This window comes from Streptomyces sp. NPDC093591, from assembly GCF_044764885.1.
GTDB lineage: Bacteria > Actinomycetota > Actinomycetes > Streptomycetales > Streptomycetaceae > Streptomyces.
The window spans coordinates 58100-113239 of the sequence record NZ_JBIWIY010000020.1; the positions used below are offsets into that span (position 1 = coordinate 58100).

Consider the following 55140-nt stretch of genomic DNA (forward strand, 5'->3'; position numbering starts at 1 on the left):
CGTCCGCCGACTCCGCGCGGCCCGTGTCTTCTGTGCCCGGCACCTGCCCGCCATCTCACGCCGAGCCGCATGCCCGGCCTACCCTGGACGTATGTAGGCACGGCGACGGCACACGGCCCCTCCTTGACGCGTCCCTTGCGATGCTTCGCAGGCTGCGGGACGCTGCGTCGGACTCCGTCCGCCGACTCCGCGCGGCCCGTGTCTTCTGTGCCCGGCACCTGCCCGCCATCTCACGCCGAGCCGCATGCCCGGCCTACCCTGGACGTATGTACGCACGGCGACGGCACACGTACTTCGCCATGATGGGGACCTGCATCACGCTCTTCGTCCTGGCCTGGGGCGTCGTACGCCTCTGGTCGGTTCCGGTGGCCGTGGGCATGTGTGTGGTCGCCATGGTCATCCCGCCGCTCGCCGCGATGGTCGCCAACCGGCGGGGGCCGGAGGACCGCTGGTGGGACGACCCGTCCGGGGACCCCAAGTCAGACGAGTGGTGGGACGAGCTGGACGGCAAGAGGCGCCCGGGCGGTCCCAGCAGCGGGGTTCAGTAGACGAGCGCCTGCGTCTCGTCCCCCAGCGCCTCCTGCACGAAGACCTGCGCGCCCGCGATGCGGACACCCTCGATGACGTCCTTCTCCGTGATGTCCCGGCGGGCCGCGCACTGGGTGCACAGGGTGAGGCGGCCGGTCGCCAGGATCGAGTCGATCAGGTCGGGGAGCGGGGCCGCGTGGGGGAGTTCGAACTCGGCCGCGCGGCCCGGGAGGGCGAACCAGGCGGACTCGCCGGTCAGCCACACGGAGACATCGACGCCGCTGGCCACGGCCACCGCCGCGACCGTGAACGCCTGTGAGCAGCGTTCGGGGGCATCGGCCCCCGCCGTCACCTTGATCACCAGCTTCTTCGCCATGGCCGAATCGTAATCAACCCGCTTACAACCTGGAGCGTTGGCCATGGGTCTCCTGTGCGCGCGCATACGGAATGCGCGCTTCACGTTCCGTGGGGGGACGTCTTGGATGTATCTGAAGAAATAGGAGAGGCCGCGCCCCGGCCCCGGCCTCGTCGTCGTGGACGTACGGCGCTGCTGATCGCCGGAGCCGTCGTGCTCGGGCTCGTCGCCGGGACGTGCGCCGGTTACGTCGTACAGGCCGACCGCGAGCCCACGAAGCTGCCCTCGCTCTCCCAGCCGACGCTGAAGCAGTCCGCGGGCGAGGCGCCCGAGCCGCTGTCGGCTGCCCAGGACCGCCGGGTGAAGACCGACGGCGACCTGCGCAAGCTGCTGCTGAAGAAGCCGGCCGGGGCGAGGGACACCGAGTGGCTGTCGGCCCTCGACGGTTGGCAGGACATGGCTTCGTTGGCCGGCAACTACGACAAGCCGGACGTGATGTTCAGCGAGCTCGTCAGTGACGAGTTCCGCCGGGCAGCCGTCACCAGCTGGCAGATCGGCAGCTCGTACGCTGTGGAGATCCGGCTGATCCAGTTCCGGCAGGAGCAGCGGGTCTCAGCCCCCGGTAACACCAAGAGCGACCAGTACTGGGCGGAGGAAGAGGACTCCACCGACAGCTGGCCCATCCCTGGCACCGGGGACGGTATGGCATACGTCCACAACAAGCCCGAGGTCGAGTTCGGCCGGCTCCCGCTGTACGCCGCGGAGGCACACGCCTGGCGCGGTGACATCGCCATGCAGATCTGGGTCTACGCCGACAAGCCGATCAGCAAGAAGAAGATCATGGACCTGGCCCAGCGGCAGATGGGGCGCCTGTGAGCGAGAACCAGAACGCGACGGAGCCCACGGCATCGCTGCCCGCCGACCCCCCGCAGACCACACCGCAAGCCGCTCCGCCCGGTCACGACGCCGTCGCCCTCGTGGAGCCGACCGCCGCCTTGCCCGCCAAGAAGCCCCTCCGCCGGGGCCGTATCGCCACCGTCGCCGGGTCCCTGCTCCTGGCCGGGGCGGTCGTCGCCGGGGTCGGCTGCACCGTCGTCATCGTGCGGGACGCCGACCGGGACGCGGGTGCACCCGTGTGGAAGTTCCCGGCGGCGGACAGGGCCGGCGACAACAAGCCGGCGTCCGCTTCCGGGCTCGCGGGGATGCTCGTGCCGTACGGCACCGACGGCTGGGTGCGGGGGCCGGACATCGGTGAGTTCGGCGCGGACGCGCAGCTCAGCGGCGCCCAGGCCACGGCCCTGCGCAAGGAGTCGCTGCGCGACCTGCCCCGCTCCCAGCGCCGGGAGCTGCAGAAGCAGATGGACAAGCGGCCCATCAAGGGCATGGCGATGCGCAGCTACTTCAATACGGAGGGCACCAGCTATTACGAGGACGACGTCAAGGACACCTACACCGTGAGCATCGTGCTGAGCCGGCTGGAGAGCCGGGCTGCCGTCCGGGCCACGTCCACGTTCGAGAGCGAGTTCCTCGGCGCCCTGGACATCTTCCGCAAGGGCCCGAAGGTCAAGGGGCACAAGGACGCCAAGTGCTTCCTGCCGCCCAAGGACATCGACGAGGACCTCGAAAGCATGTACTGCACCGCCTACGTAGGAGATGTCCTGGTCACAGCCACAGCGGACGGCATCAGGCCACTCGACGCCAAGGGAGCCGCGTCGCTGCTCGCCACGCAGCTCGACCGCATCGCAGAGCCGGGGAAGGCGATATGAGCGAGCAGCAGCACACCGTCGTCCCGCCTCACCCGACAGACGTGCCTCCAGACCTGCCGTCGGACCTACCACCGCCCTCCGCACCACCTCAGGTGGAACCCCCGGCTCGAAAGGACCGCCGCGTCCTGCGCGCGGCGCTGCGCTGGACCACCGCCGTCGTCGTCTTCGCCGCGGTCGGCGCGGGCACGGCGTACGGGATCACGCGGATGGAGCGGACCGACGTACCGGGTCTGGCGACGGAGTCGGACGGGCGGTGGGAGTACCCGACGCTCACCAAACCGCCGCTGCCCTCCGGCAGACCGCAGCCCTTCGCCGAGGAGAACCAGGCCGGCACCCACTACGCCGACCTGCGTGCCCTGCTCCTGCCCGCGCCCGAGGGGGCCGAGGAGGACAAGGCGCTGCGCGGCGACGACGGCTGGTTGGCGACGAAGGACTTCCTCGCGGAGTACGCAGACAAGCTGGAACGTGACATGTTCCGGCAGGACCTCGTCGACCACGGCCTGCGGCACATCGCCGCCCGCGGCTGGACCACCCAGGAAGGCACGCACACCCGGATCTACCTGCTCCAGTTCGACACCGCGGCCGTCGTGGACGAGCTGATCGCCGATGTCGCCGTTTACGGCAGCCCCGCCTATCGGGTCCGCGGCACCGAGGCATCCGCTCAGGACGAGGACTTCTCGGAACTGCCCTGGCCCGGTGAGCCGCTCCGTGTCGCCTACGTCGAGGCCAAGCCGTACGGCGCCGAGCAGGTCCGTCACGCCTACCTGTCGGCGGGCGACGTGATCGCCCTGGTTGTCCAGTCCAGGAAGGGCAGCGCGCGGGCGGTGCCGTTCCAGCAGACGGTGACGCTCCAGACTCAGCTGCTCGGCTGAGCCCGCGAGGGTGTACCTCACACAGAGGGCCGGGCCCAGGCCGCGTAAGCTGGGGCCCGGCCCTGTGCATGCAAAGCATTCCCCGCGCTCAATCGAGGAGCACCCCGTGGAGATCTTCTTCGAAGCCCTGCTGGTCCTGGTCTGCGTCGGCGTTCTCGCCTTCGCCGGACTGACCGTGAAGAAGCTGTACCAGGGCCAGCGCTGACCGCCATCACCGACGTACGAGGCTTCTGAGCTGCTCATGATCGAGATCCCGTCCGACCTCCACAAGGACCTCGTCCCCCTCGCCTTCCTGCTCGGCAACTGGGCGGGCGCGGGCGTGCACGACTTCCCCGGCTCCGAGAAGTGCAACTTCGGGCAGGAGGTCACCTTCTCGCACGACGGCCGGGACTTCCTGGAGTACCGGTCCCACACCTGGGTGCTGGACAACGACGGCAACAAGGTCAGGCCGCTGGAGTCCGAGCACGGCTTCTGGCGGATCGACGCCGACCGCAAGGTCGAGGTGACGATGGTCCGTCACGACGGCGTCGTCGAGGTCTGGTACGGCGAGCTGGCCGACAAGAAGCCGCAGATCGACCTGGTGACGGACGCGGTGGCGCGCACAGCAGCCTCCGGCCCCTACACCGGGGGCAAGCGGCTGTACGGCTACGTCAAGAGCGACCTGATGTGGGTCGGCGAGAAGCAGACCCCCGAGGTCGAGCTGCGGCCGTACATGTCGGCGCACCTGAAGAAGGTCGTCACCCCGGAGGAGGTCGAGCGCTGGGCCAAGGCCCTGCCCGACGACATGCCGGACGACGGCATCGCCTTCTTCAAGTAGGCAGCTTCTTCAAGTAGGCCGCCGTCTTCACGTAGGCAGCCGTTCGAGTGGCTCTAGACTTCTGGTGTGGTGAGCACCGACTGGAAGAGCGACCTCAGGCAGCGCGGCTACCGGCTGACGCCGCAGCGGCAACTCGTGCTCGAAGCCGTGGACACCCTTGAGCACGCGACCCCCGACGACATCCTCGTGGAAGTGAGGAAGACGGCGTCGGGGGTCAACATTTCCACCGTCTACCGGACCCTGGAGCTGCTGGAGGAGCTCGGGCTGGTCAGCCACGCCCACCTCGGGCACGGTGCGCCGACGTACCACCTCGCCGACCGCCACCACCACATCCACCTGGTCTGCCGGGACTGCGAGAACGTCATCGAGGCGGACATCCAGGTGGCCGCCGAGTTCACGGCCAAGCTGAGCCGGACCTTCGGCTTCGAGACCGACATGAAGCACTTCGCGATCTTCGGCCGCTGCAAGGACTGCTCGCTGAAGAGTTCAACTACCGAGTCGTAGGCTTAGGCATATGAAGAGCCCCCTGCTGACCCTGCCCGGCGCCGTGCCCGCCGAGGGCGTGGACGAAGGCGTCGCCGCCCACTACGGCGACCTCTTTCGCGAGCAGCGCGCCCTCGCCGACGGCACCGGTTTCGTCGACCTCTCGCACCGCGGGGTCATCACCGTCTCCGGCCAGGACCGGCTGAGCTGGCTGCACCTGCTGCTCACCCAGCACGTCAGCGACCTCCCGGCCGGCGAGGCCACCGAGGCGCTGATCCTCTCCGCGCACGGCCACATCGAGCACGCGCTGTACCTGGTGGACGACGGGACGACCGTCTGGGCCCATGTCGAGCCCGGCACGCAGGACGCGCTGATCGCGTACCTGGAGTCGATGAAGTTCTTCTACCAGGTCGACGTCGCCGACCGGACCGCCGAGTTCGCGCTCGTGCACCTGCCCGCGGGCTCCATCGCCGAGGTGCCGGAGGGCGTCGCCGTACGCGAGACGGCGTACGGCCGTGATCTCTTCCTGCCGCGCGCCGACCTGGAGTCGTACGCCGCGAAGGCGGGTCCGGCGGCCGGGCTGCTCGCGCACGAGGCGCTGCGGGTGGAGCACCACCGCCCCCGCCTCGGCTTCGAGACCGACCACCGCACCATCCCGCACGAGCTGGGCTGGATCGGCACCGCGGTGCATCTGCAGAAGGGCTGCTACCGGGGTCAGGAGACGGTGGCCCGGGTGCAGAACCTCGGCAAGCCGCCGCGCCGGCTCGTCTTCCTGCACCTGGACGGCAGCGAGGTCCACCTGCCCACGCACGGTACGGAGATCCGGCTGGCCGACGAGGGCCCCGACGGCCGCAAGATCGGCTTCATCACGACGTCCGTACGCCACCACGAGCTGGGCCCGGTCGCGCTGGCGCTGGTGAAGCGGAACGTGCCGGTGGACGCACCGCTGGTGGCGGGGGACACGGCCGCGGCGCAGGAGGTCGTCGTAGAGCCCTGAGGTACGGGGCCTCAGATCTCCAGCAGCACCGTGAACGGGCCGTCGTTCGTCAGGGACACCCGCATCCGCGCGCCGAAGCGGCCCGTCGCCACCGTCGCGCCGAGGGCGCGGAGTTGGGCGACCACCTCGTCCACGAGGGGCTCGGCCACGTCGCCGGGGGCGGCGGCGTTCCAGGTGGGGCGGCGGCCCTTGCGGGCGTCGCCGTAGAGGGTGAACTGGCTGATGACGAGGAGCGGGGCGTCGATGTCGCTGCAGGACTTCTCGTCGTGCAGCATGCGGACCGACCAGAGTTTGCGGGCGAGTTGGGCCGCCTTCTCCTTGGTGTCCTCGTGCGTGACCCCGACGAGGACGCACAGCCCCTCGCCCTCGATCTCCCCGACCGTCGCACCGTCCACGACGACACTCGCGCCGTCCACCCTCTGCACCACAGCTCGCATGCCGCCATCATGCCGTGTACGCGAAAGTGCCACGTAAGGGGCTTCTTTTTTTGATCCTTAAGCCCCCATCTGGGGCTGTTCATGGGCACTCGGTCACATAGCTGTCAGTTGGGATGGCACGATGCTTCCCACACGCCGGTCGAGGGGACGGTAGAGGCACATGAGCACACCGAGTACCGAGCAGCCGCCCGGGGCTGTCCTGTGGACCCACGCGGGCCAACTGGACGGCCTCAGACCGCCCACGCAGCGCACCGCCGACGATCCGGGCCCGGGCTCGGATCCGCCGCTGCCCGTGGAACCGCCCGAGCACGATCTGACCGCGCTGAGCCTGCCGGAGCTGCGCACCCTGCGCCGGGACGCGCAGCGCGACGAGGCGGACCTGAGTTATGTACGACGACTGCTGCAGGGACGTATCGACATCCTGCGGGCGGAGCTGGCCCGGCGCTCCCCGGCCGGCGCGGCCTCCGTCGTGGAGCGTCTCTCGGAGATCCTGACCGACGCCCCCGCCCGCCACCGTTCCTCGGCCCGCCATGTCACGCTCGGCACTCCGCAGAGCGAGGAGTACCGGCGGCTGGCGGCGGAGATGCTGGCCGAGGTGGAGCTGTCGGACCTGCAGGCGCGGACGGACGTCGAACTGGACACCGCGATGGGGCGGCTCGTGCGGTACGAGCAGCAGGTGTCGGGGCGCCGGCAGCTGTTGCAGCGGACGGCCGACGACTGCAGCGCCGAGATCACGCGCCGCTACCGCGAAGGTGAGGCGCAGGTGGACGATCTGCTGACCTAGCCGCCCTGGTGCGGTGGGTCGGGTGTCCACAGGCTGTGGACGAAGGGAAAGGGCGGGCGGGAGCGGGGGCCGGGAAAATTCGGCGACACCCCGCGCCCGCCCGCCTACCGTGGCCCCATGAGCCGTCCCGCCCCCCACATCGACGTCCGCCCGATCGCCGAAGCCGACATCCCCGACTGGATCAGGGCCCTGAACACCGGGTTCCTGCGCACCCCCGACGTCGCCGAGACGGAGATCGCGGACCGTAGCTCGTACATCGTCCCGGCCCGCACCCTCGGTGCCTTCGACGCCGGGCGCTGCGTCGCCACCTTCCGGTCGTTCGCGCAGGAGATCACCGCCGTCGGCGGCGCCCCGGTCCCCGCGGACGCCATCTCGAACGTCACCGTGACCCCCACCCACCGCCGCCGCGGCCTGCTCACGCGCATGATGGCCCACGACCTGGCCGCCGCGAAGGAGCGCGGCGACGTCGTCGCGACCCTGATCGCCGCCGAGTACCCGATCTACGGCCGCTACGGCTTCGGCCCCGCCACCTGGACGGCCCAGTGGACGATCGACGTCCCCCGCACCGGCCTCGACCCGAGGTGGGCGGGCCCCGAGGACGGCGGCCGTATCGACATCGTGGACGGGGCGGACGTACGCAAGATCGGCCCCGAGCTGTACGAGCGGGTGCGCCGCGCCCAGCCGGGTGCCGTCGACCGGGACGAGCGGTGGTGGCTGGTCAACACCGGTGTGCTGCGGCTGGACCGGTCTCCGTGGACCGAGCCCTTCTTCGCGGCGTACCGCTCGGCGGGCGGCGAGGTCCAGGGGCTGGTGTCGTACACGGCCGACGACCACTGGAGCGAGGGCAAGAAGCAGCCGCTGAACACGGCCGGCGTCAACTGGCTGATCGCGGCGAGCCCGGATGCCGAGCGCGCGCTGTGGCGCTATCTGTGCTCGATCGACTGGATCATGAAGGTGAAGAGCGGCTGGCGGGCCCCCGACGACCTGCTGCCCTTCTTCCTGCCCGATCCGCGGGCCGCCGGGGTCACGTCGCAGGCGGACTGGCTGTGGGTGCGGATCCTGGATGTCGTACGGGCCCTTGAGGCGCGGACGTACGAGGGGCAGGGAGCGCTGGTGCTGGAGGTGGTGGACGCGGGCGGGCTGACCGGTGGGCGGTACCGGCTGGAGGCGTCGGCCGAGGGCTCCTCGTGCACGCCGACCAAGGATGCCGCCGAACTCACCCTCGACATCGCCGACCTGGGCCGGCTCTGGCTCGGCGACGAGTCCGTGGTGCGGCTCGTCGCGCTGGGGCTGGTGCGGGAAGAACGAGCGGGCGCCGCCCGAGAGGCCGACGCCCTGCTGCGTACGTCCAGGCGGCCTTGGTGCCCGGACATGTTCTGATCCTCCTCTCTGCCGGCGACAGGCCTGCTCATCCGTAGCGAGCTGTTCAGTTGTGGTGGTGGGCTGTGCGCCCGTATGCGGTTGTCGCTTGTGCGGTTGTGACCTATGCGGTTGTGGCTGTGCGGTTGTGACTGTGCGTTCGCTGTTCGGTTGTCGATGTGAAGTTGTGGCTGTGCCTTTGGTGCAGACCGCCCGAGCTCCCGGCTCCCCTCCGGAAGGGAGCCCGGCCGGCCGAACCTGGTCGCCAGGCCCTTGCCGCCAGGGCACTGGGCCCTGTCGGGCCTAGTGGGCGAGCAGCATCACGAGGATCACCGCGCCGATGCCGCCGATCATGGTGTTCCTCGCCTTGACGCCGATGGACAGCGCCAGGAAGGCGATGATGCCCATCGGCCCGTACTTCCACTGGACGAGCTGCTCGAATCCGATGACGAGTGCGGCGACGGCGAGGTAGACGAGCGGCATGCCGGTCTCCCTTCGGGGACGATGGTCGACGGAACCGACTCTGGTGGCCAACCCGTGGAAAGTTTGACCATGTTGCTTAAGTTGGCGACCAACTTCACTGTACTTATGACCGCGTTGAAGCGTCCTATAACCACCTTCCCCGGAACTGCCCAAAGATGGCGGGAAGTTGTAGTGTTCGGACGTGGAGCCGAAACCCGTCTCCGTCACTGGGCGGAAGAGTTCACAGCGGCCACAGAAGTCACACCGGGAGGTGGCCGACGAGCTGCGCGCCCGGATCACGTCGGGGCAGTTGCAGCCCGGCCAGCGCATGCCCACCCAGGCCAAGCTGGCCGACGAGTTCGGCGTCGAGCGCGGAGCGGTACGCCAGGCCCTGCGCATCCTGCAGTCGGAGCACCTGCTCACCAACGTGTCCAAAGGGGCCCCGGCGACCGTCGCCCCCGACCTCGGCAAGGCGCTGACCGGCCCCGGAGCCCCGCCGCAGCCCACCATGGTGGCCCTCGCCCCGCGTGTCGCCGCCGCCTTCGCGGCCCCGCACGTCGAGATCGACGCCCTCTGCCTGACCTCGGTCTCCCTCACGCTCGCCATCGGCGAACCGCTCCGCCGGATCCACGCCGGACAGCTGAAACCGGCCAAGGTCGACGTCCGCATCCTGCTGCCGAGCCGTGACATCTCGCTCGCCTTCCCGACGTCGGTGGACGCCTCGGCCGACGACGCCGTCGACGCCGACGAACAGCTGCGCCGGCGCTGGCTCACCCAGCGCAACGCCCAGGGCCAGGTGCTCCAGCACAATCTGCTGGCCCTGCGCGCCACGCACGGCATCGATGTGCGGGTCAGCTTCCGTGCGCTGCCGTTCACTCCGCCGGTGAAGCTGTACCTGCTCAACAGCACGGAGGCGCTCTTCGCGTACTACACGCTGGCCCGCCGCGAGGTGGAGATCGACCACCGGCACCTGGAGATGTACGACGCCCCGGGCATCCAGTCGATGCTGTTCGCCTTCGAGCAGGGGGCCGGTCTGCGGGACATGACGTTCGTGGAGCAGTCGCATGTGTGGTTCAACGCACTGTGGGAGACGATCAGTTCGGAGCTGGTGCTCACGAGCTGATCGTCTCCCACAGCGTGTGACCTGGTTGTTCGTTGCCTGTATGGGGCCCCTGGCGCGCATGGTTCACAGGGCGGGGCCCGAGACCAGGATCGCGAGGACGACGGCCCCGATGGAACTGACCGCAGGACTTTTGGCCTTGATGCCTATGGTGAGCAGCAGCAGGCCGATGACGCCGGTGGCACCGTACTTCCACTGGAGGGTCTGCTCGACGCCGACGACGAACACGGCGGAGAGGAGTGCGAGGACGGGCATCTGTGTTTCCCCCTTCGGGCTCCTGGGGATGGAAGGATTACTTCCGCCAACTCAACCAACTTGGCGCCAACTCTGACTAAGTTGTCCCCACTTGGCCCCTACTTTGAAACAAGCTACAAACAACTCCCGTTAGATGGGTGAGAGTTGTAGCGTTTGGTCGTGACCCAGGAGAACGTGGCAGTGAACGGCAGCAGGAGACTCTCGCCCCAGGAGATCGCCGACGTCCTGCGGGAACGGATCCGCGTGGGTGACCTCAAGGCGGGCGACCGCCTGCCCACGCAGGCCGAGCTGGCCGAGGAGTTCGGCGTCGAGCGAGGCACCGTACGCCAGGCTCTGCGCGCGCTGCAGGAGGACGGCTTCCTCACCAACGTCAGCAAGGGAAGCCCGCCACGGATCGCCGCCCCCGCCCCTGCGAGCGGCGCGCCCCAGCCGACGATGGTCGGACTGGCGCCCCGGCTGACGCAGGCGTTCTCGGCGACGCACGTCCGCATCGATGCCGCCTGTCTCACGGCCGAGAGCCTGATGCTCGCCCTGAGCGAGCCCATCCGCCTGATCCATGAGGGCACCCTGCGCCCCGAGTCGATCGACGTCCGCATCCTGCTGCCGTCCCGGGACATCAATCTCGCCTTCCCGGTCCCCGTCGAGAGCGGCGAGGGCGACCTGGTCCACCAGCGCTGGCTCGAGATGCGCAACGCCCAGGCACAGGTGCTCCGGTACAACCTGCAGGCCGTGCGGTCCACCCACGGCATCGACGTCCACGTCACTTTCCGCGCGCTGCCCTTCACCCCGCCGGTGAAGCTGTACCTCCTCAACGAGGAGGAAGCGCTCATCGGCTACTACGTACTCGCCGAGCGGCAGGAGGAGTACGAGAGCGAGATGCTGGACATGTACGACGCCCTGGGCTCGAAGTCCGTTCTCTTCTCCTTCGTGAAGCAGTCCGGAGCACGGGACGCGGCGTTCGTGGAGGAATCCCAGAAGTGGTTCGACGCCCTCTGGGAAACCATCACCACGGACCTGACACTCTCCTAGTGACTTCAGATACGACGGATACGGCGCAGACTGAACCGGTGGCAGCACAGACGGAGTACGACCCCGAGAGGCTCGGAGAACTGATCACGCGTGCGCGGGTCGTCCTTTGGGACTTCGACGGGCCGATCTGCACGCTGTTCGCCCAGCACCCGTCAGCAGGCGTGGCCGCCTCCTTCGTGGAGTGGCTGAACAGGCTCGGCCTGTCCGAGCCGCTGGATGAGGAGGAGCGGACGCTCGAGGATCCCCAGGCTGTGCTGCGCGCGGTCGACCGCCGGCACCCCGACAGTGACTTGGTGGTGGAGTTGGAGGAACGTCTCACCAAGGAGGAGCTTCGCGCGGCTGCCGGCGCGATGCCCACCCCGTGGGCCGACCCGTTGATACGCACCTGGAAGGCGGTGGGCTCGCGCCTCGCCATCACGTCGAACAACTCGCCGCTGGCGGTTCGCAGGTACCTGGAGAGCCGCCACCTGCTCTCCTGCTTCGCCCCTCACATATACGGCCGCACCCAGAACCTCGGCCTCCTCAAACCCGACCCGCACTGTCTCAAGCGCGCCCTGAACGCGATGGGGGCCGACCCGTCGACCGCTCTGATGATCGGCGACTCGTCCTTCGACGCCACTGCGGCCCACCGAGCCGGTGTCTCCTTCCTCGGCTACGCACGTGACGCGGACAAGGAGAAGTCCCTGCGGCAGGCCGGAGTCAAGGACGTCGTCGGGTCCCTGGAGCCCTTGCTGCGGTTGCTGTGGGAGCACAGCCGACTGACCTGACTGGTTGACTGATCCGGCGCTCGACTCCCGTTGAGGCCTGGGTCATGAACAGGATGACCACCACGGCCCCGACACGGACGTCAGGTCTTGTCACGTGCCCGGATCCCGATGAAGACGACGACCAGGACCACCATCAACAGCCCCCCGGAGGGCGAGTGGAAGACCTGGTCCGCGAGGGTGAGTAGTCCGGTGCGCAGCAGCGCCTTTGTGCCCACGAGTCCCCCTTGCTACAACTTTCCGTGAGGCGATCAACTTGCAGTCCAATTGGACTGGTTGCCGTGTTCTGGTTCTGCCCAGGGCGGTTGATCCCTTAACCGGCAGTCAAGTTGGACTGCCGAGATGGCTGGAAGCGGGTTTGTCCGACCGTGAGGAGAGGTACGGTCGCGGTGTGAGCGGCGAGCATGGCGGCGATGGCGGCGGCAGGGAGTTCGAGCGTGTCGCCAGTGCGTTGCGGGCTCGTATGACCGACGGCACCTACGCGGTGGACACCAGGCTTCCGCCTCAGCGTGACCTGGCCGAGGAGTTCGGAGTCTCCCGGGACACCGTGCAGCGCGTGATCAACGAGCTGCGGAGCGAGGGCTGGATCGAGACGCGTCAGGGGAGCGGTTCCCGGGTCGTCAGGAACCAGCGGATCGATTCGCCGGCGAGCGTCAAGTGGCCCGACCGCAAGGTCACGTTGGGACGGCTCATCGAGCAGGCCTTCGAGCGGACCGAAGTGACGCTGGACGTCTTCACGCTGACGGCCGAGTCCCTGGACGCGCACATCCGGCTGCAGGCGGAACGCATCCAGGTCGGGGAGATCGCCCCGGAGCGCATCGTCCTGCGCGTGCTGTTGCCCGACGAGTCACTCGATATCCCGTACTGGCGGTCCAAGAGCGGCGAGCACGACCTGCTCCTGAAGGAGCGGTTCCTGGACATCGCCCGTCGGCAGACCCAGAGCCTGCGCAACGTGATGAGGCAGCTGGGGGCAGAGAAGCTCGTGCCCTCGGTGGAGTTCCAGATCCGGCGGACCACGCTGGCACCGACCTTCAAGCTGTACCTCGTCAACAAGGAAGAAGCGCTGTTCGGCCTCTACGAGATCTACGAGCGGCCCATCGAACTCGAGGACGGGCAGGAGATCATGGCGACGGACGTGCGTGGACTGGCCGCAAGGCTCACCCACCACGTCAAGGACGCCGACGAGCACTCGCAGGGAACGGTGTTCGTGGAGGACAAGCAGGTCTGGTTCGAATCCGCCTGGAAGTTCGTCAGCGAACCGGAAGCGGAGCCCGCCGAGCAGTATGGAGCCGCCGCGCCGCCTCGATGACCGGCTGATGCGAGGAGACCACGGCCTCCGCTCCGCTCTCCTTCATGTCCGCGGCCCGGGACGGTTTGCGGGTGTATCCGAGAAAACAGGTCCCGGCCGACCGGGCGGCTTTGAAGTCGGAGAGCTTGTCACCGACGAGAAGGCAGTGGGCGGGGTCCAGGGAGAGTTCCGCGATCGCCCGCTCGACACAGTGCGGATCCGGTTTCATGAGCCGTGCGTCGCCGGGAATCCGGCCGAATACACCGTGGAATGCCGAGCCGAGCCGGATGTCGGGCCGGTCGAGGAATTTCCGGATCGGCTTCTCGGCATTGTTGCTCACGACGGCCATGCGCATGTGGAGTCCGGACAGCAGCTCCACGAGAGTGGCGATGTCCTGCGCCGGCACGGCGGTCTCGACGGCTTTGTCCTCCGCCTCCGCCACGATGTCCTCGGCGAGCTTGAGCGGGAGAGCGCTGAGCCGCGCGGGCGCTGTTTCGTACATGTCCCTGAGACGCCGAAGGATGTCGTGCGAGTCGGAGCAGTACTCGACCTCCGGAGCGAGGGGACTCCACCCCCGGTGCTCTCGTGCCGTCTCCTTGATCGCGTCCGCCACGTCCTTCGTGGGCCGGCCGCCGAAGAGGGAGCAGAGGGGCCCGTCGAAGTCGAAGAGGACCGCCTTTGTCCTCTCCAGGAGGGCCGGCAGCACCTTCTGGTCGTCGATCGCGTCACCCAACGTGCCTCCCTGAGGTCATCGCGACAGTCTGGCCCACCACCCGGCCGGGCTGCCAGCGCTTCCGGCCGGATCGACGCGGGTGTCGGAGTTGTGGTTGCCGCGTGTGCCGCTCGGTCGGGAGGAGGGCCCGTCACTCGAATGCACCAGTTCTCCACCGTTGTTTGACGCCGGAGTAGTAACGTGCATCCCCTCTTCCCCATCGGCCCGACCGGAACGGCCTGAACCCAGCGCATGACAACCCCCTCGGTTTCCGACAATCGGCAGCCGGCCGACGAGTTGAGCGTCGATCCGAGACTCGTCAGAGGTCCGCTCAAGGGGTACCACCATGTGACCCACGTCCTGTTGGCGGACCGGACCTGGATCAAGTGCCGGGAGCCGCGCGCGGAGATCCTGTGGTTCGACCGGCGGTGCTTCAAGTCGGAGGAGGAGCTGCTCCGGGTCCTGAAGAGGCACGACGTCGCCTGTGTGCCGGATGTCGTGGCCATCGGCGGTACGGACTTCCAGCGGTTCATCGAAGGGCACACCGTCGGCGCGCGGCGCTGGTGGTCGAGTCGGCGCGTGTCCGACGCGATCTTCGACCAGCTCGTCGACGTGTTCCGGCAGATGGTGCGGATCAGGCCACACATGCTGAAGGCCGAGCGGCGCTGCGAGCCCGAGGACCGCCCCGAGGACGGTGACACCGACGGCTTCCTGGAACGCCTGATCGTCTTCATGGAGGAGCAGGTCTATGGCCGGAACCGCCCGCAGTTCGCAGGGCTGTTCCAGGAACTGGGCGTGGCGGACGAATCGTTCACCCGGCTCAGAAAGGCCGTGTCCGGTCTGACGAGCCGGCCTTTCTGCCTGCTCCATGCGGACCTGCACCGCAAGAACCTCATCGTCGATCCGCGGGGCCGGCTCTGGGTGATCGACTGGGAATTGGCGATGGTGGGTGACCCGCTGTACGACCTGGCCACCCATCTCTATCTGATGCGCTATCCGGCGTGGCAGGAAGGCCGTATGGCCCAGGAATGGTGCCGGGTCGTCGAGCGCGTCCATCCCGGAAGTTCCCGCGGCTGGGAACAGGATCTGCCGCGGATTCTTGAATTCAAAAGGGCGCAGTCGGTGTTCACCGATGTCATTCGCGTGGCTTTGAAACTGCGCGAGCAGGCGGAATTCAATTGGGTGGGTGTTCCCGCGGCTGCTGCCAGACTCCAGCGGATCCTGACCGCGGCCGCTGAGCCGATCGGACTGGAGAAGGTGCCGGCCCATCAGCAGATCATGGCCGCGCTCGTCCGTTGGCATCGAGAGACGGATACGGTCGTCCTGAGCGCTTCTGACGCCTCGTAGCCTCACCTTGACAAGGTTCGCCACCTCCTCGGCACTACCCTGCCGTATCTTCCTCTTCTCGAGTCCGGCTTCGGCGATGTCCGACAGGAGCGGCCTGTGAGCGCACGTCCTGCTCCCCGCCCCGCTCGTCGTGTGCGAGTGGATCAGGCGGAGAGCGCCGAGATCCTCCGGCTCGCCCGCCACAGCGGTGCGGTGAGCCGGGGCCACCACAACTCGAACTACGTGTGGGAGCCGCCCGGACACATCGCCCGGCGACTTGGTGTGGAGCCCGGCACGAGGGTGATCGTGCGGGTCCGCGAGAGCGGGGCGACGCCCGTCGTTCTCAGGACGTGGTACGACGAGGGCGCCGTCCTCGACGCCGCGCGGGGCGTCCAGCCGGACACCCCCGTCTGCCTGGCCGAGGGATACGGCTTCACGATCCACAGCTTTGTGGAGGGCGAACCGCTGTCGGTCCACTCCGAGAACGGCAAGCCCGTCGACACCCTGTACGTCCGGACGCTGGCCGAACGGCTAGCCGGGACGGTCAACGTGCGCAGGAAGACGCTGCCCCCGCTGCCGTGGTTCTGGTCCCGCGACGATGACAGCCAGGGCTTTCTGCGACTCCTGGCGAACCGTGCGGAGTGGACCATCCGACAGCCCAACCGGGCCGAGTTCGGTGGACTGTTCGCGGCGCTGGGCGTCCCGGAGGACGCTCTCGTCCGGCTGGGCCGACGGGTGCCCGACATGCGGAGCCGGCCCTACGGCCTGCTCCACGCGGACCTGCATCGCGACAACCTGATCGTCTCCGAGGCGGCCGCAGCACCCCTCGTCTGCATCGACTGGGAGCTGGCGAGCTACGGCGACCCTCTGCACGACCTCGCCACGCATCTCGTGCGCATGCAGTACCCCGGCCACCAGTGGGACGAGGTGATCGAAGCCTGGGCGGAAGCCGCGCAGCGAATATGCCCTGCCGCCGCCGAAGGACTGGCCGAGGACCTGAACCATTACCTCGACTTCGAGCGGGCGCAGTCCGTTTTTCCGGACGTCATGCGTGCGGCCCGGACCTTGAGGAGTTCGACCGACCAGGACGGCCTGAGCACGGCGACGGAGTCCGTGTGCCGGGCACTGGAAGCGGCGGAGAAGCCGCTGGGGCTGACGAATGTGCCGAGCACTGCCGCGGTCGAGCGGATCCTGTACCGGTGGCGGGGGGCCCGTCCCGCCGAACGCCCCCGACGTCGTACCCCCGGCACCCGGGTGATCGGCTGGGAGCCGGATCACCGCTGTCCGGAGCGGCCGGAGTTCCCCCGCTCCGCCGTCTCGGTCGCCCTCGCCGCGGAGGGCGCGGTTCCGGCCCGGCTGATGTACGAGGGCACCGCGCATCGCAACTCCGTGGTCTGGCCGGCCGAGTTCCCCTTCCCCGTGATGGTGCGGCGCAGTCTGGTGACGGCGCACCGGCCGGAGCGCGGCTTCCTCAGCGAGCACGCCGTACTGCGGACCATCGACGAGTCGCGCGTCAAGGTGTGGGCACCGAAGATGCTCGCCCTGGGAAGCAGCTACGGCGGCGAGTGGTTCGCCATCCACACCTATGCCGGCGAGCCGGACCTGGACCGGCCGCTCAGCCATCCGGTGCATGGCCTGCTCCTGCACGAGGCGGACGCGCTCGTGGACCAGCTGTGTGCACTGACGCAGGTCGACTACCGCATGCTCGACCCGTTGGCCGACGCGGGCGGCTTCCTGGGCCGGCTGTGCGCGGGGCTCGTCCGTCTGGTCGTCAGCCTGCCGAAGGAGTCGCAGCACATGGCCCGGATCCTGGGCCTGCCCGAGGCCGGCCGGCTCGAGGAGATCCTGTCCCGGTTCCGGGTGAGCGAGCGAAGGCCCGCCCTGCTGCACGGCGATCTGCACCCATGGAACCTGGTACGGCACGAGGGCCACCCGTGGCTGACCCTCGTCGACTGGCAGATGGCGCTGGTCGGCGACCCGCTCTACGACCTGGTCCGGCACATGCACCTCACGCTGACCCGGCCCGAGATATACAAACGCATGTTCCGGCGCTGGGTGGTCCAGCTGGACGCGGAATTCACCCGGGACTGGCAGAAGGACCGCCATGTCTACCGAGGGCTCGAGTTCGTGCGGTCGGCGTATGTCGACCTGAACCGCCTGATGACCGGCGCGTGTCTGGAAGTCCCCTATGTCCGCCGGGCCGTGGACTCCTACGGCCGCACCCTGGAGGCGGCCGGGCGCTTCCTCAACCTCCCGGTCCGGCCTGCGGCGATCGCCTGACGTGCCGGGGGCGCTCGCCGGGCGACGGCGGGCGGGGTGGCGGCGCGTAGGCTCACCCGCATGAACGACACGGGCGCGAGCGGGAGCGGGCTGCGGGAGCGCAAGAAGCAGCGGATGTACGAAACCGTGTCGGAGACCGCCATCCGCCTCTTCCTGGAGAAGGGCTTCGACGCCGTATCCGTGGCCGAGGTGGCCGCCGCTGCCGAGATCTCCAAGCCGACGCTCTTCCGGTACTTCCCGGCCAAGGAGGACCTCGTCCTGCACCGGATCGCCGATCACGAGCAGGAGGCCGCCCGGATCGTGGCCGGGGCGCAGGGATCGCCTCTTCGTGCGCTGCGGCGGCACTTCCTCGACGGGTTGGAGCGGTGTGATCCGGTCACGGGGCTGAACGACCATCCCGAGGTGCTCCGCTACCACTCGCTGCTGTACGGGACCCCCTCGCTGGCCGCGCGCATGTACGCCTACCTGGAGCGTTCGGAGGCCGCGCTCGCCGAGGCGCTCGGCGGGGACCTGGACGCGCGGCTGGCCGCCGGGCAGATCGCGGCTGTGCGGCGGATCCTCGCGCTGGAGAACTGGCGGCGGATCGCGGGCGGGGAGCGGGTGGAGGACGTACGGCCCGATGCCGTGGCCGCTGCCGAGCGGGCGTTCGACCTGTTGGCGAAGGGGTTGCCGTACCTGTCCGACTGAGCGACAGGCCGAGTGAGGCTCGGTAAAAGATTTAACTCGGTTACGTTATTGGGTACGCTTGCTCGAATGACGTCCACCGAACCCGCCCTCCGGCACGCCCTCACCGAAGAACGAACCCACCACGACCGCTGCCGCGCAGCCCTCGCCGCCATGGTCGACGGCGCCCAGGAACAGGTCGTCATCGGCGAGGACGTCTCCGCCTCCGGTGCCGACGCCGAAGTCCTCGGGTATCAGCTGCGCAGCCAGGCCAAAGAGCTCCGGGAACTGCCCGAAGGGCCCCTGTTCTTCGGGCGGCTGGACTTCGGCGAGGGCGGAGAACACGGCGGGCAGAGCTACCGCGTCGGGCGGCTGCGGATCACCGAGCACCCCGCCGCCCCGCCCCTCGTCGTCGACTGGCGGGCCCCTGTCTCCCGCGCCTTCTACCAGGCCTCCGCCCGTGATCCGCAGGGCGTCGCCGTACGGCGGCGGTTCGGCTGGGCGCCGGGGAGCCGTGGGGACTCCGCCGACCTCACCGGCCTTGAGGACGAGCACCTCGACCGGGGCGAGTCCCGGGCCAGCGACATCGTCGCCCGGGAGATCGAGCGGCCCCGCGTCGGGCCCATGCGGGACATCGCGGCCACCATCCAGCCCGAGCAGGACGATCTCGTACGAGGCGATCTCGCCCTGTCGGTGTGTGTGCAGGGCGCTCCCGGCACCGGCAAGACCGCCGTCGGCCTGCACCGCGCCGCGTATCTGCTCTACACCCACCCGCAGCGCATCCGGCGCGGCGGACTGCTGATCCTCGGGCCCAACCGGACCTTCCTGTCGTACATCTCCGAGGTGCTGCCCGCCCTCGGCGAGACCGGCGTACGCCAGTCCACGCTGCGGGACGAGATCGCCCGGCATCCGGTCACCGGAGACGACGAGGGGCGGGCCGCCGTCGTGAAGCACGACGTCCGGATGGCGGAGGTGCTGCGGCGGGCGTTGTACGCGCGGGTGAGTGCCGAAGGGATCGACTCCCTCGTGCTGGCCGAGGGTTCGTATCGATGGCGGGTCCCGGTGGGCGAGCTCGTGCGGATCGTGGCGGGGGTGCGGGAGGAGGAGCCGCCGTACGCCGTCGGGCGGGAGCGGGTGCGGACCCGGGTGGTGCGGTGCATCCGCGACCAGGCCGAGCGGCGCAGCGGGGTGCGGAGCAACGCGTGGGTGCAGAAGGTCTCGCGGTCGCGGGCCGTGGGGGCGTACGTCGACGCCGTGTGGCCGCGGGTGCGGCCGGAGGAGGTGGTGGCCGAACTGCTCGCCGATCCGGGGGCGTTGGGGGCCGCCGCCGACGGGCTGTTGGACGCCGAGGAGCAGCAGGCGCTGCTGTGGGCGAAGCCGCCTCGGTCGTGGAAGTCGGCGCGCTGGTCGGCCGCCGATCTCGTGCTCCTCGACGAGGTGGCGGGGCTCATCGAGCATCCGCAGGGGTACGGCCATCTCGTCGTCGACGAGGCGCAGGACCTGTCGCCGATGGAGTGCCGGGCGATCGCGCGCCGGGCGGCCTTCGGGTCGCTGACCGTGCTGGGGGACCTGGCGCAGGGGACGACGCCGTGGGCGGCGCGGTCGTGGGAGACGGTGCTGCGGCATCTGGGGAAGCCGGACGCGGTGGTCGTACCGCTCACGACGGGGTTCCGGGTGCCGGGCGCGGTGCTGGCGCTGGCCAACCGGCTGCTGGAGCGGGTGGACGTGGAGGTGCCACCGGCCCGGTCGCTGCGGGGGGACGGGGAGTTGCGGTTCCGGGAGGCGGCGGGCGGGGACCTGATGGGCGCGGTCGTGGGTGCCGTACGGGATGCGCTGGGCCTGGAGGGGTCCGTGGGGGTAGTCGCCGGCGACGGGGACGCGGCCCGGGTGCGGGAGGCGCTGGCGGCGGCCGGGATCGAGGCGGGGGGTGCGGACGAGCTGGGGGCGCGGGTGGCCGTCGTGTCGGCGAGTGTGGTGAAGGGGCTGGAGTACGACCATGTCGTCGCCGTGGAGCCGGCGGCGATCGTGGAGGCGGAGGAGCGGGGGTTGCAGCGGCTGTATGTGGTGGTGACGCGGGCGGTGGCGGGGTTGGAGGTGGTGCACGGGAGGCCGTTGCCGTTCTAGAGGGTGTGCGGGCGGCTTCAGCAGGCGCTCGTGAGGGCGGCGACGGGCTCCCGTGCGTCACCGTCGGCCGTTACGCGGCGTCCAGGATCGGGATCAACTGCTCCTCCTCATAGGTCAGATGAGCCTCCAGCTCCGTCGTGAGGCGCTCCACCTCGGTGCGGGCGGCGTCCGGGTCCGGGTGCTCGGCGGTCACGGCGCGGCGCAGGTCCTCGACGAGGGCGGCGATGTGCTCGTGCTCCTCCCTGAGGCGGGCCAGGGCGGGCGCGAACTCGGGATGGCGGTCCGCCAGGACCGGGAACATGCCGAGGTCCTCGCCGGTGTGGTGGTTGTGGAGGCCGGCGCAGAAGGTGAGGCAGTTGACGCGGAGCTGGGCGCCCAGGGTGCTGCCGCCCTTCTCGCCGCTCTTGCTCATCTCCTCGCGGATCAGGGCGAGTTCGCGGCGGAAGGCGTCATGGACGACCTTGATGGCCTCGCCCATGGAGGACGCGTTGATGTTCGGGGGGCCGTCCTGGGCGATCTCGTACAGGGCGACCACGGGAATCACCCGCTCCGTCTTCTCCTGGTACGCCGCCCAGCCCGGCTCCGCCTCGACGGCCCGCGCGAAGGCCTGGTCACGTTCCTCGCCGTCGAGGACGACCGCCCGGGCCTCGTAGGTGAACGCGCCGCTCTCGATGGTGACCCGGGGGTTCGCGACGAGGTTGTGGAACCAGGCCGGGTGCTTCGGGGAGCCGGCTGCCGAGGCGATGACCAGGACGCAGTCGCCGCCGTCGGGGAGGTAGCCGACGGGGGTGGTGTGCGGGCGGCCGGTGCGGGCGCCGGTGGTGGTGAGGAGGATCAGGCGGGCGCCTTCGAAGTAGCCGCCGACGCGGCCCTTGTTGGCGCGGAACTCGTCGATGACCTGTTGGTTGAAATCGTTGGGCAAATTCCTTCTCTTTCTCTGTCGCTGGTTTCCTCATGGACGGAAGGCGAAGAGAAAGAGGCGGGCTCCTGGCCCGCCGCCGCGACCTCACTCAGAGGCCGGGCAACACCCAACTCGCTCACGGCACATGGCCGACCCGGCAGTCATGCGCACGACGCTAGCTCCGCCCGCATGACCACCGCGACCGAATTCCAGGGTTGGACGGGGACGGGGACGGGGACGGGGACGGGGCAGGGGCCGGTGTTCGAGGGCTGAGCAGGTCTGGCACAGTGGCGCGACCGCCCCCCCTTTCCCTACGGCCGCCAGGGGCCGATCCTGTTCCCTGATGCTCCTCTTCATCGACATCGACGGAACCCTGCTCCCCTTCGGGGCGGAGCGGCCGTACCCGGTCCACGAGCCCCGTTTCCCCCTGCCGCAGTCGGCCGCCGACCACCCCCTCCTCGCCCGCGTCGACCCCGCGCTCGGCGTCCGGCTGGCACGGCTCGCGGCGCTCGGGTGCGAGCTGGTGTGGGCGACGACCTGGATGGACGACGCGAACACCACCCTCGCCCCTTGGCTCGGCCTTGCTCCGCTGCCGGTGCTGGACTGGCCGGACGAGGGTGAGGAACCGTGGCTCGGCCCCCATGGTCTGCACTGGAAGACGCGGCCCCTCGTCGCCTGGGCCGGCGGCCGGCCCTTCGCCTGGGTGGACGACGAGATCTCCGACGCCGACCGGGCCTGGGTGGCCGCCCATCACCCCGCGCCCGCCCTGCTCCACCGGGTCGACCACCGCTACGGCCTCACCGCCCGGGACTTCACCGTCCTGGAGGAGTGGATCACCGCCTGGCCTGGACGGCGCGGGAGCGGCCCAGCAACTCGGTGACCCGCATGAAGCCGTCCGTCCCGTGGCCGAGGGCGACGACCCGGCGTGCCAGTCCTTCGGCGGCGCGCATCACGCCCGCCTCGATGCCGTGGGACTCGGAGGCCTCGACGATGTGGGCCATGGTGGAGACGGCGGAGGTGATCGGGTTGAGTTCGCCGGAGTAGGTGCCGTCGTCGACGTCGCCCGCGAACTCCTCGAAGAGCGGCGACAGGATCGCGCCGATGCCCTGGGCGTGGGGGAGGAGCTCCCGCGCGGTGATGCCCTCGGCCCGCGCCACGGCCAGGGCGTGCGCGTAGCCGGCCATCGCCGTCCAGAAGATGTCGAGCAGGGCGATGTCGTAGGCGGCGGCCCGGCCGATGTCCTCACCGAGGTGGGTATGGGTGCCGCCCAGGCCGTCGAGGACGGGGCGGTGCTCGCGGTAGAGCTCCTCCGGACCGCTGTAGATCACCACCGCGTCGGGGGTTCCGATGGTCGTGGTCATCGACATGATCGCGCCGTCCAGATAGCGGATGCCGTGCGCCGCCGCCCATTCCGCCGTATCCCGGGCACGCGCCGGGGTGTCGGCGGTCAGGTTCACGACCGTACGGCCCTTGAGCGCGTCGGTCACCGCGTCCTGCCGCAGAACGGCGTCGGCGGCGTCGTAGTTCACCACGCAGACGACGGTCAGCGCACCGGCGGCGACCGCCTCCGCCGGGGACGCGGCCGCCGTGGCACCGCGCTCGACGAGCTCCCGGTCCCGCCCCGGCGTGCGGTTCCAGACGGTGACCCGCAGCCCCGCGTCCAGGAACGCCCCGGCCAGGGCCCGGCCCATCGGGCCGAGACCGAGGACGGTGACGGTGGGGGCGACGGTGGGCTCGTCGGCGTATACGGCGTATTCGGCGGATGTGGACATGACTCAACTCCCTGTAGGGTGGCGATAGTTGACGAACTGCATGAATTGCATGAACTGCATGAAATTGCTGACAAAAGGGGTGGGGTATGACGCGTCGGCGCCATGACCCGAACGTCTGCGGGGTGACCGCCGCGATCGCCGTGATCGACGGCAAGTGGAAGACGTCGCTGCTGTGGCTGCTGGAGTCCGGCCCGCTGCGCCCGGCGGAACTGCGCCGCCGGCTGCCGGGCCTCAGCGAGAAGGTGCTGACCCAGGCGCTGCGCGAGATGGAGACGGACGGACTGGTGCACCGCGAGGTGTACGACGTCCTGCCGCTGAAGACCGTGTACTCCCTGACCGGGTTCGGCCGTGACCTGGCCGAGGCTCTCGGCCCGCTCTCCGACTGGGGTCACCGCCGCCTGGAGCGGCTGACCGAGACCCAGTCGGCCTCCTGACCTGAACGCCACCTCCGTCCGTCGCACCATCGGGCGCGTCCGGCGCCTCGTCGATCACCCACATCCAGGATCGGGGGGCGGGGGAGCGCTGCCAAGTACCCACAAAAAGGTGGGTACGAGCCGTACGACGTTGAGGTGACGGTCCTGCGGCACGGCGGGGCCCGCCGGTGTCTTCATGCCGAACAGCCCAACAGCGGGCACCGTGCCCGAGTCCTCTCCGTGCCGCTCAACCGTAGGGAGCCCGCCGCTACGGTGGCCTCACGGAAGCCCACTGATCGGCTCGGAGGTGTCATGCCGCTGCAGATGGAATTGGTCGCGATCACACTCGATTGCCCTGATCCGCTGGCTCTGGCGGCCTTCTATCAGCAGGCCACCGGCTATGAACCGCACCCGAAGTCGGATGCCGACTTCGCCGGTCTCAACCGTGAGGACGAACTCTTCATCGGCTTCCAACGGGTCGAGGACTACCGGGCTCCGAGTTGGCCTGACCAGATCGTCCCCCAGCAGCTTCACATCTGCTTCACGGTCGCGGGGAGCCTGGACGAGGCCGAGGCCTGCCTGCTGGAGCTGGGTGCGGGCAAGCCGGAGCACCAGCCGCACGGGGACAGGGCGCGGGTCCTCACCGACCCTGCTGGGCATCCTTTCTGCATCGTCAGGCGCTGATCGGCGGCCCTGTCTCGGACGCCGTGGTCAGCGGAGGCCCGGATTTCGCCGCATGTGTTTCGACCGCGCAATCAGCCCATCCGTGGCTGAAGGTCACCGGTCATGGCCGGTCATCCCCGCGGGAGCGCGAGGAAATGCCGAACGTCAGCGGCCAGGGTCGACATCTGCTCCCCGCCTTCCAGCCCTGTGGTCACCGAGGCGCTCCAGTCGCCCGCGGCGTTCGGCCACGGGCGCAGAGTCCAGGTCAGGCCGACGTACCCACCGGACCGGAACACGGCGGAGACCGCCAGGTCCCGGTCGTCGGTCTGCCGGCTCCGTTCGCGCACGGAGTCCTCGTCGAAGCTGAACCGATCACAGAACTTCAGCCGAACGCCAGGCCGGCAGGAGTTCCCCCGGGACGGGGACGCGCCGCGACGGCGGTCGTCGTGCAAGTCGGCACCCTTCGTGCTGTCCTGTACCAGCCAACTGTGGGCAGGGCGGGGGTCTGACCTGCGGTGCCTACGGTTGAGTGGGACAGAGCGGGGTGTCGGTGTCCCGTTCAGCGGTAGTCAGCCGCAGCCAGGGTGTGCTGTGAGGAGTTCGGTCAGGTCCGCTTGGGCACTGCGAGGCTGTAGCGGAGTTTCGCCTTGGAGTCCGCGCCGAGGCGGTCGTAGAAACGGACGGCTCCTTCGTTCCAGACGGGTGTCTGCCACTGGATCTCAGTGAGGCCGAGGTTGCGTGCCTCTGCCGTCACGGCATCCATGAGCAGTGCGCCGATGCCTGAACCCCGGCTGTCGGAGCTCAGGAAGAGGCAGTCCATGTGGAGGTATTCGCGGCCTTCCCAGGTGGAGAGTTCGGGCGCGCAGGTGGCGTAGCCGACGACCTCTCCGTCGGGCAGCTCTGCCACCAGGCAGCGCAGCCGTGGTGTCGGCGTGGCGAAGAGCAGGGCTTTGAGCCGGTGCGCGAGGTCGGAGGCGGGGGGCGGGGCTTGTTCGTAGGCGGCGTGTTCGGCAGCCAGTTCGGCGATCCGAGGCAGATCGTCGGGGCGGGCATGCCGCACGTTGGGGGCGCTGTTCACCGGACGCTGCCCGTCAGGGTGTCCGCACTCCAGGCGGCTAGGCGGTTGGAGATCGGGCCGCTGCTGTCGAGGACATGCCGTGAGAAGGCGTCGCGTTCGTGGGCCAGGATGGCGGCTTCCCAGACACAGGGGGCCAGGCCGGTGCGGCCCGGGCGGAGCTGTTCGGGGTGCCCGGCCGGTCCGGTGAAGATGGCCAGGTCGGACATGTGCCCCTCGATCCAGCTGTGGACCAGGACGTAGTCGCCGTCGCCGCCGGCGTGCATGATCAGGACAGCGAGTCCGAGCGACCCGCGGGTGCGTCCGAGTTCGAGGTGTGCCGCTGTGATCCGCAGGGCGGCGGCGATGTCCTGCTCCGTCACGGTGCGCCCCGGAGCCTGAAGGGCGTAGGTCTTCACCAGGTGGCCGCCGGCCTCTCGGGTGCCTGCAGTCCGTGCGGTGCGTTCGTGGTGCCCCTGGGCCAGGGTGAGCAGTGCTTCCGTGTCCACTGCCGTCGGCAGTTCCTCGCGATCACTCATTCGTCCATCATGCAGTGCGCGTTCTCGACCGGTCCCCGAGCTGACTCAAGAACAGTCGTCGGAGGCCGACTGGGGGTTCGAGAGGTCCTCGATCTGCGTGGCAGCGGCCTCGATGACTCCAATAGCCCGTCGCAGAGACAGGACACACGGAGCCCTGTCCGGTCTCGCTGAAGGTGAGGCAGCGTGAGTTTCCGACCTGCGGTGCCTCAGATTGAGCGAGACGAGGGCGGGGCGGCTGTCTCGCTCAATCTGAGGTGCAGTGCTGCTGGAGGGACAGGCTGAGCCGGGAAGCTGAGGATCTTGCACTCAGTGGGGCACCGACGGAACTCGTTGTTCAGGCGCTGTGCAGGTGCCCGCAGAGATCGTTTCCCTACCCTTCGGCCGCTTCCGGCAGCGGGGCCGTGTTGCCGGTCTGGCCAGGAGCCTGGCTTGAGGTGACGGTGAGCGGCAGTTCACGGAGCTTGCCCAGCGGGCTGAACGCCAGCACCAGCCAGGTGACGGCCAGCGGTCCTGTCATCGCCCACATGGTGGGACGAATGCCGATGGCCGAGCCCAGGACGCCTCCCAACGCGGAGCCGATGGCGATCGTGCCCTGGTTGGTGGCCATGGCGGCAGAGGCGACGCGTCCAAGTAGGTGCGGCGGGCAGTAGTTCTGACGGAAGGTGCCTACGACGACGTTGCCCACCGCTACGCCGACGCCGAGCACGAACGCTCCCGCGCCGAACAGCAGCAAGCCCGCGCCGGGCGTGGTGAGGGGCAGCAGCAGTGCGAACGGGCAGGCCAACACCTGCGTGACCATCATCGCCCGTGCCGTGCCCCAGCGGCGGCACAGATGCGTTGCGATCAGGGCACCCAGTGTCCCGCCGAGGCTTGCGCACATCACCAGTACGCCGACAGCGCCGGCGCTTACGCCTACCGTTCGAACGAGAAAGATGACCTGGACCGCTTGGTAGCCCATCAGCAGGAGGTTGAGGGTGGCGCCGTAGATCACCATGGGGCGCAGGTAAGGGTCATGGCTGAGGAAGCGTAGGCCGACGGCGATTTCCCGGATCAGGCTGGATCCCTTTGCCCGACGTGGGGGCCTGTGCTCACGCGTTTTGATGCCGAGCAGGCAGGCGGTGGAGACGAGGAAGGTCAGGGCGTCCATCAGCAGCCCCACCGTCGCGCCCAGGGCCTGGGCGACGAAGCCGGCCGCGCTGCGTCCGAGCACTCGTGTTCCGGCCTCGCTGACTTGCAGTTTGGCGTTTCCGTCGGCGAGGTCCTGGCCGCTGAGCACGGTCGGCACGAATGTGTGGCAGGCGGTGTTGAAGAATACGGCCGAGGTGCCGCAGGCCAGCGCCGCGATATAGAGGTGGACGAGCGTGAGCTGGTAGAGCCAGGCCGCGAGGGGCACGCTCGCGTACATCGCGGCGGACACGAGATTGCAGACGATCATGATGGGGCGTCTGGGTAGTCGATCGACCCAGGCGCCGGCGGGTAACCCCACGATCAGCCAGGGAAGCCATACGGTCGCGGCGAGCAGACCGACCTCCAGAGCGTCGGCTCGCAGCGCGAGGACGGCCACAAGAGGCAGTGCCACTGTGGTGATGCCGTTTCCCAGACCACTTGCTGTCTCACCGATCCAGAGCAGGCGGAAATCCCTCTGTGCCAGCGCACCCCAGCGGCTCTGCTTCGACGTCACTGCCATCTCCTCCTTGGGTCGAGGCAACGCTACCCACGGGGCGATGTCACGTACTCCGCCTTTTCCTGCTGTCGCCTGTCGAGATCGATTGCCGCATCAAGGTTTCTGCTAGTTTCTCGTGATCACGTACCGATGACGGGGTCACGAGACACTAGACCATTCAGATTCGCCTGTCTCGGTCGAGGTGAGTAATTTGGCGACAGCTTCCACCAAGACGCCAATTCCTTGGCGTAGCCAGGGGATTGTGATCCCGCGAGGGTGGCGGTCCAAGGGAAAGGCTCGCGTGAACGCGATCTGGGTTTCGCCGGTGATGCGTGCGACTCGTCGTTCCATCTCAGGCCGCAGCGCCAGCGAAATGATTAGCTTGGTGAACCTGGCCACCTGGGGATAGCTGGCCGCTCGTTTGAGCCGTGGTGTTCGATGGACGGCGAAGCGGTCCGGGAGAGTCCCGGTGGTGGGTTGGTAGATGCGCTGGAGCACTGCGTCCCTGTCTCGGTGCACCAGTGCCCGATTGTCTACTTCCCTCCAAAACCTTTCGCACCGGCGGTAACACTCAAGGAAAGCGGAAACGCCGTGCCGGCGTTCGAGCTGGTCCAGAAGAATCTGCGCCTGCACGATTTCAGGAGCCCGGGACAGGTCGATCTGCTTGGAGTCGTTCACGTGTCCATAGCTCAGCCAGCGCTGATGGCGGATGCAGACGTTGTCATGGAACCCTCGGATGTAGACGTGGATGGGCTGGCCGTTGCTGCCGGAGCGCCAGGCGCAGAGGTCGCAGGCGGGCCGGTGGTTGACGATGAAGGTCTCGGGTGGCGGAACGATGTCAGGAGCGTGGTGCCGCAGTTCTGGCAGTGCCCAGAGCAGTGTGGTGCGGGGCTGGCCGCTGATGAGCTCCAGCCGCTCCAGTTCGTTGAGCGGGCACTGGAGCCAGCGTGACGGGTTGCGCATGGTGCGGAACTCGGTCTGGTTCGCGGCAGCCAGGCGTCGGCGGTAGGAGGTGAGCGTCTCGTTCGCGAACGGGGTGACCGTATGTGGCAACGGACGGAGCAGGACGGGAGTGAACGGCAGTGAGGTGACGGGAGCAGGACCTCTCTGGCGGCCGTTCATCCGGCTTCCCTGCCGCGTCGGGCTTCGCCCCGGAAGGCCCTTTCACTGGCGTGGTCGACGTGGATGCTGTCGAGCCGGCGGCGGGTGATGCGTTCGCTGCCGTCGAGGATTGCGGAGATCGCGGCGGCCCGGATCAGGTGGGAGAGACTTCCGATCATCCCTCCGGTGCGCTGGTGGAGGTAGGGGTGCAGGCCAGCGAGGGTTTCGGCCGCGTGGTGGTGGAGCCGGAGCGTGGCCTCCATCGTCACCACCAGCGCCTCCCATTCGGAGTTGAGCGGGAAGGGTCCGGTGTGCAGGAGTGTGCAGCGGCCGGCGATCTGGTCGCCGCGGATACCGGTGAACAGTCCGGAGTGCTCGACGTCGATGCCCGCGTAGATGAAGGTCGCGGGCAGGTGCTCCGTGAAGTACTTGAGGTGGTCGGACAGTTCTTCACCGGCAGTGGTCGCCAGGTTCATCAGGTGGATCTCGTCGACCAGGACCAGGTCGGTGCGGGCCTCGATGAGGACCTGACAGACGGCGCTGGTGATGTCGACGGTGTTGTGCCGGGGAGAGATCGCAGGCAGCCCGAGGAACCGGGCGAACTCGATGGCGAGTTTGCGGGGTGATCCCTTGGGCGGGGCGGTGACGTAGACGACCGGGACCCGCCTGCTGTCCGGGTAGCGCTGCCGTGTCCGCAACTCGTGCAGTCGACCGAGCTGCCGCAGAGCGGTGGTCTTCCCGGTGGTGCGTTCACCCGAGATGATCAGGCCCCTTCGGGCGCCGTGCTCCCGGCGGTTGAGCAGGGTCAGCAGTCTTCCCTGGTGGGCGACTTCGTTGACCGTGGACGTCCGCACGACTTGCAGTTCGGAGTGGTAGTCGATGCGCCGCTCGTTGTAGGAGTTGCGGACCCGGTCGTCCATCACCTCCCAGCTTCGGGCGGAGGCGAGTTGGAAGGCGGCCGCGTCTCTGTCGATGAAGTGCCGCCACCCGGCCAGTGTCGTCGGCGGCTCGATGCGCTCCTCGTCTGTGGGTGTCATGCCGTCGTCGGAAGGGTTCACCACCATCGCTTCGCCTCCTCGCGTGCGTCGAAGATGCCCAGCGGCACCACCTTGGCCAACTCCTCGGTCTCCTCGGCTTCTTCGGAATCGCGGACCGTTTCGTCCGGCGGCGGCTCCTCGCGTCCGGGCGGTTCGGGCCGGGGCCAGGCAGCGGTGCTGGTTGCCCGGGTGCGGGCTGCCGCCTTGCGGTCGCGCCGCTCGTCCGCTCGGGCTTTCCCCTTCTGCCGTCGGACGGGAGGGTCGTCGGGGCCGTCGGTTGCCCGGTCCAGCAGTTCGACCGCGGCGCGGGCGACGGCTTCCTCGTCCGGCCTGCGCTGTTCACGTTCGGCCAGTACCTGGTGGGCCCGGTCGAAGATCAGCTCGCCCATGGGGACGGGCGAGGTGCGTAGGTGGCGCCAGGTCGCGGTGATCCAGCCGTCTTCGCGGTGGTTGCGTACCCAGACACGGGAGATGTCGTAGGGGTCGTAGTGGACCTCCCAGAGCCTGCCGTCCGGACCGGCCCCCGAGGACTGGCGTCGGTAGGGGCCGAGTGCGCGGGCGTCGTAGGTGCGGTTGTTGATCCGCACCCCGCCAGGTCCGATGACCCGTCGCTCGCGTGGCATGAGCTGGATGTACTCCTTCTGGGCCAGGGCGACCGGCACGTATCCGGCTGCCGCGACCAGCGCGGCGTACTTCTCGTTCGGACTCAACGGACGGTCCGGCATCAGTGGGTCCCGTAGACCGTCGTGCGGCCTCGTCTGCCAGACGGCGACGGCCCACTCCTGCAAGAGTTCCTGGAGTTCGTGGATGGACCAGGCTGCTTGCGCGGCAGGGTCCTTGCCGCGCATCTCGGCGCTGCGGCCGGTGTAACCGGCAACGTACTGGGCGAACATCGTCGAAACCGAGCCCAGCGTCCGCTCGATGTGCGGCTTGTCGGTCGGGGTGTCGGGGTGAGCGGGCTGGAACGAGATCCCCAAGTGACGGCAGGCGTTGCGGAAGTTGTCCGAGATGTATGCCTTCCCGCGGTCGCTCACCACCGTCTCCGGGACGATCACCGGCTTCGCGGCGGCCTTGGCGAGCCGCTCGTCCAGCGGCAGCAGCGAGGCGTAGGGCAGCACCGACCTGGACATGCGCAGCGCGTCCGACCAGCCTGGCCGCACTGGTTCCGGTGTCATCGCCCGCGCCAGCAGCAGCGCGGCGTCGACCGCTTTCGTGGACGGCCGCAGCACCACTGCCGCCAGGGTTCTCGTCGCCAGGTCCACGAGCCCGGTCAGTTCGCAGCGGTCCACCGTCCCGTCGTCATGGACGACCAGCACGTCCAGCGGTGTGGAGTCGATCTCCATCACCTCGCCCGGCCGCGCTGCCGCCAGCTGCCCGAACATCCGCTTCGGCTGCTTGCCCAGCGAGCGGCGAGTGCGGGCCGAGCCCAGCAGATGCCGTCCCGTCGAGACCGCTTGAAGCAGCCGGTAGAACGCGGCTCGCGACGGCATCGTCACCGTCCCGGCGCCGTGCTCGTCCGCCAGGAGTCGTTCGACCTGGCGCCGCAGCACCTGCGCGGACACGGTCGCCTCGTCGGTCCGGCTGTTCACGACCTTCTCGATCGCCGCCACCACCCGCGGATCGGCTCGGCCCGTCCCCGTGGAGGGCTTGACCAGCCGCCGGTCCACCAGCCCCGCCACCCCGTCGCGCTCAAAACGGGCCCGTAGCCGCTGGAGCGTGCTCAGGGCCACCTCCTCGCCGGCCTCCCGGAGTTCGGCGACTTTGGCCAACTCCCGCTGGCGCACGGAGCGCACGTCCGGGTCGTACTCGGCCCTCACCGGAGTGCCGGGATCAGCATCCGGGCGGCCGGTCATCAGCTCGGTCAGGTGGCGCTGCCACCACCGGACCCGCTCCGCCTCCTCCGCGGGCAGTCCCTCCAGCACCCCCTCTTCCGGTAGCGGCGGGCGGGACGGAACCGTGCCGAGCACTGCGAACCCCTCGGAGGCCAGCAGATGTCCCAGCAGCACCACGCTCGCCGCCTGGTCATCGTCGACCAGCCTCACCGCCGTTCCATGCAAGGCCACGACGCTGTGCTCGCGCCCCTCGTAGCGGACCCGGTCACCCAGCGACAGAAGCCGCGGACGCGTCGGCACCGCTCTCCACCTCCCTCGCCGCGACGGGTGCCGGATGCACCACCGTCGCCGCCGACAACCGCTCGCTCACCAGATCCACGGCCAGTTCCCGGTGCCAGAGCAGATGGAAGAGCACCGGCAGCACGGCGATTGGATCTCCGACCGCCCGGACCCCGGCAAGCAAGCCCTGCGGCTGGGCGAACGCCGCCCGCAGAGACTCCGCCACCGGCTCACGCCGCACCCTCGGATGCCGGTAGCCAGACAGCCAGCGCAGATTCGCCGCCAGCACCGGACCGATCACCCCGACACGCTCATAGCCCCAGCCGACCCGGGCGCAGGCCACTGCCGTAGCCGCGAACTTCGCCGCGTCCTCCGGCTCGACCAGCTCATCCGGGCGCACGTCCAGTACCACGGCCCTGCCGTCCCGGCGGCGTACGAAATAGTCCGGCGTGTGTCTGATCCGCCGACGCCCACCGCCGTACCGCCATGACAGCCGAAACGGCTGGGAAGCCACCCCGATCACCTCCGGGTCGGCATCCAGCCGCATCAGGTGGCTCAGCTCCACCCACGACTCGTAACCCACCAATTCGGCGCTGGTTGCAGCCCAGTACCAGCCGGGGAAATTGCGTTGCCCCCGGTACGACGGAAACACCCGGACCTGCCCGACCGCCTCGAAGCACACAGGCCACACCACCTCAAGCGGCCCACCTTGTGACTCGCCCCGGCCGTCGACGTACTCCAGCCAGAAATCACCTGCCTCCACCAGCCACCCCCACTCGGCGCGCTGACCAGCCGTAACGACCGTAGAAGGCAGAGCGAATCGCCGCCTCAGGTTGACCGAGACACCGCACCGAATGCCCGAGATTGAGCGAGACGTATGACCAGATGCCTCACAAGGACCGGGACTGCCTCAACTTCGCAGAGACGGGACACGCGTGAAGTCACATGAGCCCCCGTCACGTGGCGTGGCGCACTTTTGCAAGCGGGTGCTTGCAATAGTTAGCGAGGGTGAGGCAAGGTGGAGGCATGGCATCGCTCAACGTCGGCAATCTCGGTGAGTATCTGCGTGAGCAGCGGCGCAACGCGCAGCTGTCACTGCGGCAACTCGCCGATGCCGCGGGGGTGTCCAATCCGTATCTGAGCCAGATCGAGCGCGGGCTGCGCAAGCCGAGCGCGGAGGTGTTGCAGCAGGTCGCCAAGGCGCTGCGGATCTCCGCCGAGACGCTGTACGTCCGGGCCGGCATCCTCGACGCCGAGCGGGACCGGGACGAGGTGGAGACGCGTGCCGTCATCCTCGCCGACCCCACGCTGAACGAGCGGCAGAAGCAGGTGCTGCTCCAGATCTACGAATCCTTCCGCAAGGAGAACGGGTTCGGGATATCCCCCGAGGTGGTCGAGGCTGTTGCGGCAGTGGACGCTGCCGGGACGGTGGACGCCGTCGAGGCAGTGGCAGCCGTCGAGCCGGCCGAGGCCGGCTCGGGCGACGGCCACCCCGACGGTGCGGCGGACGCTCAGGGCGGCGACACCGCCGTACGCCGCAAGCCCGCCGCGCGCCGCACCCGCACGACCCGTGCGAGCGGCACGCCCCGTACGACCCGCAAGCCCCGCACCACCCGTACGTCCGACGGCAACGACGCCGCCCCGGAGAACCCGAACGACCCCCAGCAGTCGGCCGGCTGACCACGCGCACCGGCAGGCCGACCGCGGGACCCAAAACCCTCACCTCGAAGCAACCCGGGAGGACCATCACCATGGCCATCACCGACGACCTGCGTAAGACCTTCAGCGACCCGACCCCCTTCTACTTCGCCGCCGGCACCGCGGACCTGGCTCTCCAGCAGGCCAAGAAGGTGCCCGGCCTGGTGGAGCAGCTGCGCGCCGAGGCGCCGGCCCGGATCGAGGCCGTTCGCAACACCGACCCCAAGGCCGTCCAGGAGAAGGCCACCGCCCGCGCCAAGGAGGCCGGTGCCAAGGCCAAGGGGGCGCAGGAGACCCTCCAGGCCAAGGTCAACGAGTTCATCGGCAGCCTGGACGCCGACATCAAGAAGTTCGGCAGCAACCTGGACGCGGACTTCAAGAAGTTCGGCAGCAGCATCGACGCCGACCTGAAGAAGTTCGGCGAGAGCGCCCAGGACCTCGCGCTGCGCACCGTCGGCGTCGCCGCCGAGTACGCCGTGAAGGCCCGCGAGACCTACGAGAAGGTCGCCGAGCACGGCGAGCAGGCCGTGAAGACCTGGCGCGGCGAGGCCGCCGAGGAGATCGAGGAGCTCGCGGTCGCCGTCGAGCCGAAGGCCGAGCCGGTCGAGGTCAAGGAGGACAAGGCCGAGGCCAAGCCCGCCGAGACCCGCCCCGCCGCGGAGGCCGCCCCGGCGAGGAAGCCCGTCGCCAAGAAGACGACGACCCGCAAGACCACCGCCAAGAAGACGACTCCGCCCGCCAAGTAACCCTGCCAAGTAACACGGACGAGTGAAGAAGAGCGGTTGGACACGGGCCGGGCACTTACACAGTGCTCGGCCCGTTGTTCGGGTAGCGGGTCTGCGGTTGCGGGTACGGTGACCGCGTAGGTACGAGCCGAATCGGGTGGTGGACGTTGTGCTGATGCAGGGCTTCGCGGGGTTCATGTGGCTGCTGAGCATGGGCCTGATCCTTTTCAGCGGCTTCGCGCTGATCGACGCCGCCACGCGCCGCGAGGACGCTTACCGCGCGGCCGACAAGAAGACCAAGCCGTTCTGGCTGATCATCCTCGGGCTCGCCTTCATCGTGAACCTGATCTTCAACATCCTGTCGTTCCTGCCGATCATCGGCCTCATCGCGACGATCGTGTACATGGTCGACGTACGCCCCGCGATCAAGGGCCTTCCGGGCGGCGGCCGAAGCCGACGGGGTTCGAGCAGCGACGGCCCGTACGGCCCGTGGAACGGCGGCAGATAACCACGCGGGCTCACGCCCCCCTGCCCTCAGCGGCGAGGACTGTCCCGCAGCATCGGCGAGTCCCGCTCACACCCGCGGCCCAGCAGCGCTTGAGCCACCTATTCGGCAGCGCTGAAACCGCCCGGTCCACCAGTGCCAACCCCCCCCCAGCTCACCAGCGCCAAGCCTCCTGGCCCAGCAGCGCCAAACCGCCCAGCTCACCAGCGCCAAACCCCCGGCCCGGCAGCGCTCAAACCGCCCGGTCCAACAACAGCACCGCCACGTCGTCCGTCAGCTCCCCGCCATTGAGGTCCCGGACCTCATTGACCGAGGCCCGCAGCAGCGCCTCCCCGCGCAACCCCTCATCGATCTGCCGGCGCACCATCTCCACCATGCCGTCCTGCCCGAGCCGTTCCCGGCCCTCACCGACACGGCCCTCGATCAAGCCGTCGGTGTAGAGCATCAGACTCCACTCCGCCCCCAGCTTGACCTCCATCCGCGGCCACCGAGCCCCGGGCAGCAGCCCGAGCGCGGGCCCGTTGTTGTCGTACGGCAACAGCTGCGCGGGCCGCCCGGGCCGGGCCAGCAGCGGCGACGGATGCCCCGCCAGGCACAGTCCCGCCCGTCGGCCGTCCGGCGCGATGTCCACCGTGCACAGGGTCGCGAAGATCTCGTCGTCGGCCCGCTCGTGCTCGAGGACCTGCTGGAGCGTGCCCAGCAGAGCGTCCCCGCACAGTCCCGCCAGCGTCAGCGCCCGCCAGGCGATCCGCAGCTCCACGCCGAGCGCGGCCTCGTCGGGTCCGTGCCCGCACACGTCGCCGATCATGGCGTGCACGGTGCCGTCGGCAGTGCGGACGACGTCGTAGAAGTCACCACCGAGCAGGGCACGCGAGCGCCCCGGCCGGTACCGCGCGGCGAACCGCAGTGAGGAGCCCTCCAGCAGCGGCGTGGGCAGCAGACCGCGCTCCAGCCGCCGGTTCTCCTGCGCCCGCATCCGGCCCTCGGCGAGCCGCCGCTCGGCCGTGTCGGAACGTTTCCGCTCAACGGCGTACCGGATCGCCCGGCTCAGCAGCCGCCCGTCCAGCTCGTCCCGGAAGAGGTAGTCCTGCGCGCCGACGCGCACGGCCTCCGCGCCGCGCTCGGCGTCGCCGGAGGCGGTGAGGGCGAGCACGGCATGCCGGGGCGCGAGCTCCAGGACGTGCTTGAGCACGGCCAGCTCGTCGTCGTCGGCGAGGCGGCCGGGCGCCGCGAGCGCGAGGTCCAGCAGGATGCAGTGGACGTCGTCGGTCAGCAGCCGCTCGGCCTCGGTGAGGTTGCGGGCGGTGCGCACCCGGATGGGCTTGCCGGCCGAGTCGAGCAGCTCGGGCACGATCGCCGAGCCGCCGGGATCGTCCTCGATCAACAGCAGCGTCAGGTTGGTGTGGGTGGTGTTCTCGACCGTCTCTTCCTTACGCGGGGCCTCTTCCTGGGAGGTGCCGCCTGGGGGCGCGGCCGGCGCCTGACCACTTTCCACGGCCGGGATCGCTCTCTGCCGCGGTATGGGTACGGGCATCGTCTGAGTTCCTTCCCTCCCCCCGAGGGCTGGTGGGAACGAGGGACCTCGATCCACCGACGGGGACCATAGCGGTAGTCGGCGGCGCAACGGAATGGTGTGAGCCACGCCGCCTGTGCGTCGGCCACTGTCATATGCCGCGTTCCCTACCGCAGTTGGACAGGCTGGATGAGGGCCGGGGATGACGAACGTCACGTTCCCTCAGCGTTTGGGAGCGAGGTGACGTGGGGTGGGTCACGTGGCGGGACTCACGCCCCGGATGTCAAAAGATGCCCCGGAATCTCACGTATCAAAGCACCCTCGCGCATCAACAAATCCTCACGCATCGGGCCGAACCACCCCGAGGATCGGCATCGTGCCGGCCCCCGCAACGGTCACGGTCCGCCCCGGACGCGGGGCGTGGATGATGGCGCCGTCGCCGATGTACATGGCCACATGGCTGGCGTCGTCGTTGTAGATGATGAGGTCGCCGGGGCGCATGTCCTCGATGTCGATCCGCTTCAGCTGCTTCCACTGCTCCTGCGAGGTCCGCGGAATGCCCTGCCCGGCGCTGGCCCACGCCTGTGACGTAAGCCCGGAACAGTCGTACGTCTCCGGCCCTTCGGCGCCCCATTCGTACGGTTTGCCCAGCTGCTCCGTGGCGTACTCGACGGCCTTGCGCCCCTGTTCGGATGCCTCGCCCTTGATGTCCTCCAGGATGCCGGAGTTCAGCCAGGCGGTCTGCGCCTTGTAGGCGGCCTCCTTCTCCAGCTCGGCGAGCCGCTCCTTCTCCTCTTCCTCCAGCCGGGATTCGAGCTGCTCGGCCGCCTTGATCTGCTTCTCGATCCTCTTCTGGGCGGCGGCCTTGGCCTTCCGCCCCGCCTCGAGCTTCTTCCACTGGGCGGAGGCGTCCTTGGCGTACAGCTCCAAGTCCTGCTGGATGCGGGTCATCTCCGCCAGCAGCCCCTTGGTCGCGCGCTGGCCCTGCAGTACCCGGCCCGTGCCGTCGAGGAAGGCCTGCGGGTCGTCACTGAGCATCAGCTTGGCCTCGTCCGGCAGCCCGCCGGACCGGTACTGCGCCGCAGCCGCGGCCCCGGCCTGCTTCTTCAACTCGGCCAGCCGCTCCTGCCCTTTGACGATCCTCTTCGCCAGCGCGACGATCTCGGCGGACTGCTTCTCGGCCGCCTCCTCGGCGGCGTTGTACTGATCGGTGGCGACGGCCGCCGCATGGTAGAGCTTCTCCAGCCGCTTGCGAACGTCCTCAAGGTCCTTGTTCGAAACGGCGGTTGAGGGCGACGAAGCCGAAGTGCTCGGTGACGGTGTGGGGGAGGGCGCCGCGAACGCCGTACCTGGCGCCGCCAGCACGGTGACCGCACAGACGACGGTCACAGCCGCAGTGATCAGGCCGCGCTTGCCCGAACCCATATCTGGTGCCCCCAAACTGATGCCCTGTCAGTAACTTCGGCCGTCCGGGGGATCGTGCCATGCCGGCGCGCAAAGTGACAGAGGTCTGCTTCCCCCCGTTCCCTCCCCGTCATGACGATCTCCCCGCCTTTGTGACGAACGACTCGCGGAGATCGTTCCCCCATTCCCCGGAGTCAGACGCGCGGAGCCAACGCCTCCCACCGCACGGTCACTTCACCCTGCCGCCACCGCACCGGCCCGTCCGCCACCGGCCAGTCGACGGCGAGTTCCCGCACCGCCCTCATCCACCGCTGACGCGCGCCGTACGACGCATAGGGCGCAGCAGCGGCCCAGGCGCGGTCGAAGTCACGCAAAAAGGCATGAACAGGCTCGCCGGGAACATTGCGATGGATGAGCGCCTTCGGCAAACGCTCGGCAAGATCCGAAGGCCGCTCCAGCGACCCCAGCCGGGTAGCGAACGTCACCGTACGAGGCCCCTCCGGCCCGAGCGCGACCCACACATGCCGACGCCCGATCTCGTCACAGGTCCCCTCGACGAGCAGCCCCCCACGGCACCCGCTCCCCGGATCGGCCGGCGCGAGCCGAGCACACAGCCGCTCCCAGACCCCGGCGACCTCCCCCTCCTCGTACTGCCGCAGCACATTCGCCGCCCGCACCAGCAGCGGCCGCTGCGCCACAGGAATCTCGAACCCCCCGTGCCGAAACACGAGCCCCTCCCGCTCATACGGCTTCGCGGCCGCGACCCGCGCCGGTTCGATCTCCACCCCCACCACCCGCACCCGAGGCGCGACGTCCCGCAGCCGACGGAGCAACTCCACAGCAGTCCAGGGAGCGGCGCCGTACCCGAGATCCACAGCAACGGGATCAACGGCACGACGCAACTCGGCCCCATACGTGCAGGCGATCCAGCGGTCCATACGACGCAACCGATTGGGATTGGTGGTCCCACGCGTGACGGTGCCCACAGGTCGGGCGAAGGCGCGGGATGTCATGCATACGAGGGTATGCGCCCGCCCTGACAGCGAGCACACGCCACCCGCACCCGCGCAACGGCGCGAAGGGGACGTGTCGGGGGGTGTCCGCCCGCAGAGTCGGGCGTCAAGACACGGCACCTCCAGCGCAAGGCCCACCGCCCGACCGAGGACGGACACCCCCCGACACGGCCCCGCCCCACAACACACCCGCATGCGCAACGCGCACCCCCACTCACCCGCACAGGCAGCCGCAGGCATCCCGGCCCAACCGCCGGAGGCACAACGCACTACGCCCCCGAACAGTTGAGCGACCCCCGGTAATACCTCGGCAAAAACCACCCCACCAGGAATGGGAACCCTCCCTCCAGCGTTGCACCGCCGTGGAGGGCGCGAGCACCCTCCGTCCGGCATGCCCGCAGCAAGGAGGAACGCCACGTGAGCCAGTACGTCAGCAGGCTCGGGCGTCGCTCCCAGGCCACCCCTCACCGGCTGCGCCTGCACCGCCGCCCCCGCCGCATCGCCATGCTCTCCGTGCACACCTCACCGCTCCACCAGCCCGGCACGGGCGACGCCGGCGGCATGAACGTCTACATCGTCGAGCTCGCGCAGCGCCTCGCCGCGATCAACATCGAGGTCGAGATCTTCACGCGCACGACCGCCACAGACCTCCCACCCACCGTGGAACTGGCCCCCGGCGTCCTCGTCCGGCACGTCGACGCGGGCCCCTACGAGGGCCTCAACAAGGAGGACCTCCCCGCCCAGCTCTGCGCCTTCACGCACGGCGTGATGCAGGCCTGGGCCGGCCACCGTCCCGGCTACTACGACCTGGTCCACTCCCACTACTGGCTCTCCGGCCACGTCGGCTGGCTCGCCGCCCAGCGCTGGGGCGCCCCCCTGGTGCACGCCATGCACACGATGGCCAAGGTCAAGAATGCCAACCTGGCCGACGGCGACACCCCCGAGCCCGCCGCCCGAGTCATCGGCGAGACCCAGATCGTCACGGCCGCCGACCGCCTCATCGCCAACACGGCCGAAGAAGCGGACGAACTCGTACGCCACTACGCGGCCGACCGCGACAAGGTCGCCGTAGTCCACCCCGGCGTGAACCTCGACCGCTTCTCGCCCGCCGACGGCCGAGCCGCCGCCCGAGCCCGCCTGGGCCTCCCCCAGGACGCCCTGATCCCCCTGTTCGCGGGCCGCATCCAGCCCCTGAAGGCGCCGGACATCCTCCTGCGCGCGGTGGCCGTCCTCCTGGACGAGCACCCGCACCTCCGCTCCCGCATCCTCGTCCCGGTCGTCGGCGGCCCCAGCGGCAGCGGTATGGCCAAGCCCGAAGGCCTGCAGAAGCTGGCCGCCCGCCTGGGCATCGCGGATGTCGTACGGTTCCGCCCGCCCGTCGGCCAGGAACAGCTCGCGGACTGGTTCCGCGCGGCATCCGTGCTGGTCATGCCGTCGTACAGCGAATCCTTCGGCCTGGTGGCCATAGAGGCGCAGGCGGCCGGCACCCCCGTCCTGGCGGCAGCGGTGGGCGGCCTGCCGGTGGCAGTCCGTGACGGCCGTACCGGCTACCTGGTCCAGGGCCACAACCCGGCCGACTACGCGCGCGTGCTGCACGCCTTCGCCGAGAACCCCCACCTGTCCCCCCGGATGGGCGAGGCCGCCGCCCGGCACGCCCTGTCCTTCGGCTGGGACACCGCGGCGGCAGCCACGGCGGACGTCTACGTGGCCGCGACCCAGGCCTACAGGCGTCGCGTACGCTCCCACCATGGCTGACGCACAGAAGGCGGCGCAGATCGTCGAGGGCGCCCTGAAGGACGCCGAACTCGACTGGGAGAGTCCGGCCTCCGGCAACTACGTCGTCAAACTCCCCGGCACCCGCAAACTGTCGACGACCGTGTCCCTGATCATCGGCCGCCACTCCCTCTCCCTCAACGCCTTCGTCATCCGCCACCCCGACGAGAACGAGCCCGGCGTCCACCGCTGGCTCCTGGAGCGCAACCTCAAGCTGTACGGCGTGAGTTACGCAGTCGACCGGCTCGGCGACATCTACGTCACCGCCAAGCTCCCCCTGCCGGCCGTCACCCCCGACGAGATCGACCGCCTCCTCGGCCAGGTCCTGGAGGCGGCGGACGGCGCCTTCAACACCCTCCTGGAACTCGGCTTCGCCTCCGCGATCCGCAAGGAGTACGAGTGGCGGGTGGCCCGGGGCGAGTCGACGCGCAACCTGGACGCGTTCGCGCACCTGACCCAGCGTCCCGCCGACTGACCCCGGGCGCTTTCTCAGGACTCGCTCGGCGGCAGAGAAGAGCCAGGCTGCGGTTCGTTGGTGGGGCCGGGCTCCTCCGTGGCCTCACTCGGCTGTCTGTCGAGCTCGTCGGCCATGGCGCGCAGCGCGTCGGCCAGCTCCTTCTTGGTGGGCAGTTGGTCGACCTTCCGGTCGAGCTCGGCGAGGCGCCGGTTCAGTTCCTCCAGCTCGCCGGGGGTGGAGGGCTCGTCCGACGGGACCGGGTCGTCGTCGACCGGCGGGTCGTCCACGGACGTGGACGTCGGGCTGGGTTCGGTGCCGCCGCTGGTACCCCCGTCGGTGGTGCCGCCTCCGCTCACGCCCACGGTGCCGCCGGAGCCGTCGTCCGGCGGGACGGTGCTCGACACGCCCGGATCGGCGGTCGGCTCGTCGTCCGAGGTCGCCGCGAGCGCGACACCGCCGACGCCCAGGGCCACGGCGGCCGCCGCTCCCACGAGGGCGACGGAGACGCGTCTGAGGCGTATGGGGCGATTCTCGGTGGGCGAAGTGTGCGCATCCTGGGCGCTCTGTGTGTCCTCCATGGGGCGACGCTAACCGCCCGCGATCAACGGACGGACGGCTTCCGCGCATAACGGCCCGGGGTGATCCCCACCAACTTCCTGAAGTGCCGCGTGAGATGGGACTGGTCGAAGAAACCGGTCTCGGTCGCCACCTCGCCCGGCGGGCGCCCTTCCAGCAGCAGGCGGCGGGCACGGTCGACGCGGCGGGAGTTCAGGTACTGGTGCGGTGCGATGCCATAGGCAGTGCTGAACACCCGTACGAGATGCGCCGGATGGGCCTGCAGCAGCCCGGCGGCCTCCTCCAGCGACAGGCCCTCGACGACGCGCTCGTCGAGCAGCTCGCGCAGCCGGCGGGCGAGGGCGGGGTCGCGGCGCGCGTGGCCGGTGTGCAGCCGGGGCCGCAGCAGAGTCCTGAGCCGGTCGCCGATCAGCGTCAGCCTGCTCTCGGCCTCCAGCTCCTCGCCGGGCCGCACGAGCGCGGTGTGCAACTGCCCGACCCGCCGCCGCAGCACGGGATCGCGCAGGTCGGGGCCGTCCACGGCGGGTCCGATGAGATCGTCGCCGAGATGTGTGCCGTCGAGGTAGACGACCCGCTTGCGGAAGCCGTCCGGGGTGACCGGCGAGCCGTTGTGCGGGACGTGCGGCGGCAACAGGGACACCGTGTCGTGCGGGGTGCCGTGCTCGTGCCGGTCCAGGTCGTACCGTACGGCGCCGTCGTCCACGATGAGCAGCGTCCACGCCTCGTGCACATGCATCGGATAGGCGTACTCGGTGAAGTGGGCGTGGAAGACCTCGACGACGCCCGGAACGCGCGGGCGCCAGGCGGAGACCTCCTGCCGAGCCGCTGCTTCGGGCGCCATGCAAAGAACGTACAAGACGGTGGCGTACGGCGGTCGGCAGTCTCGACGCATGAGCACCTCACCCGAGACGACCCCCGCATTCGACCCGGCCCCCGAACCGATCCGCTTCGACACCAAGATCGCCGTCCTGCTGCGCGAGGACCTGGAGCCCTGGCAGCGCCTCAATGTCACCGCCTTCCTGGTCAGCGGCCTGGGCACCCAGGTTCCCGAGGTGATCGGGGAGCCGTACGAGGACGCCGACGGCGTGCCCTATCTGCCGATGTTCCGGCAGCCGGTGCTGGTCTTCGAGGGCACGAAGGAGACGCTGACGGCGGCCCACGCGCGCGTGCTGTCCCGCGCCCTGCCGCGCGCGGTCTTCACCTCCGACCTGTTCTCGACGGGCAACGACCGGGACAACCGGGCGGCGGTGCGGGCCGTGTCCACGGGGGAGCTGGATCTGGTGGGGGTCGCGGTGTACGGGCCGCGGAATGCCGTGGACAAGGTGGTGAAGGGGGCGCGGGTGCATCCGTGAGGTCAGCGGGGGCGTTTCTTCGTGGACCTGTTCGTCTTCAGGGAGGCGCGGAGGCGTTGGGCGTCGTGGGTTTTGTTCTGGCGGGCCAGGGCGTTGGCCAGTTCGAGGGTGACGGCGGCGTACAGGCGGTGGTCGGTTCCGAGGGATTCCCGGATGAGCGTTCTTGTGGACCGCAGGAGTTGCTCTGCCCTGGCGTACTGGCCGGTGTTGATGAGCGTGACGCCGAGGTGTGAGGCGCTGAAGAGCGTGTGCCTGTGTCTGTCGCCCAGCAACTGCCGACGCCGCGTCAGGATTTCCGTCTGGACGTGCAGGGCATCGGCGTGTCTGCCGAGAGAAGACAACACGTTGCCCAAGTAGCTGGAAGTGACGAGGGCGGTGGGATGGTTCTCGTGCAACGCGCGCCGGTGTCGATCCAGGACGTCCGTCAGTACGTGGTGGGCTTCGTCGGGACGGCCGAGTTCCAGCAGGCAGGCCCCGAATGAGGCGACGGACCGAAGGGCGTCGACGTGATCCTCGCCCAGGGTTGACTCGCGACGTTCCGCGACGTCGCTGAGGATGGGGAGCGCCTCGTCGTGCCTGTCCAGCTCCATCAGGGCGTTGCCCACATCGTGGGTCGTACTCAGCGTGTCGGGATGGTCTTTCCCGAGCACTCTGAGGCGTCTCTCCAGGAGATCCTCGACGAGGTGCAGGGACTCCTCGTACGCGTCCAAGTCGTGCAGGGTCAGGGCCACCAGGTGCGCTGCGCGCAGCGTGTCGGGATCGTCCTCGCCCAGAGATTCCTTCCACTTCTCGTGCATGGTCCCGGCGAGGCTGAGGGCTGCCTCGGGCTGATCGTTGCGCGTGAGGTATCGGGCGGCCTTCTGGAACGTCGGCCGCAACTCGGCCCTGCCGATCATCGCGTCCAGCGTCGCCGTCAGATGTTGGGTGAGCGATGCCCACTCCGGCCAGGTCTCAGGTAGCTCAGGATCCCCGGGATCAACGGCGGCCAGCAGAGCGGCCACGTCCTGCGTCGGCCCCACGGCCTGGTCGGCAGTGACGGCGTGGCGCACCACGGCCTGAGTGAGCCGGTGCACCTGGAACGTGTCGGGCCCGACGACCGCCAGCCCGTACTGAGCCAGCGGCTTCAGCGCGTTCCTCGGCCAGCTGATCCCGTGCGCGGCACCGGGCACACTGGTCAGCGCCTCGCGTGCCTCGATGAGCCACTTCGTCGGAATGGGCTCGGGCCCGAGGAACGCCGCCAGGCGCAGCAGCGCCGCCGCCTCGGGATGTCCCGCGTCCAGACGTTCGGCGGCGATCGTGACCGTGGCCGCGACCGAGACCGGATAGTCGTGGACCTCTCCGTCGTTGAGAAGCTCGGCGGTGTTGGTCCTGAGCAGCTGGAGGTAGTGGTCGGGCGGCGTTCCCTCGCTGAGCGCGCCCGCGGCGTGCGCGAGCGCGAGCGGCAGGTCGCCGAGCGCGTCGGCCAGGGCATCAGCGGTCGGCTCGCTCAGGGTGGGCAGTTGCCGGTTGAGGTAGGCGAGGGACTCCTTGCGGCTGAACACCCCCAGGGCGAGACCCGGCCCGATGTTCTTCCAGGCCGGGTTGCGCGCCGTGATGAGCACATGGCCGGAGCCCTCCGGCAGCCAGGTGCGCAGCTGCCGCGGGTCCTCGGCGTTGTCCAGGACGATGAGCCACCGGTCGTGGGTGCGCAGGTACTCCAGGGCGTACCGGGCGTTGATCTCGGCACCGGCGTCCGGCTTGGCCACCTCGACACGGGCCGCGAGTTCCGCGTACCGGGCGGGTACCTGCTCGACCTGTTCGGCGTCGACCCACCACACCAGGTCGTACTGCCCGGCGAAGCGGTGCGCGTACTCCAGCGCCAGCTGGGTCTTCCCGACCCCGCCCGGACCGTGCAGGACCCGTACGGCGGTCCGCCGCTCGCCGAGCAGTCCGCCGCGCACCTTCTCGATGATCTCGTCACGGCCGGTGAAGTGCGGGTTGCGCCCCCGCTGTCGTACGTCCCATACGTCGGGGTCGTGGGTGGTGGACGGGAAGCGGGGCTGGAGGCCCTGAGGCGCCGAGGGGCCGGTGCGCCTGGCGGCCCGGGAACCCTTGCCCGCCTTGCCGGGGAAGGCCGGCGAAGTCGTCGGGATCTCCCGTCCGCGCAACGCTTCGAGCAGTGCCTTGAGCGCCGCCGCCTCGTCCAGGTGGTGCATCTCCTGGCGGATCAGCGGCCGCAGGATCGCGGGCAACTGGCCGGGTTCCAGGGGCTCGACGACCAGGGGGACGAAGCGGTCGCGGCCGGCTACGGCGGCGGTCCACTCCTCCTCCGTGTACCGGCCCGGCGCGAAGTACTGCGGGGAGAACAGGGCGATGACCGCGGACGCACGCTCCAGCGCTTCGTTCATCTTCTTGACGAAGTTCTCGCCGGGGAGCCAGTGCCACAGGTCGAGTTCGACCTCGTACCCGGCCTCTCCGAGGTGCCAGGCCACCCACTCCGCCCATTGGCCGTCGAGCCCGGCATGACTGATGAAGATCAACCCGGAACTGTCGGTCATGTCCGTCTCCCACCCCAGCGGCCCCAACGGCCCCCGTACCGCGCCTCCTTGTATACCCCGTGGGATGCGGGCTCAGCAGGGAGTCGGTGTGAGGCCGCGGGAAGTGAGGGCTTGCAGGGGGGCGGTGTGTCAGGCCGTACGGGCTTCGGCCTCCGCGTCGGCGGGGGTGACGTCGGCCGCCGCCGGGGACTCCGCAGGGAGGCGGCGCATCAGCACGCCGTACCCGATGCCCGCCGCCGTACCGACGACCGCGCACAACCCCCACAGCCACTCGGCGCCGAAACGGTCGATGACGAAGCCGGACATCAGCGGGGCGACCAGGGCCGCCACCGACCAGGACATGGTGTACATGCCCTGGTAGCGGCCGCGCCCCCGCGCGGGCGACAGCCGCACCACGAGCCCGGTCTGCGTCGGCGCGTTCAGCATCTCGCCCAGCGTCCACACGCACACCGTCAGCGCGAAGACGCCGATCGACCCGGCGAAGGCGGTGAGCCCGAAGCCGTATCCGGCGAGCAGGGCCGAGACGACGAGGACGCGTCCCGTGTCGCGGCGCTCGATGAACCGCGTGACCGGGATCTGCAGCGCGACGATCAGGACGCCGTTGACGGCGATGGCGAGGCCGTAGTCGGCGGGGGAGAACCCGGCCTCACCCATCGCCACCGGCAGTCCCACCGCCCCCTGCTGGAAGACGAGGGCGACGAGGAAGGACAGCCCGACGACGCTCATGAAGCGCCCGTCGCGCAGGACGGTCCCGAGCCCGACCTCGTCGGCGGCCTTCTCCGTCGCCGTACGCTCGGGCCGCGATTCCGGCACCCGCAGGAAGACGACGACGGCGCACACCAGGGTCATCCCCGCCTCGATCAGGAACCCGGAGAGATAACTGACCTCGGCGATGAACCCGGCGGCCATGGAGGAGACGGCGAACCCGAGGTTGATGGCCCAGTAGTTGAGCGAGAAGGCACGGACGCGGTCCTCGGGCCGGACGATGTCGGCCATCATCGCCTGCACGGCGGGCCGGGAGGCGTTGGAGGCCGCACCGACGACGAAGGCGACGGCGGCGATGGCCACCGGGTGGTGCATGAATCCGAGCACGGCCACGGAGACGGCGGTGGACACCTGGGCCATGAGCAGGGTGGGCCGCCGCCCGAGACGGTCGGTCATCACGCCGGCGCCCAGGGAGGAGATCACCCCGCCGAGCCCGTGCAGCGCGGCGACGAGACCGGCGTAGGAGGCGGAGTAGCCCCGGTCGAGGGTGAGGTAGAGGGCCATGAAGGTGGCGACGAAGGCACCGAGCCGGTTCACCAGCGTGCTGGTCCACAGCCACCAGAACTCGCGGGGGAGCCCGGAGACGGTTTCTCGGGCGGCACGTCTCAGGGCGGCGAGCGGCATAGGGGTCCCCCAGGATGACACGGTTGATGTAAGTGGCTCAGACGGTGAGCACAACTTACAAACACGCCCTACGGGAGGCCACTCAATTAACAGATCCCGTCAACAGTCCGCCCATCGAGAGGCAGGCGCACCCGATCAAAGCCTTCGATTACGCTCATCGCATGGCCGACGCACCGTACAAGCTGATCCTCCTCCGCCACGGCGAGAGCGAATGGAACGCGAAGAACCTGTTCACCGGCTGGGTGGACGTCAACCTCAACGAGAAGGGCGAGAAGGAGGCAGTCCGCGGCGGCGAGCTCCTGAAGGACGCCGACCTCCTCCCCGACGTGGTCCACACGTCCCTCCAGAAGCGCGCGATCCGCACGGCCCAGCTGGCGCTGGAGTCCGCCGACCGCCACTGGATCCCGGTCCACCGCTCGTGGCGCCTGAACGAGCGCCACTACGGCGCCCTCCAGGGCAAGGACAAGGCCCAGACCCTCGCCGAGTTCGGCGAGGAGCAGTTCATGCTGTGGCGCCGTTCCTACGACACCCCGCCCCCGCCGCTCCAGGACGACTCGGAGTTCTCCCAGGCGTCGGACCCGCGCTACTCCTCCATCCCCCCGGAGCTGCGCCCCCGCACGGAGTGCCTGAAGGACGTCGTCCACCGCATGCTCCCGTACTGGTACGACGGCATCGTCCCCGACCTCCTGACCGGCCGCACGGTCCTCGTCGCCGCCCACGGCAACAGCCTCCGCGCCCTGGTCAAGCACCTCGACGGCATCTCCGACGCCGACATCGCGGGCCTGAACATCCCGACGGGCATCCCGCTCTACTACGAGCTCGACGCCGACTTCAAGCCGGTGACGCCGGGCGGGAAGTACCTGGACCCCGAGGCTGCCGCGGCGGCCATTGAGGCGGTCAAGAACCAGGGCAAGAAGAAGTAAGCGCCCACGAAGAAGCCCCCTACCTGCGATTTCTCGCCGAGTAGGGGGCTTCTCGCTGTCCCGGCGCCGTCTCTACGACCGCCCCTGAGCCGTCTCGGCCTCCGCGTCCGCCACCGTGATCGTGATGCCGAGCGCCTTGGCGATATTGCCGGCCGCCGTCATGACGCGTGCCGTACCCACCACCGGCGCGATGGCAACCAGCACGTCCTGCACCTGCTCGGCGGTCAGCCCGGCCTGGATGGCAGGGTCGATATGGGCGACGTAGGAGATCGGCGGGGCGTCCGAAGCGGCGAGGGCCGCGATGCGGGTGAGCATGAAGGTTTCCGGGACCAGCCCGCACCGTTCGACGGAGTCAACCGTCATGGCGGCGAGGGTGTCCAGTACCGGGGTCTCAGATGCTGTGGCCATGGCAGGGCGTCTCCTGTTGAGGTCGTGAGGGAAGTCGACGGTCGGCGCCGGCACGCGGGGGCACCTCAGGCGGTGCAGCGCCCACCGCTCGACCGTAAGTCCGTTTCCCGCGGATCGCCTGTCGGGTGCGCCCGGCGCGGGTACCCCGAGGCGTCACCCACGACGCCGGTGATTTCCCGCATGACCTGCCGGACCCATACGGCCCGCACGACCCACATGACCTAGGCCCACGTGAGCGTGCGGCACCCCAAGCCACGTATCGGCCCCCGGCCCGCATCACCCGCAGCCCGGGGGCCGTTGCCCCTCCCGCACTGTTCCGCTGACTCCGTCCTGTTCCTCCGACTCCGTCCCGTTCCTCAGCCGTGCCGAACTCACACGCTCAGCGGCACCGCATGGATCTCGTCCGGCACCCCGCCGCCCCCGCGTTCGTGGGCGCGTTGGACGGCCTCGGCCGAGGGGCCCTCGCTGAGGCAGTACACCGTGCCGGACTCCGGGTCCGCCCAGGCGTGTTCGAAGTGAACTCCTTCTTCCTGCTCGACCGCGGCGGTGGCGTCGTGGCCCTCTTGCAGCTGTTGGGCCGTGATGCCCTGCATTCCGTGGTGGACGTCCATGAAGCGTGTCACGGGACTCGCACCTCCTTCCCGATGCACCCCGAAGCTTCGTCCCACCCGCGTCTCAGACCGACAGCGGCACCGGGTGGATCTCGTCGGCCTTGTGGCCGGCGCGCTCGTGGATGCGCTGGACCGCCTCTGCCGAGGGCGCCTCGGAGAGGCAGTAGACGACGCCGGACTCGGGGTCGGCCCAGGCCCGCTCGAAGTGCACACGCTCGTCCTTCTCGATGGCGAGGTCCGCGTTGTGGGCCTCCCTGAGCTGGTCGGCCGTGATGCCCTTCATGTTGTGGTGTACATCCATGTACTGAGCCATGCCTCGCACCTCCTGACGATCCTCGGACCTCCGGTCCTCGGAGTGCGCTCGCCTGCTCTCGCTCTCCTTCCATGCTGCGCCCGTCCGGGACGACCAGCACGACGAAGGGCCCCGGCATTGACGAAGGGCCCCGGCATTCATGCCGAGGCCCTTCACCGTCGTACGAGATCCACGGCGTCGTACGCCCCAGTCGTACGCCGCAGTACTTGCCGCACCTGTACCCGCGCTGCGCCTGCGCCCTACACCCTCACCCGCACTGGCAGGGATTCCCCGACTGGCACCCGCACCCGCACCCCGAACCGCAGCCGCAGGCGCCGAAGAGCGGGAGGCTCCTGATGTCGACGGGCTGCTCGGACGGGCGTTCCCGGGTGGGGTCGGGGGTGGTGCCGGGAGTGCTGGGGGATTCGGCCATGGTCCCTCCTGAAGGCTGGTGCCTGCTCAAGGCTGGTGCCTGTGCCCATTCCATGCCCGCCCCACTGGGCGCATCAACGGCGCACAGAGGCTTGCACACGCCCCGACCAGCCCTCCACAAGCCCGCGTACGGCATACGGCCAGGGGGTGTACGGCTACGGCTTACGCCCCCTCCACCCCCGAAACCGGCTGGATCTCCGGCTGGATGTCGGCCTGCAGCTCATCGGCGTGCTCACCCGTCACCAGGTACACCACACGCTTCGCGACCGCGACCGCATGGTCGGCGTACCGCTCGTAGTAGCGGCCGAGCAGCGTCACGTCGACCGCCGTCTCGATGCCGTGCTTCCAGCGCTCGTCCATCAGGTGCTGGAAGAGCGTGCGGTGGAGGAGGTCCATCGCGTCGTCGTCCTGCTCCAGCTGGAGGGCCAGGTCGACGTCCTTGGTGACGATCACCTCGGCCGCCTTCGCCATCAGGCGCTGCGCGAGCTGGCCCATCTCCAGGATGGTGGCGTGCAGGTCCTGCGGGATCGCACGGGAGGGGTAGCGCAGTCGCGTGAGCTTCGCCACGTGCTGGGCGAGGTCGCCGGAGCGCTCCAGGTCCGCCGACATACGGAGCGAGGTGACGACTATCCGCAGGTCGGTCGCCACCGGCTGCTGGCGGGCCAGCAGGGCTATGGCCCGCGCCTCCAGCTCGTGCTGAAGGTCGTCGACCTTCTGGTCGGCCTCGATCACGCTCTCGGCCAGCTTCAGGTCGGAGTCGAGGATCGCCGTCGTGGCGCGCCCGATCGCCGACCCGACCATCCGGGCCATCTCCACCAGGCTGTCGCCGATCGAGTCCAGTTCCTCGTGGTACGCGTCCCGCATCAGGGTCCCTCTCTTACGTCTGCCTCGGGGTTCCGGGGCCAGGAGACTGTCGTCGAACCGGCAGTCTTGTCGTTCGAACCGGCAGTCTTACTGTCGTGACCTCCGACCATAAGACTGCCGTGAAAACGACAGTCGCACTGTCGTGAAACCGCCAGTGTGATCACCATGCGATCATCCACCCGATCGCCACGTGACCACCCGCGCGACCAGGCACACGGTCACCCACGCGACCGCCATCCGAAATCGCCTGTGCGAACCCCACGCTCCTACCTTCCGGCCGCTACGCGTCCGTTTCCGCCACCCCAAATGAACCAATACTGGCTCCAAGGTGAACTCTGGGCGACGAGTGTTCGAGCTCGCACTCCGACGGCTGTGGCCACCGCCTGCCCCATGCCTAACCTGGATGCATGGACGTGAACGCGGCGGTCGCCGCAGCGGCAGCGATCGCCGGGGTGCTCACCGGCGTCATCGCCATGCTGGCGTTCCGCTGGAGCGAACGCGACCTGAAGCGACCCACCCGAACCTCCCTGCACACCGACCCGGTCCTGCCCCCAGGCGTGGACACGGTCCTGTCGGTGCTGCGCTCCTCCGCCGTCGTCCTCGACGAGGGGGACGCCGTCGTCAAGGCCAGCTCGGCGGCGTACGCCCTCGGTCTGGTGCGCGGCGGCAAGCTCTCCGTCGAGCCCATGCTCCAGATGGCCCGGGACACCAGACGCGACGGCGAGATACGACAGGTCGAGCTGGACCTGCCCCGGCGCGGCACCGGACGCGGCGAGGCCCTCGCCGTGTCCGCGCGCGTCGCACCCCTGGGCTCCCGCCTCGTCCTCCTCCTCGTCGAGGACCTCACCGAGGCCCGGCGCATAGAGGCGGTGCGGCGCGACTTCGTCGCCAATGTCAGCCATGAGCTCAAGACCCCGGTCGGCGCCCTCTCGCTGCTCTCCGAGGCCGTGATGGACGCCTCCGACGACCCGGAGGCCGTGGAGCGCTTCGCCGGGCGGATGCAGATCGAGGCCACCCGGCTCACCAGCCTGGTGCAGGAGCTCATCGACCTCTCCCGGGTGCAGAACGACGACCCGCTGGAGGACGCCGAGCCCGTCCGCGTCGACGAACTCGTCGCCGAGGCCATGGACCGCTGCCGGCACGCCGCCGGGACGAAGCAGATCAACATGGCCGCCGGCGGCACCGCGGACCTCAGCATCTGGGGCCACCGCGGCCAGCTCGCCGCCGCCCTCGGCAACCTCGTCGAGAACGCCGTCAACTACTCGCCCGCCCGCACCCGCGTCGGCATCGCCGCCCGCCGGGTGAACAGCCCCGGCGGCGACCTCATCGAGATCGCCGTGACCGATCAGGGCATCGGCATCTCGGACAAGGACAAGGAGCGCATCTTCGAGCGCTTCTACCGCGTCGACCCGGCCCGTTCCCGTGCCACCGGTGGCACCGGCCTCGGTCTCGCGATCGTCAAGCACGTGGCCGCCTCGCACGGCGGGGAGGTCACGGTGTGGAGCTCCGAGGGACAGGGCTCCACCTTCACCCTGCGGCTGCCGGAGGCCGGTGCGGCCCGCGACCGCGCACAGCAGCACCCCGGCCTCGACGACGAGGCCGGACAGTCCACCGGCTCGAATCCCCGCCGATCCCCCGACTCACCCCCTGACTCAACCGCGTACGAAACGCTTTCCGCCCCGGAGGTCCTTCCGTGACCCGTGTGCTCGTCGTCGAGGACGAGGAGTCCTTCTCCGACGCCCTGTCGTACATGCTCCGCAAGGAGGGCTTCGAGGTCGCCGTCGCGACCACCGGGCCCGACGGACTCGACGAGTTCGAGCGCAACGGCGCCGACCTCGTCCTCCTCGACCTGATGCTGCCCGGCCTGCCGGGCACGGAGGTCTGCCGTCAACTGCGCGGTCGCTCCAACGTCCCGGTGATCATGGTCACCGCCAAGGACAGCGAGATCGACAAGGTGGTCGGCCTGGAAATAGGAGCCGATGACTACGTCACCAAGCCGTTCTCGTCGCGCGAGCTGGTCGCCCGTATCCGGGCCGTCCTGCGCCGCCGCGGCGAGCCGGAGGAGGTGACCCCGGCCGCGCTGGAGGCGGGCCCGGTCCGGATGGACGTCGACCGCCACGTGGTCACGGTCTCCGGCTCCAAGGTCGACCTCCCGCTGAAGGAGTTCGACCTCCTGGAGATGCTCCTGCGCAACGCGGGCCGCGTCCTCACCCGCATGCAGCTCATCGACCGGGTCTGGGGCGCCGACTACGTCGGTGACACCAAGACGCTCGACGTCCACGTCAAGCGCCTGCGCGCCAAGATCGAGCCGGACCCGGGCGCGCCGCGGTACCTGGTGACGGTGCGTGGCCTCGGCTACAAGTTCGAGCCGTAGACAACACGCGCACCACGTCGAAGGGCGGGCCCCCGTTTCCGGGGGCCCGCCCTTCTTTCCACGCTCTACGACTGGGCAGGGGCCGTACGACCACTCGGTGCCGTACGACCGCTCAGTGACCGGCCGCCGTGTGCGAGGCGCTGTCGGACGGGGAGGCCGCGCCGGCGCCGGTCCCGGCACCGGCCGCGGTGCCGTCCGTGGACGCGCTCGCGGAGGCCTCACCGGTCGGGGCGGCCGGGGTGCCGACCGGGGATCCGCTCGGCGAGCCGGTCGGGGAGGACGGCTTGCCCGGCGCCGCCGGGACCGCGCTCGGGCCCCAGCCCTCGAAGTAGTGCTCGGCCGGCACGACGAACGCGCGCAGGCTCACGTCACCGGTCTTGCTGAAGGTGAAGGTGATCTTCTGGGCGTTGCCGTCCTTGATGGCCTCGCGGCTGCTGGACAGCACGGCGGAGGCGTTGTCCTTGCCGCCGAGGATCAGCGAACCGCCGGCCGGGATGGTCAGGCTGCCGCCGCCCTTGGCGGGCTTGAGCTCGGCGGTCTTGTCGGTGCCGTCGACCTTGATGGCGTCCAGCGTCTGGGCGGTGCGGCCGGAGTTGAACAGGGTCGCGGAGATCGCGGCCGGACCGGTCGACTCCAGGTCGGGCTGGGTGATGACGATGGCGTTCTGGATCTTGATGTCGCCGACCGTGGTGGCCGCGTTGTCCGGCTTGATCTCCAGCGTCTGGCTGTTGTTGCCGGCGGCGCACGCACCGAGCGACGTGATCGAGAACGCGATGGCGGCCGCGGCGAGGGCGCCGCGTCGAAGGCTGCTGCTCACGGCGGCGGCAACTCCTTGACTCGAACGGGTGGGCGCGTAAAGCCGCCCTAAGTGTCTGTCAGCGGCCTTAGGTTACCGAGCCGTTCCCGCGCGACCGCACCCGACCCTCCCCTGAGCGGCCATGTGCCGTCGAAGTACCTCTTCCATCACCCGTCACTTCACCCACGAGTGACCCAGGAGTCACATTGCCCGCGCGGTCCTCCGCCATTCACATAAGCCCCGTTCCAAGGCCGCTTCAAGGCCGCCTTCCCAGCTGCCTTCCGGGCCGTCTTCCAAGCCGCCTTCCAGGCCCACCGCAAAATTTCCGTGAAGGAATGCGTGACCCTCCCGAAATTGATCAACGATCGTGCTGCCGACCTGGCCGTGATCAATTCCGGATTCGTCCGGTACCCGACTCCGGACGCCGAACGGAGTAGCGGAAGTCGCACACTTGGAACCGGACATATGTGGACGTTCGGCCACTCGGACGCGCCTCCGGATGTGTGTAACGTGCGCGTTTCACCTCACCCGCAGAGCCGCTCCGACCTGCGAATACCTTCTTCCACTCGGCCCGCGAAGCACGTTCGTGTCGGAGTTGTCAAGCCCCGAGATATGCCCTGACCTGCGAAAACGCCATTCAGAACCCGCAGTTTCCGTGTTACCCTGGATAGCCACGGAAGGGGTACCTGTCACATGACGTTCAAGGTTGGCGACACCGTGGTCTATCCCCATCACGGGGCCGCGCTGATCGAGGCCATCGAAACTCGCCAGATCAAAGGCGTGGACAAGACCTACTTGGTGCTGAAGGTCGCCCAGGGTGACCTGACGGTACGTGTGCCAGCGGACAATGCGGAGTTCGTCGGCGTGCGTGATGTGGTCGGTCAGGACGGGCTGGACCGGGTCTTCGAGGTGCTGCGCGCGCCGTACGCCGAGGAGCCCACGAACTGGTCGCGTCGTTACAAGGCAAATCTGGAGAAGCTCGCCTCCGGCGATGTCATCAAGGTCGCGGAAGTCGTGCGTGACCTGTGGCGTCGTGAGCGCGAGCGCGGACTCTCCGCCGGTGAGAAGCGCATGCTCGCCAAGGCCCGCCAGATCCTGGTGAGCGAACTCGCTCTCGCGGAGAACACCAACGAGGACAAGGCCGAGGCCCTGCTCGACGAGGTCCTCGCGTCCTGACGCGGTCCATCCGCCTCGGTTCAGCACACTGCTGTGTGTTGTTTTAAAGAAATGCCGCGGTGCCCGATGACGTATCTCTCGTCGCCGGGCGCTGCGGCATGTTCGTACCCGGTCGCCGTATGTCCTCGGACGCCGTACGCGGGTTGGGCGGGTTCACCCTCGGAGGGAGATCCCCCCGATACTTGGCGTGCCGGGCCCGGGCTGCTGGCTCGACCGGTGTCACGGAAGGGTCCGGTCAAGGCGTCGCGCCCGGCACGCTGAGGCCATACCCACGTAGGCCGAGCACACAAACCTGACAGGAACCGATGTCTGACGATTCGCGCCCTTCGCCCGCGGAAATCCGTACTGCCGCCGTGATCCCGGCCGCCGGCCGAGGCGTGCGCCTGGGTCCGGGCGCCCCCAAGGCGCTCCGCGCGCTGAACGGCACGCCCATGCTGATCCACGCCGTCCGCGCGCTGGCCGCCTCCCGCGCGGTCTCCCTGGTCGTCGTCGTGGCCCCGCCCGACGGCGCAGGCGAGGTGAAGTCGCTGCTCGACGCGCACGCGCTGCCCGAGCGCACCGACTTCCTCGTCGTGCCCGGCGGGGAGAGCCGCCAGGAGTCCGTGAAGCTGGGGCTCGACGCGCTGCCGCCCGCGTACGACATCGTG

The 55140-nt window shown here is 69.4% G+C and carries 59 protein-coding genes (1 of these 59 running past the window's edge); 31 read left to right on the forward strand and 28 right to left on the reverse strand.

Annotated elements, in window-relative coordinates; translation table 11 throughout:
• Positions 1 to 266: 266 nt before the first annotated feature.
• On the forward strand, positions 267 to 548 hold the full coding sequence (locus ACIREI_RS36050; RefSeq protein ID WP_403342205.1) for a DUF3099 domain-containing protein: 282 nt from the start codon (positions 267 to 269) through the stop codon (positions 546 to 548).
• Here ACIREI_RS36050 and ACIREI_RS36055 read toward each other — a convergent pair.
• Positions 542 to 904, reverse strand: coding sequence for a DsrE family protein (locus ACIREI_RS36055; protein ID WP_053197877.1), 363 nt, complete (start codon positions 902 to 904; stop codon positions 542 to 544). The genes ACIREI_RS36050 and ACIREI_RS36055 overlap by 7 nt on opposite strands.
• A gap of 102 nt (positions 905 to 1006) precedes the next feature.
• Between ACIREI_RS36055 and ACIREI_RS36060 the strand changes: the two genes are divergently transcribed.
• The 6 genes from ACIREI_RS36060 (at position 1007) to ACIREI_RS36085 (ending at position 5818) form a co-directional block, all read left to right on the forward strand.
• Positions 1007 to 1759, forward strand: a complete 753-nt coding sequence (locus ACIREI_RS36060; RefSeq protein WP_403342208.1) for a hypothetical protein — start codon at positions 1007 to 1009, stop codon at positions 1757 to 1759.
• Positions 1756 to 2649 (forward strand): hypothetical protein, encoded by an 894-nt coding sequence (locus tag ACIREI_RS36065; RefSeq protein ID WP_403342210.1) that lies wholly within the window; start codon positions 1756 to 1758, stop codon positions 2647 to 2649. The genes ACIREI_RS36060 and ACIREI_RS36065 overlap by 4 nt, the downstream gene beginning before the upstream one ends.
• Positions 2646 to 3521, forward strand: coding sequence for a hypothetical protein (locus tag ACIREI_RS36070; RefSeq protein WP_403342213.1), 876 nt, complete (start codon positions 2646 to 2648; stop codon positions 3519 to 3521). The genes ACIREI_RS36065 and ACIREI_RS36070 overlap by 4 nt, the downstream gene beginning before the upstream one ends.
• 241 nt (positions 3522 to 3762) lie before the next feature.
• A complete protein-coding gene (locus ACIREI_RS36075; protein ID WP_403342215.1) occupies positions 3763 to 4338 on the forward strand; it encodes an FABP family protein in 576 nt (191 codons plus the stop codon).
• 66 nt (positions 4339 to 4404) lie between these two features.
• Positions 4405 to 4842 carry a Fur family transcriptional regulator gene (locus ACIREI_RS36080; RefSeq protein WP_403342217.1) on the forward strand — a complete coding sequence of 146 codons (438 nt, stop codon included), beginning with the start codon at positions 4405 to 4407 and terminating at the stop codon, positions 4840 to 4842.
• A 10-nt stretch (positions 4843 to 4852) separates the two neighbouring features.
• Positions 4853 to 5818 carry a YgfZ/GcvT domain-containing protein gene (locus ACIREI_RS36085; RefSeq protein WP_403342220.1) on the forward strand — a complete coding sequence of 322 codons (966 nt, stop codon included), beginning with the start codon at positions 4853 to 4855 and terminating at the stop codon, positions 5816 to 5818.
• 11 nt (positions 5819 to 5829) lie between these two features.
• Here the strand turns inward: ACIREI_RS36085 and dtd are convergent, their stop codons facing one another.
• Positions 5830 to 6255 carry a D-aminoacyl-tRNA deacylase gene (dtd, locus tag ACIREI_RS36090; protein ID WP_403342222.1) on the reverse strand — a complete coding sequence of 142 codons (426 nt, stop codon included), beginning with the start codon at positions 6253 to 6255 and terminating at the stop codon, positions 5830 to 5832.
• Positions 6256 to 6415: 160 nt separating this feature from the next.
• On the opposite strand from dtd, the gene ACIREI_RS36095 reads away from it, so the two are divergent.
• Complete coding sequence (locus ACIREI_RS36095; protein ID WP_403342225.1) at positions 6416 to 7039, forward strand: aerial mycelium formation protein; 624 nt, start codon at positions 6416 to 6418, stop codon at positions 7037 to 7039.
• Positions 7040 to 7156: 117 nt separating this feature from the next.
• Positions 7157 to 8419: a GNAT family N-acetyltransferase gene (locus tag ACIREI_RS36100; protein ID WP_403342228.1), complete on the forward strand. Its 1263-nt coding sequence runs from the start codon at positions 7157 to 7159 to the stop codon at positions 8417 to 8419.
• A gap of 282 nt (positions 8420 to 8701) precedes the next feature.
• Here ACIREI_RS36100 and ACIREI_RS36105 read toward each other — a convergent pair whose 3' ends face one another.
• Positions 8702 to 8881, reverse strand: a complete 180-nt coding sequence (locus tag ACIREI_RS36105; RefSeq protein ID WP_403342231.1) for a hypothetical protein — start codon at positions 8879 to 8881, stop codon at positions 8702 to 8704.
• Positions 8882 to 9131: 250 nt separating this feature from the next.
• On the opposite strand from ACIREI_RS36105, the gene ACIREI_RS36110 reads away from it, so the two are divergent.
• On the forward strand, positions 9132 to 9983 hold the full coding sequence (locus ACIREI_RS36110) for a winged helix-turn-helix domain-containing protein (RefSeq protein ID WP_403342233.1): 852 nt from the start codon (positions 9132 to 9134) through the stop codon (positions 9981 to 9983).
• Positions 9984 to 10046: 63 nt separating this feature from the next.
• Here the strand turns inward: ACIREI_RS36110 and ACIREI_RS36115 are convergent, their stop codons facing one another.
• The gene (locus tag ACIREI_RS36115) at positions 10047 to 10235 is read right to left on the reverse strand and encodes a hypothetical protein (RefSeq protein ID WP_403342236.1); all 189 of its coding nucleotides are present in this window, start codon (positions 10233 to 10235) and stop codon (positions 10047 to 10049) included.
• 153 nt (positions 10236 to 10388) lie between these two features.
• Here ACIREI_RS36115 and ACIREI_RS36120 point away from each other — a divergent pair, with 153 nt between their 5' ends.
• Complete coding sequence (locus tag ACIREI_RS36120; RefSeq protein ID WP_403342239.1) at positions 10389 to 11264, forward strand: winged helix-turn-helix domain-containing protein; 876 nt, start codon at positions 10389 to 10391, stop codon at positions 11262 to 11264.
• A 38-nt stretch (positions 11265 to 11302) separates the two neighbouring features.
• Positions 11303 to 12031: an HAD family hydrolase gene (locus ACIREI_RS36125; RefSeq protein ID WP_403342242.1), complete on the forward strand. Its 729-nt coding sequence runs from the start codon at positions 11303 to 11305 to the stop codon at positions 12029 to 12031.
• Positions 12032 to 12111: 80 nt separating this feature from the next.
• Here ACIREI_RS36125 and ACIREI_RS36130 read toward each other — a convergent pair whose 3' ends face one another.
• A complete protein-coding gene (locus tag ACIREI_RS36130; RefSeq protein WP_403342245.1) occupies positions 12112 to 12246 on the reverse strand; it encodes a hypothetical protein in 135 nt (44 codons plus the stop codon).
• 173 nt (positions 12247 to 12419) lie between these two features.
• Between ACIREI_RS36130 and ACIREI_RS36135 the strand changes: the two genes are divergently transcribed.
• The gene (locus tag ACIREI_RS36135; RefSeq protein ID WP_403342248.1) at positions 12420 to 13337 is read left to right on the forward strand and encodes a GntR family transcriptional regulator; all 918 of its coding nucleotides are present in this window, start codon (positions 12420 to 12422) and stop codon (positions 13335 to 13337) included.
• On the opposite strand, the gene ACIREI_RS36140 is transcribed toward ACIREI_RS36135, so the two are convergent.
• Entirely contained in the window at positions 13279 to 14049 is a 771-nt protein-coding gene (locus tag ACIREI_RS36140; RefSeq protein ID WP_403342250.1) for an HAD family hydrolase, read from the reverse strand. The two genes, ACIREI_RS36135 and ACIREI_RS36140, sit on opposite strands and share 59 nt — an antisense overlap.
• Positions 14050 to 14376: 327 nt before the next feature.
• Between ACIREI_RS36140 and ACIREI_RS36145 the strand changes: the two genes are divergently transcribed.
• The 4 genes from ACIREI_RS36145 to ACIREI_RS36160 all read left to right on the forward strand — a co-directional run bounded on the left by ACIREI_RS36145 (position 14377) and on the right by ACIREI_RS36160 (position 20421).
• Entirely contained in the window at positions 14377 to 15375 is a 999-nt protein-coding gene (locus ACIREI_RS36145) for a phosphotransferase (protein ID WP_403342253.1), read from the forward strand.
• Positions 15376 to 15507: 132 nt separating this feature from the next.
• Positions 15508 to 17634 carry a phosphotransferase gene (locus ACIREI_RS36150; protein ID WP_403342256.1) on the forward strand — a complete coding sequence of 709 codons (2127 nt, stop codon included), beginning with the start codon at positions 15508 to 15510 and terminating at the stop codon, positions 17632 to 17634.
• A 60-nt stretch (positions 17635 to 17694) separates the two neighbouring features.
• A complete protein-coding gene (locus ACIREI_RS36155) occupies positions 17695 to 18321 on the forward strand; it encodes a TetR/AcrR family transcriptional regulator (protein ID WP_403342259.1) in 627 nt (208 codons plus the stop codon).
• 66 nt (positions 18322 to 18387) lie between these two features.
• A complete protein-coding gene (locus tag ACIREI_RS36160; protein WP_403342262.1) occupies positions 18388 to 20421 on the forward strand; it encodes a HelD family protein in 2034 nt (677 codons plus the stop codon).
• Between the two features lie 70 nt (positions 20422 to 20491).
• Here the strand turns inward: ACIREI_RS36160 and ACIREI_RS36165 are convergent, their stop codons facing one another.
• Complete coding sequence (locus ACIREI_RS36165; RefSeq protein WP_403342265.1) at positions 20492 to 21343, reverse strand: nitroreductase/quinone reductase family protein; 852 nt, start codon at positions 21341 to 21343, stop codon at positions 20492 to 20494.
• 322 nt (positions 21344 to 21665) lie between these two features.
• Between ACIREI_RS36165 and ACIREI_RS36170 the strand changes: the two genes are divergently transcribed.
• Positions 21666 to 22202, forward strand: a complete 537-nt coding sequence (locus ACIREI_RS36170) for an HAD domain-containing protein (protein WP_403342268.1) — start codon at positions 21666 to 21668, stop codon at positions 22200 to 22202.
• On the opposite strand, the gene ACIREI_RS36175 is transcribed toward ACIREI_RS36170, so the two are convergent.
• On the reverse strand, positions 22156 to 23094 hold the full coding sequence (locus tag ACIREI_RS36175) for an NAD(P)-dependent oxidoreductase (RefSeq protein WP_403342271.1): 939 nt from the start codon (positions 23092 to 23094) through the stop codon (positions 22156 to 22158). The genes ACIREI_RS36170 and ACIREI_RS36175 overlap by 47 nt on opposite strands.
• An 86-nt stretch (positions 23095 to 23180) precedes the next feature.
• Here ACIREI_RS36175 and ACIREI_RS36180 point away from each other — a divergent pair, with 86 nt between their 5' ends.
• Together ACIREI_RS36180 and ACIREI_RS36185 are read left to right on the forward strand one after the other, a co-directional pair.
• Positions 23181 to 23528 carry a winged helix-turn-helix transcriptional regulator gene (locus ACIREI_RS36180; RefSeq protein WP_403342273.1) on the forward strand — a complete coding sequence of 116 codons (348 nt, stop codon included), beginning with the start codon at positions 23181 to 23183 and terminating at the stop codon, positions 23526 to 23528.
• 291 nt (positions 23529 to 23819) lie between these two features.
• Positions 23820 to 24191 carry a VOC family protein gene (locus tag ACIREI_RS36185; RefSeq protein ID WP_403342276.1) on the forward strand — a complete coding sequence of 124 codons (372 nt, stop codon included), beginning with the start codon at positions 23820 to 23822 and terminating at the stop codon, positions 24189 to 24191.
• A 110-nt stretch (positions 24192 to 24301) separates the two neighbouring features.
• On the opposite strand, the gene ACIREI_RS36190 is transcribed toward ACIREI_RS36185, so the two are convergent.
• The 8 genes from ACIREI_RS36190 to ACIREI_RS36225 form a co-directional block, all read right to left on the reverse strand.
• Positions 24302 to 24517: a DUF6228 family protein gene (locus tag ACIREI_RS36190; RefSeq protein WP_403342278.1), complete on the reverse strand. Its 216-nt coding sequence runs from the start codon at positions 24515 to 24517 to the stop codon at positions 24302 to 24304.
• Positions 24518 to 24774: 257 nt separating this feature from the next.
• Complete coding sequence (locus ACIREI_RS36195) at positions 24775 to 25248, reverse strand: GNAT family N-acetyltransferase (protein ID WP_403342280.1); 474 nt, start codon at positions 25246 to 25248, stop codon at positions 24775 to 24777.
• Positions 25245 to 25763 carry a hypothetical protein gene (locus tag ACIREI_RS36200; protein WP_403342282.1) on the reverse strand — a complete coding sequence of 173 codons (519 nt, stop codon included), beginning with the start codon at positions 25761 to 25763 and terminating at the stop codon, positions 25245 to 25247. Before ACIREI_RS36200 ends, ACIREI_RS36195 begins: the two co-directional genes overlap by 4 nt.
• Positions 25764 to 26133: 370 nt before the next feature.
• Positions 26134 to 27444 (reverse strand): MFS transporter, encoded by a 1311-nt coding sequence (locus ACIREI_RS36205; RefSeq protein WP_403342285.1) that lies wholly within the window; start codon positions 27442 to 27444, stop codon positions 26134 to 26136.
• Between the two features lie 141 nt (positions 27445 to 27585).
• Positions 27586 to 28548, reverse strand: a complete 963-nt coding sequence (locus tag ACIREI_RS36210; protein WP_403342287.1) for a hypothetical protein — start codon at positions 28546 to 28548, stop codon at positions 27586 to 27588.
• Positions 28545 to 29591, reverse strand: a complete 1047-nt coding sequence (locus tag ACIREI_RS36215; protein WP_403342290.1) for a TniB family NTP-binding protein — start codon at positions 29589 to 29591, stop codon at positions 28545 to 28547. The genes ACIREI_RS36210 and ACIREI_RS36215 overlap by 4 nt, the downstream gene beginning before the upstream one ends.
• Positions 29582 to 31696, reverse strand: a complete 2115-nt coding sequence (locus ACIREI_RS36220) for a Mu transposase C-terminal domain-containing protein (protein WP_403342292.1) — start codon at positions 31694 to 31696, stop codon at positions 29582 to 29584. The genes ACIREI_RS36215 and ACIREI_RS36220 overlap by 10 nt, the downstream gene beginning before the upstream one ends.
• Complete coding sequence (locus ACIREI_RS36225) at positions 31662 to 32438, reverse strand: TnsA-like heteromeric transposase endonuclease subunit (protein WP_403342295.1); 777 nt, start codon at positions 32436 to 32438, stop codon at positions 31662 to 31664. The genes ACIREI_RS36220 and ACIREI_RS36225 overlap by 35 nt, the downstream gene beginning before the upstream one ends.
• Positions 32439 to 32701: 263 nt before the next feature.
• Between ACIREI_RS36225 and ACIREI_RS36230 the strand changes: the two genes are divergently transcribed.
• The 3 genes from ACIREI_RS36230 (at position 32702) to ACIREI_RS36240 (ending at position 34606) form a co-directional block, all read left to right on the forward strand.
• Entirely contained in the window at positions 32702 to 33355 is a 654-nt protein-coding gene (locus ACIREI_RS36230; protein ID WP_403342298.1) for a helix-turn-helix domain-containing protein, read from the forward strand.
• 71 nt (positions 33356 to 33426) lie between these two features.
• Complete coding sequence (locus ACIREI_RS36235; protein ID WP_403342300.1) at positions 33427 to 34119, forward strand: hypothetical protein; 693 nt, start codon at positions 33427 to 33429, stop codon at positions 34117 to 34119.
• Between the two features lie 154 nt (positions 34120 to 34273).
• Positions 34274 to 34606 (forward strand): DUF2516 family protein, encoded by a 333-nt coding sequence (locus tag ACIREI_RS36240; protein WP_302003709.1) that lies wholly within the window; start codon positions 34274 to 34276, stop codon positions 34604 to 34606.
• 229 nt (positions 34607 to 34835) lie between these two features.
• Here the strand turns inward: ACIREI_RS36240 and ACIREI_RS36245 are convergent, their stop codons facing one another.
• The 3 genes from ACIREI_RS36245 to ACIREI_RS36255 form a co-directional block, all read right to left on the reverse strand.
• Positions 34836 to 36137: a PP2C family protein-serine/threonine phosphatase gene (locus ACIREI_RS36245; protein WP_403342303.1), complete on the reverse strand. Its 1302-nt coding sequence runs from the start codon at positions 36135 to 36137 to the stop codon at positions 34836 to 34838.
• A 318-nt stretch (positions 36138 to 36455) separates the two neighbouring features.
• Positions 36456 to 37541 carry a C40 family peptidase gene (locus tag ACIREI_RS36250; protein ID WP_403342306.1) on the reverse strand — a complete coding sequence of 362 codons (1086 nt, stop codon included), beginning with the start codon at positions 37539 to 37541 and terminating at the stop codon, positions 36456 to 36458.
• Positions 37542 to 37714: 173 nt separating this feature from the next.
• Positions 37715 to 38533, reverse strand: coding sequence for a class I SAM-dependent methyltransferase (locus tag ACIREI_RS36255; RefSeq protein WP_403342309.1), 819 nt, complete (start codon positions 38531 to 38533; stop codon positions 37715 to 37717).
• Positions 38534 to 38950: 417 nt separating this feature from the next.
• On the opposite strand from ACIREI_RS36255, the gene mshA reads away from it, so the two are divergent.
• Both mshA and ACIREI_RS36265 read left to right on the forward strand, forming a co-directional pair.
• Complete coding sequence (gene mshA, locus ACIREI_RS36260; protein ID WP_403342312.1) at positions 38951 to 40288, forward strand: D-inositol-3-phosphate glycosyltransferase; 1338 nt, start codon at positions 38951 to 38953, stop codon at positions 40286 to 40288.
• Positions 40281 to 40781: a YbjN domain-containing protein gene (locus ACIREI_RS36265; protein WP_403342315.1), complete on the forward strand. Its 501-nt coding sequence runs from the start codon at positions 40281 to 40283 to the stop codon at positions 40779 to 40781. Before mshA ends, ACIREI_RS36265 begins: the two co-directional genes overlap by 8 nt.
• A gap of 14 nt (positions 40782 to 40795) precedes the next feature.
• Here the strand turns inward: ACIREI_RS36265 and ACIREI_RS36270 are convergent, their stop codons facing one another.
• On the reverse strand, positions 40796 to 41341 hold the full coding sequence (locus tag ACIREI_RS36270; protein WP_403342318.1) for a hypothetical protein: 546 nt from the start codon (positions 41339 to 41341) through the stop codon (positions 40796 to 40798).
• 23 nt (positions 41342 to 41364) lie between these two features.
• The gene (locus ACIREI_RS36275) at positions 41365 to 42180 is read right to left on the reverse strand and encodes an AraC family transcriptional regulator (RefSeq protein ID WP_403342321.1); all 816 of its coding nucleotides are present in this window, start codon (positions 42178 to 42180) and stop codon (positions 41365 to 41367) included.
• Between the two features lie 49 nt (positions 42181 to 42229).
• Here ACIREI_RS36275 and ACIREI_RS36280 point away from each other — a divergent pair, with 49 nt between their 5' ends.
• Complete coding sequence (locus tag ACIREI_RS36280) at positions 42230 to 42691, forward strand: DUF2000 family protein (RefSeq protein ID WP_403342324.1); 462 nt, start codon at positions 42230 to 42232, stop codon at positions 42689 to 42691.
• A 2-nt stretch (positions 42692 to 42693) separates the two neighbouring features.
• Here ACIREI_RS36280 and fxsT read toward each other — a convergent pair whose 3' ends face one another.
• Together fxsT and ACIREI_RS36290 are read right to left on the reverse strand one after the other, a co-directional pair.
• Entirely contained in the window at positions 42694 to 45228 is a 2535-nt protein-coding gene (gene fxsT, locus ACIREI_RS36285; RefSeq protein ID WP_403342327.1) for an FxSxx-COOH system tetratricopeptide repeat protein, read from the reverse strand.
• Between the two features lie 129 nt (positions 45229 to 45357).
• Positions 45358 to 46617 carry an MDR family MFS transporter gene (locus ACIREI_RS36290; protein WP_403342329.1) on the reverse strand — a complete coding sequence of 420 codons (1260 nt, stop codon included), beginning with the start codon at positions 46615 to 46617 and terminating at the stop codon, positions 45358 to 45360.
• Positions 46618 to 46778: 161 nt separating this feature from the next.
• Between ACIREI_RS36290 and ACIREI_RS36295 the strand changes: the two genes are divergently transcribed.
• Positions 46779 to 47540, forward strand: coding sequence for a phosphoglyceromutase (locus tag ACIREI_RS36295; protein ID WP_403342332.1), 762 nt, complete (start codon positions 46779 to 46781; stop codon positions 47538 to 47540).
• A gap of 72 nt (positions 47541 to 47612) precedes the next feature.
• Here the strand turns inward: ACIREI_RS36295 and ACIREI_RS36300 are convergent, their stop codons facing one another.
• The 4 genes from ACIREI_RS36300 to phoU form a co-directional block, all read right to left on the reverse strand.
• Positions 47613 to 47948 carry a carboxymuconolactone decarboxylase family protein gene (locus ACIREI_RS36300; RefSeq protein WP_403342335.1) on the reverse strand — a complete coding sequence of 112 codons (336 nt, stop codon included), beginning with the start codon at positions 47946 to 47948 and terminating at the stop codon, positions 47613 to 47615.
• 371 nt (positions 47949 to 48319) lie between these two features.
• The gene (locus tag ACIREI_RS36305) at positions 48320 to 48571 is read right to left on the reverse strand and encodes an SCO4226 family nickel-binding protein (RefSeq protein WP_403342336.1); all 252 of its coding nucleotides are present in this window, start codon (positions 48569 to 48571) and stop codon (positions 48320 to 48322) included.
• Between the two features lie 52 nt (positions 48572 to 48623).
• Positions 48624 to 48872, reverse strand: a complete 249-nt coding sequence (locus ACIREI_RS36310; protein WP_403342338.1) for an SCO4226 family nickel-binding protein — start codon at positions 48870 to 48872, stop codon at positions 48624 to 48626.
• 573 nt (positions 48873 to 49445) lie between these two features.
• Complete coding sequence (gene phoU / locus ACIREI_RS36315) at positions 49446 to 50147, reverse strand: phosphate signaling complex protein PhoU (protein ID WP_403342341.1); 702 nt, start codon at positions 50145 to 50147, stop codon at positions 49446 to 49448.
• Between the two features lie 407 nt (positions 50148 to 50554).
• On the opposite strand from phoU, the gene ACIREI_RS36320 reads away from it, so the two are divergent.
• Together ACIREI_RS36320 and ACIREI_RS36325 are read left to right on the forward strand one after the other, a co-directional pair.
• Complete coding sequence (locus ACIREI_RS36320; protein ID WP_403342343.1) at positions 50555 to 51844, forward strand: sensor histidine kinase; 1290 nt, start codon at positions 50555 to 50557, stop codon at positions 51842 to 51844.
• Positions 51841 to 52521: a response regulator transcription factor gene (locus ACIREI_RS36325; RefSeq protein WP_015659563.1), complete on the forward strand. Its 681-nt coding sequence runs from the start codon at positions 51841 to 51843 to the stop codon at positions 52519 to 52521. The genes ACIREI_RS36320 and ACIREI_RS36325 overlap by 4 nt, the downstream gene beginning before the upstream one ends.
• 112 nt (positions 52522 to 52633) lie before the next feature.
• Here ACIREI_RS36325 and ACIREI_RS36330 read toward each other — a convergent pair whose 3' ends face one another.
• Positions 52634 to 53338 (reverse strand): DUF461 domain-containing protein, encoded by a 705-nt coding sequence (locus tag ACIREI_RS36330; RefSeq protein ID WP_403342345.1) that lies wholly within the window; start codon positions 53336 to 53338, stop codon positions 52634 to 52636.
• A gap of 672 nt (positions 53339 to 54010) precedes the next feature.
• Here ACIREI_RS36330 and ACIREI_RS36335 point away from each other — a divergent pair.
• A complete protein-coding gene (locus ACIREI_RS36335) occupies positions 54011 to 54493 on the forward strand; it encodes a CarD family transcriptional regulator (protein WP_003953493.1) in 483 nt (160 codons plus the stop codon).
• A gap of 305 nt (positions 54494 to 54798) precedes the next feature.
• Positions 54799 to 55140, forward strand: partial view of a 2-C-methyl-D-erythritol 4-phosphate cytidylyltransferase gene (ispD, locus tag ACIREI_RS36340; protein WP_403342347.1) — the start only. It continues 408 nt past the right edge of the window; only the first 342 of its 750 coding nucleotides appear in the window; it begins with the start codon at positions 54799 to 54801; the stop codon falls past the right edge of the window.

Coding starts and splice junctions, on each gene's coding strand:
- ACIREI_RS36050 (WP_403342205.1), top strand. CDS start 267: ATGTACGCACGGCGACGGCACACGTACTTCGCCATGATGGGGACCTGC.
- ACIREI_RS36055 (WP_053197877.1), bottom strand. CDS start 904: ATGGCGAAGAAGCTGGTGATCAAGGTGACGGCGGGGGCCGATGCCCCC.
- ACIREI_RS36070 (WP_403342213.1), top strand. CDS start 2,646: ATGAGCGAGCAGCAGCACACCGTCGTCCCGCCTCACCCGACAGACGTG.
- ACIREI_RS36075 (WP_403342215.1), top strand. CDS start 3,763: ATGATCGAGATCCCGTCCGACCTCCACAAGGACCTCGTCCCCCTCGCC.
- ACIREI_RS36085 (WP_403342220.1), top strand. CDS start 4,853: ATGAAGAGCCCCCTGCTGACCCTGCCCGGCGCCGTGCCCGCCGAGGGC.
- dtd (WP_403342222.1), bottom strand. CDS start 6,255: ATGCGAGCTGTGGTGCAGAGGGTGGACGGCGCGAGTGTCGTCGTGGAC.
- ACIREI_RS36095 (WP_403342225.1), top strand. CDS start 6,416: ATGAGCACACCGAGTACCGAGCAGCCGCCCGGGGCTGTCCTGTGGACC.
- ACIREI_RS36100 (WP_403342228.1), top strand. CDS start 7,157: ATGAGCCGTCCCGCCCCCCACATCGACGTCCGCCCGATCGCCGAAGCC.
- ACIREI_RS36105 (WP_403342231.1), bottom strand. CDS start 8,881: ATGCCGCTCGTCTACCTCGCCGTCGCCGCACTCGTCATCGGATTCGAG.
- ACIREI_RS36115 (WP_403342236.1), bottom strand. CDS start 10,235: ATGCCCGTCCTCGCACTCCTCTCCGCCGTGTTCGTCGTCGGCGTCGAG.
- ACIREI_RS36155 (WP_403342259.1), top strand. CDS start 17,695: ATGAACGACACGGGCGCGAGCGGGAGCGGGCTGCGGGAGCGCAAGAAG.
- ACIREI_RS36160 (WP_403342262.1), top strand. CDS start 18,388: ATGACGTCCACCGAACCCGCCCTCCGGCACGCCCTCACCGAAGAACGA.
- ACIREI_RS36170 (WP_403342268.1), top strand. CDS start 21,666: ATGCTCCTCTTCATCGACATCGACGGAACCCTGCTCCCCTTCGGGGCG.
- ACIREI_RS36175 (WP_403342271.1), bottom strand. CDS start 23,094: ATGTCCACATCCGCCGAATACGCCGTATACGCCGACGAGCCCACCGTC.
- ACIREI_RS36180 (WP_403342273.1), top strand. CDS start 23,181: ATGACGCGTCGGCGCCATGACCCGAACGTCTGCGGGGTGACCGCCGCG.
- ACIREI_RS36185 (WP_403342276.1), top strand. CDS start 23,820: ATGCCGCTGCAGATGGAATTGGTCGCGATCACACTCGATTGCCCTGAT.
- ACIREI_RS36200 (WP_403342282.1), bottom strand. CDS start 25,763: ATGAGTGATCGCGAGGAACTGCCGACGGCAGTGGACACGGAAGCACTG.
- ACIREI_RS36210 (WP_403342287.1), bottom strand. CDS start 28,548: ATGAACGGCCGCCAGAGAGGTCCTGCTCCCGTCACCTCACTGCCGTTC.
- ACIREI_RS36215 (WP_403342290.1), bottom strand. CDS start 29,591: ATGGTGGTGAACCCTTCCGACGACGGCATGACACCCACAGACGAGGAG.
- ACIREI_RS36230 (WP_403342298.1), top strand. CDS start 32,702: ATGGCATCGCTCAACGTCGGCAATCTCGGTGAGTATCTGCGTGAGCAG.
- ACIREI_RS36235 (WP_403342300.1), top strand. CDS start 33,427: ATGGCCATCACCGACGACCTGCGTAAGACCTTCAGCGACCCGACCCCC.
- ACIREI_RS36240 (WP_302003709.1), top strand. CDS start 34,274: ATGCAGGGCTTCGCGGGGTTCATGTGGCTGCTGAGCATGGGCCTGATC.
- ACIREI_RS36245 (WP_403342303.1), bottom strand. CDS start 36,137: ATGCCCGTACCCATACCGCGGCAGAGAGCGATCCCGGCCGTGGAAAGT.
- ACIREI_RS36250 (WP_403342306.1), bottom strand. CDS start 37,541: ATGGGTTCGGGCAAGCGCGGCCTGATCACTGCGGCTGTGACCGTCGTC.
- ACIREI_RS36255 (WP_403342309.1), bottom strand. CDS start 38,533: ATGACATCCCGCGCCTTCGCCCGACCTGTGGGCACCGTCACGCGTGGG.
- ACIREI_RS36265 (WP_403342315.1), top strand. CDS start 40,281: ATGGCTGACGCACAGAAGGCGGCGCAGATCGTCGAGGGCGCCCTGAAG.
- ACIREI_RS36270 (WP_403342318.1), bottom strand. CDS start 41,341: ATGGAGGACACACAGAGCGCCCAGGATGCGCACACTTCGCCCACCGAG.
- ACIREI_RS36275 (WP_403342321.1), bottom strand. CDS start 42,180: ATGGCGCCCGAAGCAGCGGCTCGGCAGGAGGTCTCCGCCTGGCGCCCG.
- ACIREI_RS36280 (WP_403342324.1), top strand. CDS start 42,230: ATGAGCACCTCACCCGAGACGACCCCCGCATTCGACCCGGCCCCCGAA.
- fxsT (WP_403342327.1), bottom strand. CDS start 45,228: ATGACCGACAGTTCCGGGTTGATCTTCATCAGTCATGCCGGGCTCGAC.
- ACIREI_RS36290 (WP_403342329.1), bottom strand. CDS start 46,617: ATGCCGCTCGCCGCCCTGAGACGTGCCGCCCGAGAAACCGTCTCCGGG.
- ACIREI_RS36295 (WP_403342332.1), top strand. CDS start 46,779: ATGGCCGACGCACCGTACAAGCTGATCCTCCTCCGCCACGGCGAGAGC.
- ACIREI_RS36300 (WP_403342335.1), bottom strand. CDS start 47,948: ATGGCCACAGCATCTGAGACCCCGGTACTGGACACCCTCGCCGCCATG.
- ACIREI_RS36310 (WP_403342338.1), bottom strand. CDS start 48,872: ATGGCTCAGTACATGGATGTACACCACAACATGAAGGGCATCACGGCC.
- phoU (WP_403342341.1), bottom strand. CDS start 50,147: ATGCGGGACGCGTACCACGAGGAACTGGACTCGATCGGCGACAGCCTG.
- ACIREI_RS36320 (WP_403342343.1), top strand. CDS start 50,555: ATGGACGTGAACGCGGCGGTCGCCGCAGCGGCAGCGATCGCCGGGGTG.
- ACIREI_RS36335 (WP_003953493.1), top strand. CDS start 54,011: ATGACGTTCAAGGTTGGCGACACCGTGGTCTATCCCCATCACGGGGCC.